At 71.0% G+C, this 56058-nt stretch carries 53 protein-coding genes and 1 tRNA gene (2 of these 54 running past the window's edge); 29 read left to right on the top strand and 25 right to left on the bottom strand.

All coding sequences use genetic code 11. The features are described from left to right. From murQ to ACFLIM_RS02730, 3 genes are all read left to right on the top strand, one after another. Positions 1-258, top strand: the 3' end of a protein-coding gene (murQ, locus tag ACFLIM_RS02740) for an N-acetylmuramic acid 6-phosphate etherase (RefSeq protein ID WP_393161473.1). 642 nt of this gene lie to the left of the window's left edge; the window shows 258 of its 900 coding nt (coding positions 643-900); its start codon lies beyond the left edge, outside the window; it ends in the stop codon at positions 256-258. Between the two features lie 30 nt (positions 259-288). Beyond that, positions 289-1344, top strand: coding sequence for a serine hydrolase domain-containing protein (locus tag ACFLIM_RS02735; RefSeq protein ID WP_393161471.1), 1056 nt, complete (start codon positions 289-291; stop codon positions 1342-1344). Positions 1345-1466: 122 nt separating this feature from the next. After that, a complete protein-coding gene (locus tag ACFLIM_RS02730; RefSeq protein ID WP_393161469.1) occupies positions 1467-1844 on the top strand; it encodes a VOC family protein in 378 nt (125 codons plus the stop codon). Here ACFLIM_RS02730 and ACFLIM_RS02725 read toward each other — a convergent pair. Further along, complete coding sequence (locus tag ACFLIM_RS02725) at positions 1841-2728, bottom strand: TIGR03619 family F420-dependent LLM class oxidoreductase (RefSeq protein WP_393161467.1); 888 nt, start codon at positions 2726-2728, stop codon at positions 1841-1843. The genes ACFLIM_RS02730 and ACFLIM_RS02725 overlap by 4 nt on opposite strands. Positions 2729-2746: 18 nt before the next feature. Between ACFLIM_RS02725 and ACFLIM_RS02720 the strand changes: the two genes are divergently transcribed. Then, a complete protein-coding gene (locus tag ACFLIM_RS02720; protein WP_393161465.1) occupies positions 2747-3601 on the top strand; it encodes a phosphotransferase in 855 nt (284 codons plus the stop codon). Between the two features lie 59 nt (positions 3602-3660). Beyond that, the gene (locus ACFLIM_RS02715; RefSeq protein WP_393161463.1) at positions 3661-3927 is read left to right on the top strand and encodes a TFIIB-type zinc ribbon-containing protein; all 267 of its coding nucleotides are present in this window, start codon (positions 3661-3663) and stop codon (positions 3925-3927) included. Positions 3928-3975: 48 nt separating this feature from the next. Here the strand turns inward: ACFLIM_RS02715 and ACFLIM_RS02710 are convergent, their stop codons facing one another. The 3 genes from ACFLIM_RS02710 to ACFLIM_RS02700 all read right to left on the bottom strand — a co-directional run bounded on the left by ACFLIM_RS02710 (position 3976) and on the right by ACFLIM_RS02700 (position 7383). Continuing rightward, positions 3976-4959 (bottom strand): hypothetical protein, encoded by a 984-nt coding sequence (locus ACFLIM_RS02710; protein WP_393161461.1) that lies wholly within the window; start codon positions 4957-4959, stop codon positions 3976-3978. Positions 4960-4996: 37 nt separating this feature from the next. Further along, positions 4997-6607 carry an ABC-F family ATP-binding cassette domain-containing protein gene (locus tag ACFLIM_RS02705; RefSeq protein ID WP_393161459.1) on the bottom strand — a complete coding sequence of 537 codons (1611 nt, stop codon included), beginning with the start codon at positions 6605-6607 and terminating at the stop codon, positions 4997-4999. A gap of 254 nt (positions 6608-6861) precedes the next feature. Beyond that, positions 6862-7383, bottom strand: a complete 522-nt coding sequence (locus ACFLIM_RS02700; protein WP_393161458.1) for a CGNR zinc finger domain-containing protein — start codon at positions 7381-7383, stop codon at positions 6862-6864. A gap of 25 nt (positions 7384-7408) precedes the next feature. On the opposite strand from ACFLIM_RS02700, the gene ACFLIM_RS02695 reads away from it, so the two are divergent. From ACFLIM_RS02695 to ACFLIM_RS02675, 5 genes are all read left to right on the top strand, one after another. Then, a complete protein-coding gene (locus ACFLIM_RS02695) occupies positions 7409-7582 on the top strand; it encodes a hypothetical protein (RefSeq protein ID WP_393161456.1) in 174 nt (57 codons plus the stop codon). A gap of 145 nt (positions 7583-7727) precedes the next feature. Next, complete coding sequence (locus ACFLIM_RS02690; protein WP_393161454.1) at positions 7728-9974, top strand: CehA/McbA family metallohydrolase; 2247 nt, start codon at positions 7728-7730, stop codon at positions 9972-9974. Positions 9975-9979: 5 nt separating this feature from the next. After that, complete coding sequence (locus ACFLIM_RS02685) at positions 9980-10909, top strand: acyltransferase domain-containing protein (protein ID WP_393161452.1); 930 nt, start codon at positions 9980-9982, stop codon at positions 10907-10909. A 47-nt stretch (positions 10910-10956) separates the two neighbouring features. Further along, positions 10957-11577, top strand: coding sequence for a TetR/AcrR family transcriptional regulator (locus ACFLIM_RS02680; RefSeq protein WP_393161450.1), 621 nt, complete (start codon positions 10957-10959; stop codon positions 11575-11577). Next, entirely contained in the window at positions 11574-12644 is a 1071-nt protein-coding gene (locus ACFLIM_RS02675) for an acyltransferase family protein (RefSeq protein ID WP_393161448.1), read from the top strand. Before ACFLIM_RS02680 ends, ACFLIM_RS02675 begins: the two co-directional genes overlap by 4 nt. Before the next feature lie 26 nt (positions 12645-12670). Here ACFLIM_RS02675 and ACFLIM_RS02670 read toward each other — a convergent pair whose 3' ends face one another. The 3 genes from ACFLIM_RS02670 to meaB all read right to left on the bottom strand — a co-directional run bounded on the left by ACFLIM_RS02670 (position 12671) and on the right by meaB (position 15855). Next, positions 12671-13054 carry an acyl-CoA thioesterase gene (locus tag ACFLIM_RS02670; protein ID WP_393161446.1) on the bottom strand — a complete coding sequence of 128 codons (384 nt, stop codon included), beginning with the start codon at positions 13052-13054 and terminating at the stop codon, positions 12671-12673. Then, positions 13054-14814, bottom strand: coding sequence for an AMP-dependent synthetase/ligase (locus ACFLIM_RS02665; RefSeq protein ID WP_393161444.1), 1761 nt, complete (start codon positions 14812-14814; stop codon positions 13054-13056). Before ACFLIM_RS02665 ends, ACFLIM_RS02670 begins: the two co-directional genes overlap by 1 nt. Before the next feature lie 81 nt (positions 14815-14895). Continuing rightward, complete coding sequence (gene meaB / locus ACFLIM_RS02660) at positions 14896-15855, bottom strand: methylmalonyl Co-A mutase-associated GTPase MeaB (protein WP_393161442.1); 960 nt, start codon at positions 15853-15855, stop codon at positions 14896-14898. Between the two features lie 111 nt (positions 15856-15966). Between meaB and ACFLIM_RS02655 the strand changes: the two genes are divergently transcribed. Further along, on the top strand, positions 15967-17970 hold the full coding sequence (locus ACFLIM_RS02655) for a serine/threonine-protein kinase (RefSeq protein ID WP_393161440.1): 2004 nt from the start codon (positions 15967-15969) through the stop codon (positions 17968-17970). Positions 17971-18009: 39 nt separating this feature from the next. On the opposite strand, the gene scpA is transcribed toward ACFLIM_RS02655, so the two are convergent. From scpA to ACFLIM_RS02630, 5 genes are all read right to left on the bottom strand, one after another. Further along, on the bottom strand, positions 18010-20151 hold the full coding sequence (scpA, locus tag ACFLIM_RS02650; RefSeq protein ID WP_393161439.1) for a methylmalonyl-CoA mutase: 2142 nt from the start codon (positions 20149-20151) through the stop codon (positions 18010-18012). Then, positions 20148-21890, bottom strand: coding sequence for a methylmalonyl-CoA mutase family protein (locus ACFLIM_RS02645; protein ID WP_393161437.1), 1743 nt, complete (start codon positions 21888-21890; stop codon positions 20148-20150). Before ACFLIM_RS02645 ends, scpA begins: the two co-directional genes overlap by 4 nt. Positions 21891-21947: 57 nt before the next feature. Next, entirely contained in the window at positions 21948-22712 is a 765-nt protein-coding gene (locus ACFLIM_RS02640; protein ID WP_393161435.1) for a peptidoglycan recognition protein family protein, read from the bottom strand. Between the two features lie 81 nt (positions 22713-22793). Beyond that, the gene (gene mtnA / locus ACFLIM_RS02635) at positions 22794-23732 is read right to left on the bottom strand and encodes an S-methyl-5-thioribose-1-phosphate isomerase (RefSeq protein ID WP_393161433.1); all 939 of its coding nucleotides are present in this window, start codon (positions 23730-23732) and stop codon (positions 22794-22796) included. A gap of 14 nt (positions 23733-23746) precedes the next feature. Beyond that, complete coding sequence (locus ACFLIM_RS02630) at positions 23747-25612, bottom strand: CASTOR/POLLUX-related putative ion channel (RefSeq protein ID WP_393161431.1); 1866 nt, start codon at positions 25610-25612, stop codon at positions 23747-23749. 95 nt (positions 25613-25707) lie between these two features. Between ACFLIM_RS02630 and ACFLIM_RS02625 the strand changes: the two genes are divergently transcribed. Both ACFLIM_RS02625 and ACFLIM_RS02620 read left to right on the top strand, forming a co-directional pair. Beyond that, a complete protein-coding gene (locus ACFLIM_RS02625) occupies positions 25708-27213 on the top strand; it encodes a serine/threonine-protein kinase (protein ID WP_393161429.1) in 1506 nt (501 codons plus the stop codon). A gap of 61 nt (positions 27214-27274) precedes the next feature. Continuing rightward, positions 27275-28384 (top strand): DUF5925 domain-containing protein, encoded by a 1110-nt coding sequence (locus ACFLIM_RS02620; RefSeq protein ID WP_393161427.1) that lies wholly within the window; start codon positions 27275-27277, stop codon positions 28382-28384. 35 nt (positions 28385-28419) lie between these two features. Here ACFLIM_RS02620 and ACFLIM_RS02615 read toward each other — a convergent pair whose 3' ends face one another. Both ACFLIM_RS02615 and ACFLIM_RS02610 read right to left on the bottom strand, forming a co-directional pair. Continuing rightward, positions 28420-28701: a hypothetical protein gene (locus ACFLIM_RS02615; RefSeq protein WP_393161425.1), complete on the bottom strand. Its 282-nt coding sequence runs from the start codon at positions 28699-28701 to the stop codon at positions 28420-28422. Next, complete coding sequence (locus ACFLIM_RS02610; RefSeq protein WP_393161423.1) at positions 28698-30029, bottom strand: SWIM zinc finger family protein; 1332 nt, start codon at positions 30027-30029, stop codon at positions 28698-28700. The genes ACFLIM_RS02615 and ACFLIM_RS02610 overlap by 4 nt, the downstream gene beginning before the upstream one ends. Positions 30030-30112: 83 nt before the next feature. Here ACFLIM_RS02610 and ACFLIM_RS02605 point away from each other — a divergent pair, with 83 nt between their 5' ends. The 3 genes from ACFLIM_RS02605 to ACFLIM_RS02595 are packed head-to-tail and all read left to right on the top strand — an operon-like array spanning position 30113 to position 34318. Beyond that, positions 30113-31183, top strand: a complete 1071-nt coding sequence (locus ACFLIM_RS02605; protein ID WP_393161421.1) for a C39 family peptidase — start codon at positions 30113-30115, stop codon at positions 31181-31183. Positions 31184-31187: 4 nt separating this feature from the next. Then, positions 31188-33059 carry a S9 family peptidase gene (locus tag ACFLIM_RS02600; RefSeq protein WP_393161419.1) on the top strand — a complete coding sequence of 624 codons (1872 nt, stop codon included), beginning with the start codon at positions 31188-31190 and terminating at the stop codon, positions 33057-33059. After that, entirely contained in the window at positions 33056-34318 is a 1263-nt protein-coding gene (locus ACFLIM_RS02595) for a M20/M25/M40 family metallo-hydrolase (protein ID WP_393161417.1), read from the top strand. The genes ACFLIM_RS02600 and ACFLIM_RS02595 overlap by 4 nt, the downstream gene beginning before the upstream one ends. A gap of 166 nt (positions 34319-34484) precedes the next feature. Here the strand turns inward: ACFLIM_RS02595 and ACFLIM_RS02590 are convergent, their stop codons facing one another. From ACFLIM_RS02590 to ACFLIM_RS02580, 3 genes are read right to left on the bottom strand one after another with little or no spacing between them, the layout of a single operon-like run. After that, a complete protein-coding gene (locus tag ACFLIM_RS02590) occupies positions 34485-35228 on the bottom strand; it encodes a DUF427 domain-containing protein (RefSeq protein WP_393161415.1) in 744 nt (247 codons plus the stop codon). Between the two features lie 42 nt (positions 35229-35270). Further along, positions 35271-35861 carry a hypothetical protein gene (locus ACFLIM_RS02585; RefSeq protein ID WP_393161413.1) on the bottom strand — a complete coding sequence of 197 codons (591 nt, stop codon included), beginning with the start codon at positions 35859-35861 and terminating at the stop codon, positions 35271-35273. Positions 35862-35867: 6 nt separating this feature from the next. Continuing rightward, positions 35868-36335, bottom strand: coding sequence for an adenylyltransferase/cytidyltransferase family protein (locus tag ACFLIM_RS02580; protein WP_393161411.1), 468 nt, complete (start codon positions 36333-36335; stop codon positions 35868-35870). Between the two features lie 207 nt (positions 36336-36542). Between ACFLIM_RS02580 and ACFLIM_RS02575 the strand changes: the two genes are divergently transcribed. Beyond that, a complete protein-coding gene (locus tag ACFLIM_RS02575) occupies positions 36543-36995 on the top strand; it encodes an ATP-binding protein (protein WP_393161409.1) in 453 nt (150 codons plus the stop codon). On the opposite strand, the gene ACFLIM_RS02570 is transcribed toward ACFLIM_RS02575, so the two are convergent. Continuing rightward, positions 36992-37957, bottom strand: coding sequence for a helix-turn-helix transcriptional regulator (locus ACFLIM_RS02570; protein WP_393161407.1), 966 nt, complete (start codon positions 37955-37957; stop codon positions 36992-36994). The two genes, ACFLIM_RS02575 and ACFLIM_RS02570, sit on opposite strands and share 4 nt — an antisense overlap. Before the next feature lie 198 nt (positions 37958-38155). Here ACFLIM_RS02570 and ACFLIM_RS02565 point away from each other — a divergent pair, with 198 nt between their 5' ends. From ACFLIM_RS02565 to ACFLIM_RS02550, 4 genes are all read left to right on the top strand, one after another. Beyond that, a complete protein-coding gene (locus ACFLIM_RS02565) occupies positions 38156-39172 on the top strand; it encodes an aminoacyl--tRNA ligase-related protein (RefSeq protein ID WP_393161405.1) in 1017 nt (338 codons plus the stop codon). Positions 39173-39259: 87 nt separating this feature from the next. Further along, complete coding sequence (locus ACFLIM_RS02560) at positions 39260-41257, top strand: TRAP transporter permease (protein ID WP_393161403.1); 1998 nt, start codon at positions 39260-39262, stop codon at positions 41255-41257. Next, positions 41254-42204 (top strand): TAXI family TRAP transporter solute-binding subunit, encoded by a 951-nt coding sequence (locus ACFLIM_RS02555; RefSeq protein ID WP_393161401.1) that lies wholly within the window; start codon positions 41254-41256, stop codon positions 42202-42204. Before ACFLIM_RS02560 ends, ACFLIM_RS02555 begins: the two co-directional genes overlap by 4 nt. Before the next feature lie 29 nt (positions 42205-42233). Then, complete coding sequence (locus ACFLIM_RS02550) at positions 42234-42680, top strand: DUF1850 domain-containing protein (protein WP_393161399.1); 447 nt, start codon at positions 42234-42236, stop codon at positions 42678-42680. On the opposite strand, the gene ACFLIM_RS02545 is transcribed toward ACFLIM_RS02550, so the two are convergent. Together ACFLIM_RS02545 and ACFLIM_RS02540 are read right to left on the bottom strand one after the other, a co-directional pair. Further along, positions 42647-43615, bottom strand: a complete 969-nt coding sequence (locus ACFLIM_RS02545; protein ID WP_393161397.1) for a magnesium transporter CorA family protein — start codon at positions 43613-43615, stop codon at positions 42647-42649. The two genes, ACFLIM_RS02550 and ACFLIM_RS02545, sit on opposite strands and share 34 nt — an antisense overlap. After that, positions 43615-44322: a DUF72 domain-containing protein gene (locus tag ACFLIM_RS02540; RefSeq protein WP_393161395.1), complete on the bottom strand. Its 708-nt coding sequence runs from the start codon at positions 44320-44322 to the stop codon at positions 43615-43617. Before ACFLIM_RS02540 ends, ACFLIM_RS02545 begins: the two co-directional genes overlap by 1 nt. 74 nt (positions 44323-44396) lie before the next feature. Between ACFLIM_RS02540 and ACFLIM_RS02535 the strand changes: the two genes are divergently transcribed. Further along, positions 44397-45752 carry a YibE/F family protein gene (locus ACFLIM_RS02535; protein WP_393161393.1) on the top strand — a complete coding sequence of 452 codons (1356 nt, stop codon included), beginning with the start codon at positions 44397-44399 and terminating at the stop codon, positions 45750-45752. Between the two features lie 33 nt (positions 45753-45785). Here ACFLIM_RS02535 and ACFLIM_RS02530 read toward each other — a convergent pair whose 3' ends face one another. Beyond that, positions 45786-46679, bottom strand: coding sequence for an NAD(+)/NADH kinase (locus ACFLIM_RS02530; RefSeq protein WP_393161391.1), 894 nt, complete (start codon positions 46677-46679; stop codon positions 45786-45788). A 166-nt stretch (positions 46680-46845) separates the two neighbouring features. Between ACFLIM_RS02530 and ACFLIM_RS02525 the strand changes: the two genes are divergently transcribed. Beyond that, positions 46846-50328: a S8 family serine peptidase gene (locus ACFLIM_RS02525; RefSeq protein ID WP_393161389.1), complete on the top strand. Its 3483-nt coding sequence runs from the start codon at positions 46846-46848 to the stop codon at positions 50326-50328. Between the two features lie 91 nt (positions 50329-50419). Then, the gene (locus tag ACFLIM_RS02520) at positions 50420-51271 is read left to right on the top strand and encodes a DUF72 domain-containing protein (RefSeq protein WP_393161387.1); all 852 of its coding nucleotides are present in this window, start codon (positions 50420-50422) and stop codon (positions 51269-51271) included. Positions 51272-51528: 257 nt separating this feature from the next. Here ACFLIM_RS02520 and ACFLIM_RS02515 read toward each other — a convergent pair. After that, positions 51529-51602, bottom strand: a tRNA-Pro gene (locus tag ACFLIM_RS02515). A 231-nt stretch (positions 51603-51833) separates the two neighbouring features. Here ACFLIM_RS02515 and ACFLIM_RS02510 point away from each other — a divergent pair. The 4 genes from ACFLIM_RS02510 to ACFLIM_RS02495 all read left to right on the top strand — a co-directional run bounded on the left by ACFLIM_RS02510 (position 51834) and on the right by ACFLIM_RS02495 (position 53701). Beyond that, the gene (locus ACFLIM_RS02510) at positions 51834-52259 is read left to right on the top strand and encodes a hypothetical protein (protein ID WP_393161385.1); all 426 of its coding nucleotides are present in this window, start codon (positions 51834-51836) and stop codon (positions 52257-52259) included. 70 nt (positions 52260-52329) lie between these two features. Then, the gene (locus ACFLIM_RS02505) at positions 52330-52878 is read left to right on the top strand and encodes a hypothetical protein (RefSeq protein WP_393161383.1); all 549 of its coding nucleotides are present in this window, start codon (positions 52330-52332) and stop codon (positions 52876-52878) included. Positions 52879-52885: 7 nt separating this feature from the next. Further along, on the top strand, positions 52886-53500 hold the full coding sequence (locus ACFLIM_RS02500) for a hypothetical protein (RefSeq protein WP_393161382.1): 615 nt from the start codon (positions 52886-52888) through the stop codon (positions 53498-53500). Between the two features lie 6 nt (positions 53501-53506). Then, positions 53507-53701 (top strand): hypothetical protein, encoded by a 195-nt coding sequence (locus ACFLIM_RS02495; protein ID WP_393161380.1) that lies wholly within the window; start codon positions 53507-53509, stop codon positions 53699-53701. A gap of 20 nt (positions 53702-53721) precedes the next feature. Here the strand turns inward: ACFLIM_RS02495 and ACFLIM_RS02490 are convergent, their stop codons facing one another. Beyond that, positions 53722-54078 (bottom strand): ATP-binding protein, encoded by a 357-nt coding sequence (locus ACFLIM_RS02490; protein ID WP_393161378.1) that lies wholly within the window; start codon positions 54076-54078, stop codon positions 53722-53724. A gap of 72 nt (positions 54079-54150) precedes the next feature. Then, positions 54151-54921: a SigB/SigF/SigG family RNA polymerase sigma factor gene (locus tag ACFLIM_RS02485; RefSeq protein ID WP_393161376.1), complete on the bottom strand. Its 771-nt coding sequence runs from the start codon at positions 54919-54921 to the stop codon at positions 54151-54153. A 175-nt stretch (positions 54922-55096) separates the two neighbouring features. Here ACFLIM_RS02485 and ACFLIM_RS02480 point away from each other — a divergent pair, with 175 nt between their 5' ends. Further along, a complete protein-coding gene (locus ACFLIM_RS02480; RefSeq protein WP_393161601.1) occupies positions 55097-55453 on the top strand; it encodes an STAS domain-containing protein in 357 nt (118 codons plus the stop codon). 3 nt (positions 55454-55456) lie between these two features. Here the strand turns inward: ACFLIM_RS02480 and ACFLIM_RS02475 are convergent, their stop codons facing one another. Continuing rightward, on the bottom strand, positions 55457-56058 hold the 3' portion of the coding sequence (locus ACFLIM_RS02475) for an ANTAR domain-containing response regulator (RefSeq protein ID WP_393161374.1). Its footprint extends 115 nt past the window's final position; the window shows 602 of its 717 coding nt (coding positions 116-717); its start codon lies beyond the right edge, outside the window — the gene reads right to left on this strand; it ends in the stop codon at positions 55457-55459.

The following is a 56058-nucleotide window of genomic DNA, read 5'->3' as shown; positions in this document are numbered from 1 at the left end:
ATGGTCCGGCTCGGCCGCACCTACGGCAACGAGATGATCGAGATGTCGGCGATGAACAGCAAGCTGGCCGGGCGGGCGCTGCGCATGGTCAGGGACATCACCGGGGCCGACAGCGAGACCGCCGGCGCGGCGCTGGACGCGGCGGGCGGGCAGGCGAAGATCGCGGTGCTGATGATCCAGCACGGGCTCGACGCGGCCGCGGCGCGCGCGCTGCTGGAGTCGCACGGGGAGCGCCTCAGCGACGCGCTCAGCGGCTGAGGCTGAGAGCGTCCGGTGGAACCCCAAGGGATGTCCGATCGGCTGGGCTCGATCCTGGCGGACGGGGTGCCGCGCGTCTGCTCGGCCGCGGTCGCGCTGATCGCCGTGGACGGCTCGGTGGCGGCCGCCGCGGCGACAGGAGAGCTCGTACGGTACGCCGACGCCCAGGAAACCCTGGCCGAGGACCGCCCGCCGGCCCGCCGGGACTCGATCTTCGACCTGGCCTCGATCAGCAAGCTGTTCACCACGGTCGTGCTGCTCTCGCTGGCCGAGGAGGGCCTGCTGGACCTGGACGAGCCGGTGACCGCCCGGATCCCCGGCCGCGATCCCCGGATCACCCCGCGCCGCCTGCTCACCCACACGGCCGGCCTGCCCCCGACCCGCCGCATCGACCGGGAGCTGCCCGCCGCCGATCCGCGAACCCGGATGGCCGCGATGCTGGACACGCCGATCACCCACCCGGTCGGCGGACCCTACCTCTACAGCGACGTCGGCCTGGTCATCGCGGGCCGGATGGCCGAGTTGGCCGGCGGCGCACCGCTCGACGCGCTGGTCCGCGTCCGGGTCACGGAGGTGCTCGGCCTGGCCGACACCGGCTACCGCCCGCACGATCTTTCGCGGATCGCCGCCACCGAATGGAAGTCCGAACGACCTGGGCCGGGCTGCGTTCGTGGGGAGGTGCACGACGAGACCGCCTACGCGCTGGGCGGCGTGGCGGGGCACGCCGGGGTGTTCGCCACGGCCGGGGACCTGCTGGCGTTCGGCGAGACGCTGCGGCTCGGCGGCGGGGCGATGCTGCGCCCGGAGAGCGTGGCCGAGATGGTCCGCGACCAGGGCGCCGAGGGCGCGAAGTTCCGCCACGGGCTCGGCGTGCGCCTCGGCGATCCGGCCATCGTGGGCCCCCTGACCGGCGCCTACGGCCATTCGGGGTTCACCGGCACCTCGCTCGTGGTCGATCCCGCCCGCCGGCTGACCGTGGTGCTGCTGACGAACGCCGTCCATCCCGTACGGGGACGCGACGGCATCGGCGAATTGCGCCACGCGGTCGCCGCGGAAGCGCTCCGCCTGGTTGACCTCCCCTGTTGACAGGACGTAATTACGGGACCACAAAGAGCGTATTGCTCAGCCCGAAACCGGTGACCTGGCTGCCGTCGAGCGTCGTCAACGGCCTCGAAACGCTGCCCGTCAGGCTGGAATAGCCTGGAGACATGTCCGTCCAACTGAACCACACCATCGTGCCGGCCAGGGACAGGGACGAGACCGCCGCGTTCCTGGTCGACGTGCTCGGGCTGGCGCCGGCGCCGGTGTTCGGCCCGTTCCGCGTCGTCTCGCTCGGCAACGACGTCTCGCTCGACGTCGTGCAGGCGGGCGAGGCGGTGCCCGCGCAGCACTACGCGTTCCTGGTCAGCGAGCAGGAGTTCGACCAGATCTGGGGCCGGATCAAGGATCGCGGGCTGACGTACTGGGCCGATCCGCACCACCAGCGCCCCTGCCGGATCAACACCAACGACGGCGGCCGCGGCCTCTACTGGTCCGACCCGAACGGCCACAACCTGGAGATCATCACGGTCCCGTACGGCGGCTAGGGAGCCAGCGCCTCCAGTGCCTCCTCGGCCCGGCGCATCGCCTCCTTGGCGTCGGCCGTGACGAACTCGCGGTCGAAGTTGAGGTCGTGGAAGACGTCCGTCACGCCCTTGGCGGCCAGGTCGGCCACGTCGCGCCTGATGTCCTCGTACGTGCCCGTCAGCGGACGATCGGAGTCGCCCGCCCTGACCTGCGTGACGCCGCGCACCACGAACCTGAACGCGCCCGCGTCCCGCCCCGACTCGGCCAGCGTCTGCTTGATCAGCGCGATCCGGCCCGCGATGGCGGACAGGTCCTCCCTGCTGGAGCTCACCCACCCGTCGCCCAGCCGCGCGGCGCGGCGCAGCGCGACCTCGGCGGTGCCCCCGAGCAGGATCGGCGGCGGTCCCGGCACGGGCTTGGGGTCCATATGGGACGGCGACACCCGGTAGAACTCGCCCCGGTGCTCGATCACGTCGTCGGTCCACGCCTTGCGCAGCAGCTCGACGTACTCCTCGCCCCTGCGTCCCCGCCGCTCCATGCCCACGCCCGTGGCCTCGAACTCCTCCGGCACCCAGCCCAGCCCGATCCCCGCCGTGAGCCTGCCGCCGGAGAGCGTCTGGAGCGTGGCGAGCTGCTTGGCCAGCACCACCGGCTGCACGTACGCGTTGATCACCGCCACCCCGAGCCGGATCCGGCTCGTCACGCCGGACAGGTGGGCCAGCGTGATCAGCGGGTCGTGCACGCTGCGGTAGGTCGGCCCCATCGGATGCCCGACCGGGTACAACAACCGCTGGAACGTCCAGAGTTCGTGATAGCCGAGCGATTCCGCCCGGGCGGCGACGCGGCGCAGGTTCTCGGGCGTGGCCCACGCCCCTGACTGTGGTACGGCGAAACCGACTCTCATGCCCCCTAGTCTGTACGAGTGGGTCTGGAGGTTGAGCTGGCGGGTATCGCCGCGGCGTACGGCGGCACGGGAACACCGGTGTTACACCCGACACGCACGGATGTCGTGGTGTTACGCAGGGGCGAGGTCGTGGTCAAGGCCCACTCCGTGCGCGACGACGTCGAGTCGCTGCGCCCGAGATTGCGGGCCGCCGCGTCGGCCGCGGTGAGCGGCGTGATGCTGGCGCCGCTGGAGCCGGAGGTGCTGGCGGCCGAGGGGCGGGCGGTGACCGTGTGGCCCGCGGGCCGCCCCGTCGCGCAGGACGACCCCGATTCCGCGCCCTGGGAGGAGGGCGCCAGGCTGCTGGCCAGGCTGCATGCCATCCCTCTCACGCTGCTGCCGGAGCTGCCCGCCTCCGGAGGGCCCGCCAGGGCCGCCCGCGCGGTGGGGCGCATGACCGGCGACGGCCCGGTCGAGCAGCTCATCAGACGGGCCTTCAAGGAGCTGCCCGAGATGACGCCGCTGCCGGGGCTGTTCACGCACGGCGACTGGCATCTGGGCCAGCTCGTCCACCGGGACCGGTGGCTGCTCATCGACGTCGACGACCTGGGCGTCGGCGACCCGGCGTGGGACCTGGCCAGACCGGCCGCCTGGTACGCCGCCGGGCTGCTCGACCCGGCCGTCTGGGAGCGGTTCCTGGGGGCGTACCTGGCCTCCGGCGGGCCCGCGCTCGGCCAGGGCGACGACCCGTGGCGGCGGCTCGATCTGCCGGCCCGGGCGCTCACCGTCCAGCTCGCCGCGGTGGCCGTGACGAACGCCGAACGCGAGGGCCGGGAACTGGACGAGGTGGAGCATTCGTTGGTGGAGTCGTGCAACAGAATCGTCCGAGCGTGACGGGGTTGCGCGCGGTAGGTTTCAGACCGGAGACCTCGAAGCCAAGGAGAGCGACTTAGATGCAGTGCCCTAAGTGCCGCGGAAACATGCGGACCTATGAGCGCAACGGCGTCCACATCGAGCAGTGCGACAACTGCCGTGGGATCTTCCTCGACTACGGCGAGCTGGAGACGCTGACCCGGATGGAGTCGCAGTACAACGCGGCTCCCCCGCCCGCCCCCGGCCCCGGCCCCGCGTGGGGCGCGCCGCACGGCGGCCACCACGGCGGCGGCCACTACGGCCACCGCGGCCAGCGCAGCTGGGTGGGCATGCTGTTCTCGACCTGACCAGGAAGGGCCGCGCGCGTCCGGTGCGCGGCCCCTCGAGTTCACGGCTCAGCCGGGGAAGTCGTCGGGATCCACGGGCGAGGTGCGGGCGTTGCCGCCGGAGATGGAGTGCAGCGTGATCCGCCAGTCGTGCCAGCGGATCTGCGTGGCGGTGAAGGTCGTCTTGAACGTCACCGACTTCTGGAACCGCTCGAAGCTGCACTCCCGCGTGAACGCCTTGCTCTTGCCGTCCCAGTCCACGCCGTGCGTGAAATAGATCTTGTAGTTGCCGTCACGCACGCCCCGGACCTTGAACTTCGCCTTCCTGCGCACGTACACGGTGAACGCCTTGCTGCCGCCCCGCACGACCGAGACCACGGCGTCGCGGGAGCCGCCGTTGTCGATCTCCAGCGAACTGCGGCCGTTGAGCGTGCCCTTGCGGATGAACGAGCCGTTGCTCAGCCGCCTGGTCTGCTTGCCCTTGGCCGACACGTCCACGATGTCGGCCGGGTAGTCTCCGGCGCTCTGCAGGGCCTCGCCCGCCTGGTCCAGCGCGTCCAGCTTGTCGTCGAGGTCGGTGAGCACGGCCGAGGAGGTGCACAGATCCCTGGCGCCCACCTTGCCCGCCGTGGAGCCCAGCTCGGTGGCGAAGTCGCGCAGGCTGGTCACGTACGCGTCGTGCTGGGTGCGTACGGTGTCGGGCGGGGTGAGCGCGGAGAGCGCGTCGGCGGCGCCGCTCAGCGCCTCCTCGGCTCGATCCACCCGCTGGTCCAGGGCCTTGACCCCGCGCGCGCCCGCCATCGCGTTGATCGCGTCGAGCATCGTCTTGTGCCTGCTGTCGAGCTCGCCCTTGTAGGCCTCGGCGGTTAAGGCGGCCGGGCTCGGGCTGCCGCTGGCCGTAGCCCCGCCGTTGGCGGCGACGCCGCCCTTGCCGCCCGCGACGCCGCTGACCCTGGCCTCGCCGCCCGTCGGGGAGGACGAACCAGCGGAACAGGCACTGAGCGTGAGCGTCGCCAGGGCGAGAACGCAGGGGATCAACCGAGGTGCAGCCACCTGCCACACTATCGCCGGGTTGATCCCCATGCGTCAATTACGATTCGGCCAGTCCCTCATCCCGATCCTGTCGCAACCAGCGGGTGATCCCGAGCGTCTCCAGGAACGGCAGGTCGTGGCTGGCCACGATGAGCGCCCCGCGGTAGGCCGACAGCGCCTGGGCGAGCTGGCGGACGCTGGCCATGTCCAGGTTGTTCGTCGGCTCGTCGAGCAGGAGCAGTTGCGGCGGCGGCTCGGCCGACAACAGCGCGGCGAGCGTCGCGCGGAACCTCTCGCCGCCCGACAGCGTGCCGGCCGCCTGGTTGACCCGCTCGCCCCTGAACAGGAAGCGCGCCAGGCGGGCCCGCACGTCGTTCACCGAGGCGGAGGGCGCCACGGCACGCACGTTGTCCACCACGCTCAGCGTGTCGTCCAGCAGGTCGAGCCGCTGCGGCAGGTAGCGGACGGGCACCTGGGCGCCGTGCTCGACGATCCGCTTGAGCAGCGTCGTCTTGCCCGAGCCGTTCGGGCCGAGCAGCGCGATGCGCTCCGGCCCGCGTACGACCAGCGTCTCCAGCACGACCGTGCGGACCGCCCCCTCTTCGGAGCCGGGATCGGGTTCGCGGGCCGGCGGCGGGTCGAGCGGGAGGGTCAGGACCGTGCGGCCGGCGGGTACCTCGGTGCCCGGCAGCTGGATGCGGATCTCCGCGTCGTCGCGTACGGACTGCTCGGCCTCGGTGAGCCGCTCACGGGCCTCCTCCAGCTTCTCCAGGCCCAGGTTGCGCTGCTTGCCCGCGGTCACCTGGGCCTGCCGCTTGCGCCCGTTCGCGACGATCTTCGGCACCCTCTTGTTCTCGAACGCCTTTCTCCCGTTGCGCAGGTTCCGGTCGATCTTGATTCGGGTCTCGACGAGCTCGCGCTGCTGCCGTCTCACCTCGCCCTCCGCGGTGCGCACCGTCCGCGCGGCGGCCTCCTGCTCGGCCGCGACCTGGTCCTCGTAGTCGCCGAGGTTGCCGCCGTACATGCGCACGACGCCCTCGCGCAGCTCGGCGATCTGGTCGACGAGCTCCAGCAGCGTACGGTCGTGGCTGACGACCACCAGCACGCCCGGCCAGGCGGCGACGGCGGCGTAGAGGCGTTCGCGAGCGTCCAGGTCGAGGTTGTTGGTGGGCTCGTCGAGCAGCAGCACCTCGGGCCGTTTCAGCAGCTGGGCGGCCAGCGCGACCATGATGGTCTCGCCGCCGGACAGCGTGCCGACCGTGCGGTCCAGCCCGATGTGGCCGAGCCCGAGCCGATCGAGCTCGGCCCGCGCGCGCTCCTCGACGTCCCAGTCGTCGCCGACCGCGGCGAAATGCTCCTCGGCCACGTCGCCGCCCTCGATGGCGTGCAGCGCCGCCCGCGTCGCGCTGATCTCCAGCAGGTCCGACACGGTACGGCCTGCGCCCAGCGGCACGTTCTGCGGCAGGTACCCCACCTCGCCCGAGACGGACACGGACCCGGATCCCGGGACCAGCTCCCGAGCGATGATCTTCAGCAGGGTGGACTTGCCCGACCCGTTGACCCCGATGAGCCCGGTACGCCCGGCGGGGAAGGCGGCGTCGAGCCCGTCGAGCACCTTGGTGCCGTCCGGCCAGCCGAAGGACACGTGATCTACAACAATGGAAAACATCAGGCGGCTCCCGTCACAAAGGTCGAAATTTCGTGACTTGGCGGGAACACCGCATATGCGCGCGAAACGAGGAAACTCTGGCGGAGTTCGCGATGGAGGCGAGGATGTCGCCGGGGTCCAGGTGTGCGCGCATGCCCCAGATGCCGATCAATACGGATGGGGCGGAACGGCGCGGTGCCCGCGACCTCAGATCCTCACTCAGCTGCCCCCACGGCTCGGCGATAATACGCTGGCAAGTTTAGGCGACGCGGAGATCAGAGGGCAAGGTGACGGGCCCGGTGCGCCGCCACGTTGACCCTGTTCGCGCAGGCCAGCGAGCAGAACCGGCGTCGCCCGTTGCGCGAGGTGTCGACGTAGACGATCGCGCACCCGTCCCTGTCGCACCGCCCCAGCCGCCGGCCGTCGGAGAACGAGATCGCCATCGCCAGGCCGCCCGCGGTGGTGTCCTTGGCCCGGGAGACGATGTCGGCGTCCACGGAGAAGAAGTGCAGGTGGGGCTCACGCCCGTCGTGAGCGCTGACGTACGGCTTGGACGCGGTGACGTCGAGCAGGTCGTTGACCAGCTTGATCTGGATGTTCTGGTCCGGCTCCCCGAACACCGGCGCGAGCCGCTCCGCCCACGCCCGCAGCTCCGCCGCCTCCTCCTGGGTGACGGCGGTGCGGAGCAGGCGGTGCTCCGACAACATCGCCTCGACCGCCGCCGGGCCGAAGTCGGTCGCGTTGACCAGCGCCGCCGCGAGGGCCGCCCCGTTGCCCCCGTAAGCATTGAAATGCATAAGGTCATTACATCAGATTGGAATCATGCACCCTAGAGATCTGCACGACCCCCTCGCCCTGACCGTCGTCTCCTCTCACCGCACCTCCGAGGGCCTGGTCTGCTATCTGCGGTGTGCCTGCGGCGCCTGGGAGGTGCGCAGCGCGGCGCTGGTCGCCACCACCTCGCCGCGCCCTCGACCCATCAGGACCATCGGCTGACACGGGGCGGGGCAGCATCGGAAACCCGTGAGTGGAATACCTTCTCCCGGGGGTGAAGTTTCCGTATCCGCTGCGTCAGCGCCGGTCGGACGGGCTGCGTGATCCATGTCACGATGTAGCGCAACCGACGTGGGGAGAGGCGCATATGTGTGCGGAACCGACACTGCCCGAAAAGGTGGCGGGGGCGCTGGAGGAGTACGGGCGGCTGCTGGGCGAGCACGGCATCACCTGGGGCGAGCCGGAGATCCACTACGTCAAGTTCTTCGCCCGGCGCCGGGTGCTGCCGCCGACGCTGTTCGACCGGTTCTGGCAGCTCGTCTTCAGGTCGGTGGCCGAGAGCCATCCGGACGAGCCTCGCCACCAGCTCGCCGCCCGCCTCGCCGAGCCGGACTACGACCGGGTCCTGCGCGACACCCTCGACGGCGAGTTGCCGGGACACCTCGTCGCCCTGCGCGTCAGCCCGGACGGGTTAGCGCTTGAGGGCGCCCCGAAAACGGTGCTGCTCCCCGCGCAACCACTCCACTCGGTGCCGGACGAGGCCGAGGCGGCCCGGCGATGGGCCGGTGAGGTGCCGTTCGTCCTGCTGACGGGCGGCGCGCAACCCGAGAGCGGCGGGGCGGACCCGGTGCCGTCCGCCCCGCGCCCAGCTCGCGCCGAGGCACTGGCGCCGTCCGTGCCGCTGCCCGGGCGGGGTGAGGAGCGGATCTCGTTGCTCATCGACTCCAGCCGCGACGACTCCTGCCTGGTCGGCGTCGACGAGACCCAGCGGCGGCTCGCCCCCCGCGGCGCCTGGCTGGTCCAGGTCGATCACGACAGCACAATCGTCGTGGACGGCGCACGCGTGCGGCTGGACACCCTCCTGCGGCCCACCCAGATGTCCAGGCTGCTCCTGCTGGCGGGGCTGCCCTGCCGGTGGAGCGTCATGGCCGCAGACGGCGGCGGCTGGTTCCCGCCCGGCACCCCGAACCGCTACGACTACCACGGCCGCCCGTACTTCCACGGCGACGACATCGAGCTGGAGGTCCCCGCGGTCCCCCTGACGATCACCGTGGCCAGAGGCATGGAGTACGGCGAGGCCAAGCTGGAGCTCACCCCGGACTCCGGCGAGCGGCACCTGATCAGGCTGACCCCCGAACGCCTCTACGACGCCGCCGCCCGCGGCTGGTACGGCGCCGACATGCACGTTCACCTCAACTGGGCTGGCGACCTGGTGGGGGTGCCCGCGGACGCGGCCGCCGCCCAGCACGGCGAGGACCTGCACGTGCTCAACCTGCTGGCGGGCAACGTCTCCGGCAGGCGTGTCTACGACCGCGAGGCGCTGGAGCACTGGACGGGCGAGGACCTGCCGTGGTCGGACGCCACGCATCTGGCCAGGATGGGCGTCGAATACCGCAACGACCTGCTCGGCCACATCTACGCCTTCGCGCCCCGCGACGCCCCCGGCCGCTACCACACCGGGTTCGCGGGCGACGCGGACTGGCCGCCCAACGCCGACGGGCTGCGAGAGCTGCGCGGTCTCGGGGCGCTCGTCGGCTACAGCCACCCCTTCCGCACCCCGATCGCCGACGGCGACCCGCCCAAGGGCGTCGTCTCGCCCATGCCGCGCAACTGCGCCGCCCGCGAGCTGGTCGCCGACGCCGCGCTCGGCCTGGTGGACAGCCTCGACGTGCTCACCCACGCCTCGATCCCGTCCACGGCGGCGGTGTACCGGCGGCTGATCGGCGCGGGCAACCGGCTGGCCGTGACCGCCGGCACGGACGCGATGATCTCCTTCACCCGCTCCGACAACCAGTCGAACCCGCCCGGCTGGGCCCGCGTCTACGCCCAGGTCGACGGGCCGCTGACGGCCAGGGCCTTCGCGGCGGCCGTACGCGCGGGCCGTACGTTCGCCACCACCGGCCCCTGGCTGGAGCTGTCCGTGGACGGCCACGGCCCCGGCCACGTCATCCACGCGCGCGGGGGGCAGCACGTCACCGTCACGGCCAGCGCCATCGGGCCCGAGGTCGCGGCGGTGCGCATCCGCACCGCGGAGGGTGTTCGGGCGGGGGCGGAGCGCCTGTCGGCCGATTACCCGCGGGCGGGCGAGGAGGTGCTGACCGTGACGGCCGGCTTCCGGGTGGACGCGCCGACGTACGTGGTGGCCGAGGTCCTGTGCGACCCGCACCCGCGCACCATGACCTCCACCGGGTACGCCCTGACCAGCCCCGTCTACGTGGACATCGACGGCAGGCAGGTCGCCAGGCAGGACGACGTACGGTGGTGCCTGGAGTGGCTGGACCTGCTGGAGGACCTGATCAGGCAGCACGGCCGGCTGGCGAGCGCCTACCAGTTCGGCGACCACGTGTCCCTGCTGGAGCGGGCCAGGACCGTCTACCGGGGGCGGCTAGGCTGACCCGGATGGACGTCAAGGCCCTGCTCCGCACCCACCCCGCCTGGCTCGACCACCTCGAATCCCTCGGCGGCTTCGACCTCGCCTTCCCCGCCGACCTCCCGTCGGAGCTGCTGCGCCTCGCCGTGCCGCACGAGGACGTCAACGCCGTCATCGCCGCCCGCCCGGAGCCGGGCAGCGCGCAGTGGTGGCTGGCCGAGCGGTGCGCGTACTCGCTGGTGTCCACGATGGGCGCCCTGGACGACCCGCCGCCGTTCCGGGTGCTGCCCGAGCTGGGGCCGTACTTCTACGTGTACGTCTACCTGGCCGCCCTGCCGCACACCCGCCGATACCACCGCGAGCTGGGCATCCCGGAGGAGGTGTCCTGGGCGACGTTCACGGACCTGGGGCGCAACATGGCCGTGCACCGCAAGCGCCACGGCACCGGCGGCCTGCACGCGCCCCACTGGTTCATGCTGCACGCCCGCGGCATCCTCTACGAGCTGGGCCGCCTCCAGTTCAACCGGGGCAGGCTGAGCAGGGCGGTCACCACGGACGGGATGCCGGTGGGGCCCGGCGACCCGGCGCTCGGGGTGCACATCCCCGACTTCCACGGCCCGTTGACGCCCAAGGCGTGCGACGCGTCGTTCGAATGGGCCAGGCGGTTCTTTCCCCGGCACTTCCCCGAGGAGGACTACCGCGTCATGACGTGCGGGTCCTGGCTGCTGGACGAGCAGCTCGCCCGCTACCTGCCGGCCGACGCCAACATCGTCGCCTTCCAGCGGCGTTTCCACCTGCTCGACAGGTTCGACGACAGCGACATGTTGTCCTTCGTGTTCGGCGGGGACGCCACCGACCTGAGCGAGCTGCCGCGCCGCACGCGGCTGGAGCGGGCCATCGCCGACCACCTCGCGAGCGGCGGCGCCTGGTACGGCCGGATCGGCTGGCTGCACTTCTGACCCGCCCGCGATCCTCGCTCTCTAGCCGCATGTGCTAAATTTTGGCCATGCGGTCAGAAAATGAGCCGGGCGGACAGAAAGCCCGCTCGTTCATCGAGGAGGCCAGGCGTGCCCAGATCGTGGCGTCGGCCGTGGAGGTGATCGCCGAGGTCGGGTTCGCCCAGGCGTCGCTGGCGCGGATCGCCAAGCACGCGGGCATCAGCAAGGGCGTCATCTCCTACCACTTCGCCGGCAAGGACGAGCTGATGGAGGAGGTGGTCGACCGCACGTTCGGGACCATCGCCGAGCACGTGGGCGCCAAGATGGAGGGCCTGCGGACGGCCGCCGAGCTGCTCAGGACGCACGTCCTGTCGGTGGCCGAGCACATGCGCGGCCATCGCACGCAGCTCATCGCGCTGGGCGAGATCTTCTACAACCTCAGGACCGCCGACGGCAAGCCTCGCTACGGGATCAACGCCAACGAGGAGATCTATCGCGCCATGGAGCAGATCTACCGCTTCGGCCAGGAGAGCGGGGAGTTCAGGGACTTCGACACGCGTGTCATGGCCATCACCCATTCCTCCGCCATCGACAACATGTTCGCCTACTGGGTAGCCAATCCCGACCACGACCTCGACGCACACGCAAAGGAACTAGCGGACCTCCTGGAAAGGGCATGCAAGGCATGAAGACCGAGCCGAGGACCAGGCTCTACGCGGTCGACAACCTCCGGATCGTGCTGACCGCGCTGGTGGTCGCCCACCACGTCGCGGTCACGTACGGCAACATCCCCCTCTGGTTCTACACCGAGCCCGCCAAGGACCCGTCCGGGACCGCGCTCGACATCCTGGTCACCATCAACCAGGCGTTCTTCATGGGGTTCTTCTTCCTCATCTCCGGCTTCTTCACCCCCGGCTCGTTAGACCGCAAGGGCGGTCGCTCCTTCGTGCGCGAGCGGCTGGTTCGGCTCGGCATCCCGCTGCTGGTCTTCCTCGTCCTGCTCCGGCCGCTGGTCAACTTCGGCGGGTACGCCCAGTACCAGGACCTGCCGTACTGGCAGTACTACCTCGGCTCGTGGGACCCGGGGCCCATGTGGTTCGCCGAGGTGCTGATCGTCTTCGCGCTGGCCTACGCCTGGTGGCGGAGCCGGCGGGCGCCACTCGACGCGCAGCCTGCGCCGCTCCGGTTCAAGTGGATCGTGCTGTTCGTGCTGGGGCTGACGGCCGTCACGTTCCTGTGGCGGATCCCGGTGCCCACCGGAACCTACGTGCCCGTGCTCGGGCTGCCGTCACCGGACTTCCTGCCGCAGTACGCGAGCATGTTCGTGCTCGGGTGCGTGGCCTTCAGGCGCGGCTGGTTCGAGTCGCTGCCGGCGCGGGCGGGGCGGCTCGGGCTCGTCGCGGCGACCGGGTCGACCCTGGTGCTGCTGCCGGCGTTCATGACGAGCGGAGCGGTGTCCACGGCGCTGATCGCCCTCTGGCAGTCCGCGTTCGCGGTCGGCATGGTCATCGGCCTGTCGGTGCTCTTCAGGGAGCGGTTCAACGAGCAGGGGCCGCGCGGCAGATTCCTGGCCGAGCACGCCTTCACCGTCTACATCACCCACCCGCTCGTGCTGGTCGCCCTCGGCTACGCGCTGAGCTGGCTGCACGCGATCGCGATCGTCAAGTTCGCGATCATGCTGGCGCTGGCCCTGCCGCTGTGCTGGGCGCTGGCCTACGCCGTGCGGTCGCTGCCGGGGGCTAAACGCGTGCTGTGAGCGAACCGATGAACACAGGAGCTTGCTCATAGGGCCGACGAAGGAGGTCCTATGAGCATCCCGGGCAGGGGGGCGGCCGCTCCGTCGCGCACGCACACGTACGTGATCGTGCCGACGGCCACCAGGTCGCCCCCGTGCCGCATCGTGAACGTCATCGTGATCGACGTGGTGCCCACCCTGGCCGGCGCGGTCTCCACGGCCAGCACGTCGCCGAGGCGGGCGGGGGCGTGGTGCTCGCATCCGCTCGCCTTGACGACCAGGTCCGCGCCCTCCCGCCGGAGCCGGTCGTAGCCGCCCCTTTCACCGAGCCAGTCGAGGAAGGCGTCCTCGAAGTACTCGTAGTAGCGGGCGGCGTGCATCATCGACTGCGCGTCGCAGTGCCTCGGGCGGACCTGGAGGTGGGAGATCACTACGCGGGCGAGTCGTAGAAGGAGTCGAGCACCTTGCCGTGACGCTCCTCGACCGCCTTGCGCTTGATCTTGAGGCTGGGCGTCAGCTCGCCCGTCTCCACCGTGAAGTCCTCGGCCAGGATCGCGAACTTCTTGACCGTGGCATAGCTCGCCTGGTCCGCGTTGACCTGGTCGATGGCCTTCTCGACCTCCTCGCGCATGCGCGGGTGCGCGCGCAGCGACTCGGCGTCGGAGGGCAGCGACTCGGCCTGCGCCCACGGCTTGACCACGTCCATGTCGAGCGTGACCAGGGCCGTGACGTAGTTGCGCCGGTCGCCGTGCACGAACACGTGCGACGCGTACGGGCAGGCCGCCTTGATCCGGCCCTCCAGGTAGGTGGGCGCGACGTACTTGCCGCCCGAGGTCTTGATCAGCTCCTTCTTGCGGTCGGTGATGAGCAACCGCCCGGCCGGATCCAGCTCGCCGATGTCACCCGTACGCAGCCAGCCGTCCTCCAGCGCGTCGGCCGTCTCCTCCGGCAGCCCGTGGTATCCGCGCATGATGCCGCGCCCGCCGATGAGGATCTCGCCGTCGTCGGCGATGCGGACCTCGGTGCCCGGCAGCGGCGGCCCGACCGTCCCGAACTGCACCGTGTCCGGCCGGTTGAGGAAGCTGCCCGCCGAGGACTCGGTCAGGCCGTACCCTTCGAGGATCGTCAGGCCGGCCGCGTCGAAGAACTCGGCGATGTCCTTGGACAGCGGGGCGGCGCCGGAGATGAAGAAGCGGATCCGGCCGCCGAACCGGTTGCGCAGCTTGCTGAACACCAGGCGGTCCGCCAGCGCGTATTCGACCCGGGTGGTGAGCGGGATGGCCGCCTCGCGCTGGCGGGCCCTGCTGACCCTGATGCCGGTCGCCCGGGCCCAGTTGAAGATCCGCAGCTTGACGCCGCCCTCGCGCTGCTGGGTGGCGGCGACGGTGTTGTGGATCTTCTCGAAGATGCGCGGCGCCGCGGCCATGAAGGTCGGCTTCAGCACGCCGAGGTTGTCGGCGATCTTGTCGAGGCGGCCGTCGATCGCGGTGGGCACGCCGATGTCGATCATCACGACCTCCAGCAGCTTGCCGAACGAGTGCGACAGGGGCAACCACAGGAAGTGCAGGTCGGACCCGGAGATCAGGTCCAGCTCGCGGACGGAGCTCGCGGCGTACAGCCAGTTGTCGTGGGTCAGCTCCACGCCCTTGGGGCGGCCGGTGGTGCCCGAGGTGTAGATGAGCGTGGCCAGGTCGTCCTGGGCGATGGCGTCGACCATGGCGTCGTAGTCGCCCTCACCGGTCAGCGAGTCGAGCGTGACCACCCAGCCGTCGTCGCTGGCCGAGCCGTCGATGACCACCACATGGGTGACGTCCGGCACCTCCTTCTGGACGGACCTGATCTTGGCGACCTGGTCGTCGTTCTCGGCGATGACGATCGTGCTGCCGGAGTCGGTGATGACGAAGGCGGACTCGGCGGCGGTGTTGGACGGGTAGATCGTGGTCGTGGCCGCACCGGTCGCCAGCACCGCCAGGTCGGCCAGGACCCATTCGACCCGGGTCGAGCAGAGGATCGACACGCGGGTCCCCGGCCCGGCCCCCAGCTCTGACAGGCCCAGGGCCAGCCCGCGTACCCGCTCGCCCACCTCCCGCCATGACAACGAGGCCCAGCCGTCGTCCGAGGGCAGTCGGTACGCCTCGGCGTCGGGAGTCGCCGCGATCCGGTCGCGCAGCAGGGAGGGAATGCTGGACATGCCTGACCTCCTGGAGGGGTGTTGAGCCCGACTCTAAGAGCAATCCCGGGAATTGGTACAGTCCGGCGCGCGGGGCGTACGTCAGGGGTGTTTGAAGGCGGCCAGCAGACGGTCGGCGGCGAGCGCGGGGGTGAGCTCGCCCGCGAGGACCTCGCGCTCCACCTCCTCCGCGATCGCCGCCACCTCGGGGTGGTGGCGCAGCTCGGACAGCAGCCGGTCCCGCACCAGGGTCCACGTCCACTGCACCTGCTGCCCGCGCCGCTTGGCGCCCAGGTCCAGCGCCGCCTGATGGGCCAGGACGTGCCGCCAGAGCCGCTCCAGCCCGTCGCCGGTGAGGGCGCTGCAGGTCAGTACGGGCGGCGCCGGCGAGTCGGAGCGGAGCATGCGCAACGCCCCCGCCAGCTCCCGCGCCGCCTTCCTGGCCGGCAGCTCGTGCTCCCCGTCGGCCTTGTTGACCGCGATGACGTCGGCCAGCTCCAGCACGCCCTTCTTGATCCCCTGGAGCTGATCACCGGTGCGCGCCAGCGTGAGCAGCAGGAACGTGTCCACCATGTCGGCCACCGCGGTCTCCGACTGCCCCACGCCCACGGTCTCGACCAGCACGACGTCGAACCCGGCCGCCTCGACCACGACCATGGCCTCCCTGGTCGCCTTGGTGACGCCGCCGAGGGTGCCGGAGGTGGGCGAGGGGCGGATGAAGGCGGCCGGATCGACCGACAGGCGCGCCATGCGGGTCTTGTCACCGAGGATGCTGCCGCCGGTCCTGCTGGAGGAGGGGTCCACGGCCAGCACGGCGACCTTGTGCCCCTGCCCGGTCAGCAGCGTCCCGAGCGCGTCGATGAACGTGGACTTGCCCACGCCGGGCACGCCGGAGATCCCCACCCGGCGCGCGTGGCCGGAGAACGGGGTGAGCTCGACGAGCAGCCGCTGCGCCAGCGCGATGTGATCGGGCCTGGTCGACTCGACCAGCGTGATCGCGCGGGCGATCCACGTACGGGAACCGGCCCGTACGCCCTTGGCGTAGTCCTCCAGCGAGTGCACCCGACCTACTCCTTTCTTCCCAGTTGATCAGCCTAACTTCTGACAAGTCTTGACTTTTGCCAGTAGGGTGCTGGAGTTCTGATCTCAGCCGTCACAGGAGTCACTCCCCTCATGCCAAACGTCGAACCCCTCCGCGAGGGCGACCCGGCAGCGGTGGGACCCTACCGGCTGGTCGGGCGGCTCGGCGCGGGCGGCCACGGTGTCGTCTATCTCGGCCAGGCGCGCAACGGCGTCCCCGTCGCCGTCAAGGTGCTGCGCGAGGGACTCGCCGTGGGCGATCGCCTGGCCAAGGAGATCGCCGCCGCGCGGAAGGTCGAGCCGTTCTGCCTCGCGCGGGTGCTCGGCGCCTCGACCAGCGGCAGGCCGTACATCGTGGCCGAGTACGTGGACGGGCCCTCGCTCCAGCAGGCCGGCCGGCACGGGACGGACCCGCAGCGGCTCGCCGTATCGACCGCGACCGCGCTGGACGCCATCCACCAGGCCGGAGTCGTACACGGGGACTTCAAGCCGGCCAACGTCCTGCTCGGGCCCGACGGGCCGCAGGTGGTGGACTTCGGCATCGCCGGGGCGCTCGGCTCGGGCATGAAGGCGACCAGCAACATCGTGGGCACGCCCGCGTACATGGCGCCCGAGCAGCTCGCGGGGAAGGCGGTAGGGGCGCCCGCGGATGTGTTCGCGTGGGCGTCGGTGGTGGTGTTCGCGGCGACGGGGGTGCCGCCGTTCGGGGACGACGCGTTGCCCGTGGTGATCAACCGCATCCTGAACGACGAACCGCAGATCGGCGAGTTGCGGTCGCCGCTGCGCGAGGTCGTGCTGGCCTGCCTGGCCAAGGAGCCGGCGACCCGTCCCACGATGCGCGACGTCCTGCTGCGACTGACCGCGCCCCTGCGCCAGCGCTCGGCCCCGCACCAGACCCCCGACCAGCCCCCGGCCTGGCACCAGACCCCTGAGCACACTCCCGAACCCCCGGCGTGGGACCGAACCCCCGATCACACCGCCGAGCCCCCGGCGTGGCACCAGACCCCGGACCCCGCCGAGCCCTCCGCCTGGCAGCAGACCCTCGACCAGGACCCGGCCCACGATCCCTCCCCCGGTCGACCCCACGATCCGGCCCTTGGCCGCTCTCCCGATCCGATGCCTGGCCGACCCCACGATCCCGCCTCCGGCCGGCCCCTCGACCCCGCCCTCGGCCGCTCGCACGATCCGGTGGCCGGCCGGTCCCGGGCGCAGGCCACTGGCCGGCCCCATGCCGCGTCAGGCAAGGCCGAAGGTCCGCGCCAGGGCGCGCCGCGGGCCGCTGCCCGGCACCCGGCCCCGGCTTCGCACCACGGCTCGGCGCACCTTGCCTCGCCGCACCCGACCCCGGACTCGCACGAGAGCCCGGCGCAGAGCACCTCCCCGCTCCAGGCGCTGTTCGAGCTCTCGGCCCCGGTCGAGCCGCCGCCATCGCAATTCGAGCAGCCGGCGCCGTTCGAGCCTCCGGTCTCGGTCGAGGTGCCCGCCGAGGCCCCGGCTCCGGCGCGGCGGTCCGGGCGGCGGCGGGTGAAGACCGTGATCATCGCGGGCGTGGCAGGCGTGTCCGTGCTGGCCCTGGCCGCCGCCATCGTGTGGCTCACCCCCACCACGCCCACCCCGAAGACCAGGAACGTCGCCGTCGTGACCAACGCGCCCACGACCTCCCCCGCCGCCACGCCGACCAGGGCCCAGCGGCCGAAGCGGACCCGTACCGCGCGGCCGACCCCCCAGTCCGACGGCACGCCCAGCAGCGTGCCCACCGCCACGAGCACGGCCGCCACGACCGGGCGGCTCAGGCTCGTCTACCTCCGGGCGGGCGGGGCCAGGAACGGCGACTGCTGGGCCGGCGGCGAGGTGACGCTCCAGGCGCTGGTGCAGCGGACGGGAAGCCCCGTGAACTTCAGCTACACCTGGCTCATCGACGGCGTGACCGCCGGCCGGGCCTCGGCGATCATCTCCGAGAACGGCCAGCGCTACCTGACCTCGCCGCGCAACCTCAAGAGCGTGGGCGGCACCCACAACGTCACGCTGCGGATCACCTCCCCCATCGCGCTGCAGCGAACCATCACGGTCACGATCTGCGAGCGCACCACCTTCTGACGACTCCGAGCGCGCGACCGCTCCCGGCGCCGGGCGGGCCTACCGGCGGCTCCTGAGCTGGTCCAGGAGGTCGAGGGCGGCGTCGGCGATCACGGTGCCGGGTGGGAAGATCGCGGCGGCGCCCGCGGCCCGGAGCTCGTCGTGGTCGCCCGGCGGGATGACGCCGCCGACCACGATCATGATGTCGCCGGCGTCGAGGCCGGCCAGCGCCTTGCGCAGCGCGGGCACCAGCGTGAGGTGCCCGGCGGCCAGCGACGACACGCCCACGATGTGCACGTCGGCCTCGACCGCCTGCCTGGCGACCTCCTCCGGCGTCTGGAACAGCGGGCCGACGTCCACGTCGAAGCCCAGGTCGGCGAAGGCGCTGGCGATCACCTTCTGGCCGCGGTCGTGCCCGTCCTGGCCCATCTTGGCCACCAGGATGCGCGGGCGGCGGCCCTCGGCCCGCTCGAAGTCGGCGCAGGCGCGGCGGGCGCGCTCGATGTTGGCGGCCGGGCCTGACTCGTCGCGGTACACCCCAGAGATGGTACGTACCTGCTCGGCGTGCCTGCCGAACACCCGCTCCAGCGCGTCGGAGATCTCGCCCACCGTGGCCTTGGCGCGGGCGGCGTCCACGGCCAGCTTGAGCAGGTTGTGGTCCAGGCCGGGCCTGGGGTCGTCGGCGGCCTTGGTGAGCGCGTCGAGGGCGCGGCGCACGGCGTCGTCGTCACGCTCGGCTCGGAGCCTGGCCAGCTTGCCGAGCTGCTGGGCGCGTACGGCGCTGTTGTCGACCTTGAGCACCTCGATGTCCTCGTCGGCGGTCGCGCGGTACTTGTTCACGCCGATCACGGGCTGGCGGCCGGAGTCGATGCGGGCCTGGGTACGGGCGGCGGCCTCCTCGATGCGCAGCTTGGGCAGGCCCGCCTCGATGGCCCTGGCCATGCCGCCGGCGGCCTCGACCTCCTGGATGTGGGCCCAGGCGCGTTCGGCGAGGTCGTGGGTGAGGCGTTCGACGTAGTAGGAGCCGCCCCAGGGGTCGATCACCCGGGTGGTGCCCGATTCCTGCTGGAGGAGGAGCTGGGTGTTGCGGGCGATCCGGGCGGAGAAGTCGGTGGGCAGCGCGAGCGCCTCGTCCAGGGCGTTGGTGTGCAGCGACTGGGTGTGGCCCTGGGTGGCGGCCATGGCCTCGACGCAGGTGCGGGCGACGTTGTTGAACACGTCCTGCGCGGTCAGCGACCAGCCGGAGGTCTGGCTGTGGGTACGGAGGCTCAGCGATTTCGGATTTTTCGCATTGAATCCGGACACAAGCTTCGCCCACAACAACCGGGCGGCCCTGAGCTTGGCGACCTCCATGAAGAAGTTCATGCCGATGCACCAGAAGAACGACAACCTCGGCGCGAACCGGTCGACGTCCATCCCGGCGGCGACCCCGGCGCGCAGGTATTCGACCCCGTCGGCCAGCGTGTAGGCCAGTTCAAGATCGCACGTGGCGCCGGCTTCCTGGATGTGATACCCAGAAATACTAATAGAATTGAATTTCGGCATCTTCTCGCTCGTATAAGCGAAAATATCCGAAATAATCCGCATCGACGGCCCCGGCGGATAAATGTAAGTATTACGGACCATGAACTCCTTGAGGATGTCGTTCTGGATGGTCCCCGCGAGCTCCTCCGGCGCGACGCCCTGCTCCTCGGCCGCCACGATGTACAGCGCGAGGACGGGCAACACGGCGCCGTTCATGGTCATGGACACCGACATGCGGTCGAGCGGGATGCCCTCGAACAACTGCCGCATGTCGTAGATCGAGTCGATCGCCACCCCCGCCATGCCCACGTCACCGGCCACGCGGGGATGATCGGAGTCGTACCCCCTGTGCGTGGCCAGGTCGAACGCCACCGACAAGCCCTTCTGCCCGGCGGCGAGATTGCGCCGGTAGAAGGCGTTGGAGTCCTCGGCCGTGGAGAAGCCGGCGTACTGGCGGATGGTCCAGGGCTGGTTGACGTACATGGTGGGGTAGGGCCCGCGCAGGTACGGGGCCGCGCCGGGGTACGTGTGCAGGAAGTCGAGCCCTTCGAGGTCGTCGGCCGTATAGAGCGGCTTGACCCCGATCCCCTCGGGCGTCTCCCAGACCTCGCCCACCGGCGACTCGGCCTCCTTGGCCGGCTGGGTGTCGAGCGGGATGCCGGAGAAGTCGGGGATCATCGGGTCACCTCCAGATCGTCGAAGGTCTCGCGGAGCACGGCCAGCGCGTCGCAACCGGCATACAGGTTGGCGTCCACCCCTTCGTACTGCCCCTTCCCCGCCAGCCACACCTTCTTCGCCCCGGCCCGGACCAATGCGGTGGCCACGGCGGCGGCGTGCTGGGCGTACAGCTTGTCGGTGGAGCACAGGCACGCGACGGCGGCGCCGCTGACGGCGAAGGCGGTGGCGATCTGCTCGGGGTCGGCCCCGGGGCCCGCGGTCTCGGTCGCCAGGCCGCCCGCGTGGAAGAGGTTGGCCGCGAACGAGGCCCTGGCGCTGTAGGCGGCCAGGGGGCCGACGGTGGCCAGGAACACCGTGGGCCGCTCGGGTTGCGCATCGGCGAGATCACGCAACGCCTCGAACGCCTCCGCATACCGCACCTTCGGCAATCCGGCCGCTTCGGCGGAGGGCGGCGCGGCGGCGGGCGGGGGTTTGCGGAGGGGGGTTTCGTGGACGTTCGGGAACTCTGTGACGCCTGTGATCGGGAAGCGGCGGTGCGCGATGTCGTCGTCGCGGCGGGCGCGGGTGGCGGCGAGCCGGGCGGACACCAGCCGGGAAGCCGCCGTAACCCCCCCGGCGGCCTCGATCTCCTGGAACCAGGCCCAGGCGCGTTCGGCGAGGTCGGCGGTGCGGCGTTCGACGTACCAGGAGCCGCCGGCCGGGTCGATCACCCGGCCCAGCCCCGACTCCTCCAGCAGCAGCGACTGCGTGTTGCGGGCGATGCGGCGCGAGAAGGCGTCCGGCAGCCCGAGGCAGGCGTCGAACGGCTGCACCGTGACCGCCTCTGCCCCGCCCACTCCGGCGGCGAAGCAGGCCAGGGTGGTGCGGAGCAGGTTCACCCAGGGGTCGCGGACGGTCATCATGGCCGAGCTGGTCACCGCGTGTTGCCGTTGCCCGCCGGACTCGGCCGCCCCGCACACCTCGGCGATCCTGGCCCACAACCGCCGGGCCGCCCGCAGCTTGGCGATGGTGGCGAACTGGTCGTCGGTGGCGGCGTACCGGAACTCGAGCTGCCCCAGCGCCTGCTCGACGGAGAGCCCGCCGCCCGTGAGCACCCGCAGCTCGGCCACGCCCTGGGCGATCGAGCAGCCGAGCTCCTCGGCGTCGCTGCCGCCCGCGTCGTGGTACGGCGTCGCGTCCACGGTGACGGCCCGCAGCCCGGGGAACTCGGCGACGCAGCGGAGCGCCAGCTCCAGCCCCGCGGCCCCGGACGCCCCGAGGTTGCCGCGAGGCGCGGTGCCGCGGGCGGCGGCCAGCCCGAACAGGACCTCGGCGGCCTCCCGGGCCCGCCCCCCGGCCTCCAGCACCACGGGAGCCAGGTCGAGGTAGACGTCCCGGAGCACCGTGGCCAGCGAGTCCACCGGGATCGCCCCGTCCCCGACGACCAGCCACAACGAGGTGACGCCGTGCTCCAGATCGGCCGGCAGCGCCTCGGGATCGGGTACGGCGTGCCGCTGCCGCACGTCCCACCCCGGAGCCGGCCGGGAGCCGCGAACATAGGGAAAGGCCCCGGGCAGGCCGGGATCCCCCGGCAGGTCGTCCAGGTCGTAGAGCGGCGCGATCGTCAGCCCGTCATATGTGGCACTGGACAGCGCCTCCTCCGGCGAGCCCGCCTCGACCCCGGACCTGCGCAGGACCTCGACCGCCAGCGCCCGCCAGTCGTCTCGGCTGGTGGACGCGAACCCCGCTGCCAGTTCCATGTTTCGGATAGTAGGCGGAACGCGGCGAACCCAGTAACCCCGGGTAGCCCCATAAGGTCAGTGCGGCGCCTCCCAGGCCAGCCGCCAGGTGGCGGGCCCCACGATCCCGTCGTCGGCCACACCCTGCTCCCGCTGGAACTTGCGGCACACGTCACGGGACTCGCTCCCGTACGCGCCGTCCACCGCGAGGTCCCAGCCGCGCGCCCGCATCTGCCGCTGCCACGTGCGCACGTCCTCGCCCTGCGTCACCGGCGGATATTTCAGCAGCCGTCCCGGGAACGGCGGAGTCGACGGGGGCTCCGGCGTGGGCGCACCGGGCCGGGGCGCGCCCCGCCTGACCCAGGCGTAGAGCGGTTCGCCGGGGCAGTCGGTCGAGTAGCCGTCCCGGTGCCCCTTGATCTCCTTGCCCGCGCGGCCGCGGTCGCGTACGTACTGGACGGCGTCCAGGATCGCGTGCAGGATCCCGTCGGGCGGCTGCACGAGCCCCGCGTTGCCCACCAGTCCGAGCACGGCGTAGTGCCCCGCGTTGAGCCCGGGGCCGTTGGCGGCGGGCAGGTGGTGCAGCCCGCGCCCCTCAAATACCTTTTTATGCGGACATGCGAGGTACGAGTACCCGATGTCGATCCAGCCGTTCCCGTCCATGTGGTACGCCTGGATGGAGCGCACCAGGGACCCGCAGCCGTTGTGGTTCGAGACGATGCCCGGGTCCACCCTGCCGCCTGTGTAGTGGACTTTCACTCCCTTGGTGGAGTCGAGCTGTGTGTAGTCGCCGCGCGGCGCGCGAGCGTTCCAGTCGCGCCGTAACACCAGGTCGATGGCCACGGTGATCTCCGAGGGTCGATATCGGGACGACCGAGCGTAACGCGGCGGGCGCGGACAGGTCCCCGAGATCGGGGATTTGGTCTACGGCCTGATCACCCGCTGGTCCGTCACGATCGCGGTGATCAGATCGTGCGGTGTCACGTCGAACGCCGGGTTCAGCGCCCGAGTGCCCTCAGGCGCCAGCCGTACACCTCTGACCGCCACGACCTCGTCCGCGCCCCTGTCCTCGATCTCGATGTGCTCGCCCGACGGGGTGCCCGGGTCGATCGTGGACTCGGGCGCGACCACCACGAACGGCACCCCGGCGCGTTCGGCGCCGAGCGCGAGCGCGTACGAGCCGATCTTGTTGGCGGTGTCGCCGTTGGCGGCGATGCGGTCCGCGCCGATGAGCACCGCGTCCACCTCCCCCTTGGCCAGCAGGTACGGTCCCGCGGAGTCGGCGATGAGGCGGTGCGGCGCGCCCATCCTGGCCAGCTCCCAGGTGGTGAGCCTGGCGCCCTGCAGCAGCGGGCGGGTCTCCAGGGCGAGCACCTCGGCCAGCCGCCCGCGCTCGTGCAGGGTCTGTACGACGCCGAGCGCGGTGCCGCGTTCGACGGCGGCGAGCCCGCCGGTGTTGCACACGGTCATGATCCGCAGCCGGTCGCCTTCGAGCAGGTCGGCCCCGCGCTCGCCCATGGCCAGGCAGGCGGCGATGTCGTCGTCGCGCACGCGCAGCGCGGCGGCCAGCACCGCCTCGCGGCCCTCGCTCAGGTGCGCGGCGGCCTGGTCGACGCCCCACGCGAGGTTGACGGCGGTGGGCCTGGCGGCGCGGAGGGCGGCGATCCGGGCGGGGTCGCCGTCGGCCAGCACGACCCCGAGCGCCCCCGCCACGCCGAGCGCGGGCGCACCGCGCACCGCGAGCCGCCGGATGGCGTCGACGAGCTCCTCGACGGTGTGGATGCGCAGCATCAGGCACTTGTCGGGGAGCAGGGTCTGGTCCACGAGCTCGACGGCGCCGTCGACCCAGTCAATGGTCCTCACGTGCAAACGCTAACTCAGCGCTCGGCCAGGACGATGACCGAGTCCGTCTCACCGAGCACGATGGTGTCCGACTTGGCGGGGTTGAGGATGATGCCGTAGTGCGGCGGGTCGTTCCGCGCCTGGGCGTCGCGGTAGCCGATGGCGGTCTCACCCTGGCGGCGGGCCGCCTCCACGACCGTGGCGTACGTCACCGGCGTCCCCGTCCTCACGTACGAGGCGGCCGGACGCGGGTAGATCTCGGACCCGCGTGAGTCGAAGAGGTAGCCGAACACGTCCGCGAGGTGCCGGTTCTCGGCGAGCTGGGCGAGGAGCAGGCCGATGACGGTGTCGCTGATCACGATGTCGTCGGCCTCGGTGACCTCGGCCAGCGAGCGGTTGCCCTCGTCGTGCATCTCGCTGACGATCGAGTAGTGCTCGCCGAGCACGCTCTGCATGTCGCGGAGCTGGAGCAGCGTCATGAGCGTGCGCGTGTCGGAGTGGCGCGGGTCGAAGCGGTCGTCGGACAGCACGATGACGTGCTGGAAGAGGCCGACGCCGAGCGACTCCAGGGCGTACCGGTCGGTGGTGTCGCAGTCCTTGACGTTCACGGTGAGGTTGCGTAGTCCCGCCAGGTTCGTGCCGGCCTTGGGGTGGTCGGCGGCGATCTCCAGCACGGAGCCGGGGGCGACGTATCCGTCCAGGTAGCGGACGATCTGCTCGGCCCGGCCGTTCCAGTTGAGCAGGAGCGTGCGCTCGGGCTCGGCGGGCGTGCCCGCCGCCGCCACGACGGCGCTCTCGTCCACGGATGGCTTGCCCGCGGCCAGGCGGATGTGGGAGTCGTCGTGCGCGATGACGATGACCTGGTCGCCGGCCGCGACGACGGTGTCCATGGGCGGGTTCAGCACGACGCCGGACGGCCGGCGCAGGCCGATCACGGAGGCGGTCTGGTACGCGTGCAGCGCCTCGCCGTACGTCAGGCCGACCGTCTTCTTCGGGGTGCGCAGGTAGATCTCGCCGCCGTCGAAGTTCAGCAGGTCCATGCAGACCACGGACATGCCGGACTGGCGCGAGGACTGCACGATGAGCCTGGAGGCGGTGTCGTCGGAATCGACCAGGTGCACGTCCGCGCCGCCGGCCAGGCGGGCGGCGGCGATGTTGCGGCTGGAGGCGAGCCCCGCGACCACCGGCGGGTGGGCGCCGTCGCGCTTGGCCAGCGCGAGCAGGATCTTGATGACGTGCGCGTCGGGGTCCTCGCCCTCGGGGGAGAGCACGACGACGGAGCGGGCCGTGGCCAGGTTCATCAGCGCGAGGTCGCGCGGCTCCGTGGGGCGCCCCGTGCGGCAGACGACCCGCGTCCGGCCGAGGTCGCCGACGTGCTCGCGGATGTCCTCCTCCATGGCCAGTTTGTCACGTTCCGCCAGTACGGCGATGACCGAGCCCCGCTGGCTGGCGTGCGCCTTGACCAGTTCGGCCACGATCGTGAACAGCTGGTCCGACCAGCCGAGCACCACCGTGTGACCGGACTCGACGATCCGCGAACGCCCCCTGCGCAGGCGGTCCACCTTCTGCTTGAGCCCGTTCGACAGCAGGCCGACGAGCATGCTGACGATGAAGAGCCCGCCGAGCGACCCGGCGAACATCACCGCCATGTACCCCATCGAACCCTTGTCACTGGCGACCTTGCTCGGCGTGAGCGCGTGCATGAGCGCCACCCAGAGCACGTGTCCAGGGCCTGTCACGCCGTCCGGCTCGTCAGGCGCGAGCCAGAGCGTGAGCGCCGCCACCACCACGATCAGCCCGACCGACACCAGCGCCAGCCAGCCGATCAACGAGGTCGTGCCCTTGGACATGGTGTTGTCGAACCGGTACCGCATCCTTTCGCGGAACGTGACCCTCGACACTTCCCCGATACCTCCGTGTAAGGAGTAGTTTGACCAGTCGCCCCAAAGTACCGGTGGATCTTGGTTTCCGCATGGCGACCGGTAACGTATCGGCCATGGCGACCCCCCTGACACCAGACGATCCGGCGTCTCTGGGCGATTTCCGCCTGGCCGGCCGGCTCGGCGAGGGCGGGCAGGGCGTGGTGTACCTCGCCCACTCCGCCGCCGGCGAACCGGTCGCGATCAAGCTGCTGAGCACGGGTGACAGGGAGACGCGGGCCAGGCTGGCGCGCGAGCTGGACGCGCTGGAGGGCGTCGCCTCCTTCTGTACGGCGCGGGTGCTCGACGTCTCGACCGACGGGCCGCGTCCGTACGTGGTGAGCGAATTCGTGGACGGCCCCTCGCTGGCCGAACGCGTACGCGAGCGCGGCCCCTTACGCGGCGGCGACCTGGAACGGCTGGTGGTCGGCACGGCCACGGCGCTGGCGGCCATCCACGCGGCCGGGATCGTGCACCGCGACTTCAAGCCGGCCAACGTGCTGCTCGGCCCCGACGGGCCCAGGGTGGTGGACTTCGGCATCGCCAGGGCGGAGGGGGCGGCGACGATGACCTCCGGCCTGATCGGCACGCCTGCCTATCTGGCGCCCGAGCAGATCAACGGCTCGCCCGCGTCGCCCACCTCCGACGTGTTCGCGTGGGCGGCGTCGATGATGTACGCGGCGACGGGGGTGAGCCCGTTCGGGGCGGACACCGTGCCTGCTGTGCTGCACCGGGTGCTGCACGCCGAGCCGGACCTGTCACCGCTGCCGCCGCGCCTGCGCGGGCTGATCGCGTCCAGCCTGTCCAAGGACCCTTCGCGCCGCCCCTCGGCCCAGCAGCTGATGGTCTCCCTGGTCAACCCCAACCTGACGCCTTCGCCCGGCGCCCCCACCGGCCCGCCACCCAGCGGCCATCCTCACCAGAGCGTCCCCACTGGCCTGCCACCTGGCGGCCTTCCCCCGCACGACTCACCCACGGGTCCGCAACGCCAGGCGGGCACCACCACCGAGACGCCGCGCGCCCGCTCGCGGGGCGTCCTCATCGGGGCTGTGGCGGCGGTGGTGGCCCTGGCGACGGGCGGCACGGCCCTGTACCTGAACCGCACCCCGGCCATGGAGACCGGCGACCGCTCCTCCTCAGCCGCACCGCCGGAGACCCGATCGTCGCCTGAGACCTCGCCCGAGACGTCGCCCGACACCGGGACGACGACGCCCGCGGAAACCGAGTCCCCCAGTCCCAGCGGCGACCTGAAGATCCCGGCCGCCTTCGACGGGGACTGGTCAGGGCACACCACCAGCACGAACCCCATGGACCCCGACGGCGCCGACAACACGGTGGAGCTGAACGAGGGAGAGTCCACCGCGTCCTGGTCCGAGGAGGACGCCGACGACGAGTGCAAGGGCACCATCACCCTGACCAAGGTGGAATCCAGCCAGCTGACCTTCGCCCTGGGCCAGAACGAGGGCAACTGCATCGCCGGTACCATCTGGCTGGTACTGAAAGGCGACACCCTCACCTACACCTGGCGAGACGAACCCGGCCCCGGCCTCGTCACCCAGACCGGCACCCTCAAGAGGAGCTGAGCCAGATTTTCCCGACCAAAACCCTTCGACATCTGACGGCTCGAAGTAGATCATTGGCCCTATGTCTGTGATCAGGGAGGTGCCGTTCCCCGGCCCGGACTCCGCTGAGCTTCCCATGAACATCTGGATCGACGACGCCGACTCCGCCATCGACGTCATCGACGCGCTGGCGCTGTCGCCGTTCGCGACGGGTGCCCAGCCGTGGTCCCGCCTGGCCAATCTGGAGCGCGTACGCCCTGACGCGACGCTGAGCCCCGCGGGCGGGCGCGTGTTGCGTACGGCGCGGGTCGAGGACGGCTCCGAGTCGCGGCTGATCTCCGGTGACGGCTGGACCCTGCGCGTCATACGCCACCGCAACCGCACGGCCACCGTCAGCGTGACGGCGGTGAACGAGGACCTGGCCAAGACCGTGCTGCAGGAGAGCATCGACGGCGCCGAAGAGGCCATGCCGGAGGTGGACCACGTCGAGATGGGCTTCTGGTGGCGCGGCATGCACGGCGGCACCCGCTCGGAGAAGCCGATCACGGCTCAGCCCTGGAACGAGATCAGCCCCAACTACTCGGCCAAGGTCCGCCCGTCCCTCGACCGGCTGATGTCGATCACCCCTGCCGGCGTGAACGGCCGCCTCATCCTCCTGCACGGCGAGCCGGGCACCGGCAAGACCACGCTGCTGCGCACCTTGGCCAAGCAGTGGCACGACTGGTGCCAGGTGGACTGCGTGCTCGACCCGGAGCGGCTGTTCAACGAGCCCGGCTACCTGATGGAGGTGGCCGTCGGCTACGACACGGACGAGGACCAGCAGCGCTGGCGGCTGCTCGTCCTGGAGGACTGCGACGAGCTGATCAGCTCGGGCGCCAAGGCCCAGGCGGGCCAGGGCCTCTCGCGCCTGCTCAACCTGACGGACGGCCTCCTCGGCCAGGGCCGCGACGTCCTGGTGGCGATCACCACGAACGAGGACCTGGCCCGTCTCCACCCGGCCGTCGTCCGCCCGGGCCGCTGCCTGGCGCAGGTGGAGGTCGGCCCGCTGACCAAGGACGAGGCCGTGAGCTGGCTCGGCACCTCGCAGGGCGTGGGCCCGTCGGGCGCGACCCTCGCCCAGCTGTACGCCCTGCGCGCCGGCCGCGACATCACCCTGTCCACCGGCGACGACTCCACAGGCCTGTACCTGTAATCACCCCGACCCGGCTAACGGGCCAGTGCGGCCCGTTATGTCAGGGAGGTGTGGAGTCGGCGGGCTTCGGCCCGGCGCACGTGCTCCTCCCAGGCAGCCTCGCTCTCCCGCCAGCGCCTGGCCGCGCGCGCCTGCCGCCTGGCCTCCGCCCGCTCCTCGGCCACGGCGAGGTGGCCGGGCAGCGCGGCGGCCACCTCGCGACGGCCGCGTTCGTCGAGCCCGAGCACGCGGGCGGCGACCAGCTCGGCGTCCCCGGTGTCGATGGCGGCCACCACCGCCTCCCAGGCCGCGGTCACGCCGTCCGGAGCGGCGTTCACGAGGTCACCTCAACGGCGACGCGCGCCGCTATCCTGGCCGCGAGCACGTGCTTGCACGGCCCGCGCGACCCCCGATGGTCGAACCACCACGGACACGTGCACTCCCCCGCGGCGACCCGCACCCGCCGCACCCCGCCGTCCGTGGTCACCTCGGCCGCATCCTCGTCCACCAGCCGCACGGCCCCGGACTCCACCAGCGCCCGGGCCGCAGTGAGCCGGGGGTTGAGCTCGGCCACCTGCTCCCTGTCGTAAGGCAGCTCCCGATGGAAGTGGGCCGCCTCGTGCAGGTCGTAGCCCACCCGGCCGGCGGTGCCGAGCTGGGTGAGCGCGACGCGTACCCGCTCGATGGACAGTCCGGAGCGGTCGGCGAGCAGGCCCAGCTCGACCGTGGGCTCGAAGTTGAGCAGCATGCCCACCACGTCGGCGTCGCCCGCGGCCTCGTCGGTGGCCAGGTCGGCCAGGACCGCGCCCTCGCCGGAGAAGCCGCGCCACGGCTCGGGCGAGACGGCCAGCGTGTAGCGCATGCCGGGCAACTCCAGCTCCCACGCGCTGGCCGTGGAGGAGCCGTCGGCGGGACCGTACACCCTCAGTGCCTTGGCGAATCTGAGCAGCGGCATCAGCGTGGCCACCCGCGCCGCGCCCGACAGGCAGACGCCGCCGCGCGCGGGACCGGAGGAGACGCGCAGGTCGCGACCAGCGGGGACGGCCCAGACGGTGGCGCGGGCGGCGCGGGGAAGGGAGCGCAGGAACCGTACGGCGTGCGGCCCGGACAGCTCCGCCCGCAGGTCGAACCCGGCGGCGATCACCTGCACCTCGGCGAACCCGCGCAACCACCGCGACGGCAGCGGCACCTTCTTCTCCACGACCGCCCCGTCCAGCGTGGTGACCGCCAGCTCGTCGGGGCCGACGCCCAGGTGCAGCGGGTCCCGGCCGCCCACCCTGGCCAGCGCCTCGCGCAGCGGGCCGTTGACGTCGACGTTGGTGGTGCCGCGGTCGAGCACGTCGCCGTCGAGCTCGAGCACGTCGAGCCGGGCGTAGACGCCGCCGCACGCCGAGAACGACTCGAACCTGAGCCGCCCGCCGTCGCACGTCACCACCGGGTCGCGGGTCCAGCCCGGCCGGGGCTGGTGGTAGCGGGTGAGCGCCACGTCCGCCACGGCCAGCAGCCCCGCCGCGGCGGGGGCCGCCTGGGAGAGCAGCCCGCTGAAGAACCTGGGATGCGCCTGCGGGCCCGATAACGCCGTGCCACCGGAGGTCGAGAGGCCGAGCTTGCCGTCGGTCAGCACCGAGTGCCCGGCGTAGGAGTAGGCCTGTGTCGCTTGAGTCATGACCCGAACCATAGAGATCAACACCGACACAATCGGGCTGGTACGTAAACCATCCGATGTGCGACACGGAGTACGAAACCACAATGTGGCTGGTGCTCACCGTCGATCTGGCCCGCGTCGCCTTCGCCCGCTTCGCCATGCCCCAACCGGGAGACCCCCGATCGGCGAACAACGTGTGGACCAGCGAGGAACGCCCGATCGGCTTCGCCGCCACCCAGCTCGTGCCCTCGTGGACCGCGCGGACCCCGCGCGGCGCCTGGATCGAGGTGGCGCTGCGGGCCAGGACCGCGCAGGGCGATCTCACCAAGTGGTACGTCATGGGCCGCTGGTCCGAGCACGGCGAGCCGCGCACGTCGGTGCCCGGGCAGGGTGACGAGGATGGGGACGTGGCGGTGGACACGTTCGTGGCCCGGCGGCCGGTGGTGGCGTACCAGGTGCGGGTCGCCTGGCACGGCGCGGGCGCCCGGGTGACCGGCCTCGGCGTGATGGCCTCGGCACTGCCCCAACAAGCGGTCGTGCCGAGCGCCCCCAGCGGGGCGGGCCCCGTGGAGCTGGCGGTGCCCCGGCACTCGCAGCACGCGCACGCCGGGCACCACCCGCAGTGGGACGGCGGGGGCGCCAACTGGTGCAGTCCCGCCTCGGTGGCCATGGTGCTCTGCTTCTGGGCCCGCGGCCCGGCCCCCGGCGAGCTGGCCTGGGTGGGCGACGACGACCCGGCCCCGACGGTGGACCACGCGGCCATGGGCACGTACGACGAGAGCTACCAGGGCACCGGCAACTGGCCGTTCAACGTGGCGTACGCGGGGCGTTTCGGGCTGGCCGGGTTCGTGACGCGGCTGCGGTCGGCGGCGGAGCTGGAGCAGTTCGTACGGGCCGGGATCCCGGTGATCACGTCGCAGTCGTTCAAGGCGCACGAGCTGCCCGGATCCTGCTACTCCACCAACGGGCACATCCTGGTCGTCACCGGTTTCACGGCCGGAGGCGACGTCGTCGTGAACGACCCCGCCGCGCCCGGCGAGGCCGAGGTGCGCCGGGTGTATCCGCGGGCGGCGTTCGAGCACGTGTGGCTCAGGAGCTCGGGCAGCGGCGGCATCGCGTACATCCTTCATCCGCCCGAGCATCCCCTTCCTTCATGTACGAATGGCAATTGGTGAGTTCATGAGTATTCGACCGATCGACGTGGCCCGTACCGACGGCGGCCCGCAGTGGGTGGAGGCCGTGGCCACGCCCTCCGGGGTCGAGGTCTGGTGGGATGAGCCGCGCCCGCACGAGGGCGGCCGGCGCTGCGTGGTGCGCCGCCTGCCGGACGGCACCCGTACCGACGTCCTGCCTCCCGGCTGGAACGCGCGCAACCGGGTGGTCGAGTACGGCGGCCGCTCCTGGCGCCCCCTGCCCGGCGCCGGGAACGGACCGGGCCTCGTCTTCACGAACTGGGCCGACCAGCGCCTCTACCGTCTCAGCGAAGGCACGGCGGTGCCGCTCACCCCCGAGGCCCGATCGCGCTACGCCGATCTCTACCTGCCTCCCGGCCGCGACGAGGTGTGGGCGGTGCGCGAGACGGACGACGTACGGGACCTGGTGGCGGTGCCGCTGGACGGGAGCCCGGTCAGGGTCATCGCCAAAGCCCAACATTTCCTGATGAACCCCCGTATTTCGCCCGACGGCCGAAATGTCGCCTGGATCGGCTGGGACCACCCGAACATGCCCTGGGACGGCACCGAGTTGTCGGTGGCCCCGCTGCGCGCGGACGGCACGGCGGGCGCGTATCAGGTGGTTGCCGGAGGCCCCGAGGAGTCGGTCGCGCAGGCCGAGTGGCGCGACGACGCCACTCTGTACGCGGTGACCGACCCCACCGGCTGGTGGAACGTCCACCTCGTCCACCTGGACGGCTCCCCGGGCCGCAATCTCACCCCGATGGAGCTGGAGTTCGGCCATGCGGCGTGGAAGCCGGGCATGACGTGCCTGGCCGTGGCGGACGACGGCCGCCTGGTCGTCGTGTACGGCACCGCCGACCACCGCCGCCTGGGCGTGCTGGACCCGGTGACGGGAGACCTGATGGAGCTGGGCGGCGAGGCCACCTACTGGTCCTCGACCGTGTCGGTCGCGGGCGGCAAGGCGGCGGCCGTGCGCGCGACGCCGTACACGCCGCTGGAGGTGACGCTCGTCGACCTCGACGAGGGCTCGCATGAGATCGTGTCGGCGCCCAAACCGCTGCCGGAACGCGACCTGCTGCCCACGCCCGAGGCCGTGACGATCGAGGGCGTGCACGCGCACCTCTACCCACCGGCGACGACGCGGGGCGGCCCGGCCCCGTACGTGATCTTCGTGCACGGCGGCCCCACCGGCAACCTCCCGGTCGTGCTCGACCTGGAGATCGCCTACTTCACCAGCAGGGGGCTCGGCGTGGCCGTGGTGAACTACGGCGGATCGACCGGCTACGGCCGGGCCTATCGAGAGCGGCTGCGCAACCAGTGGGGTGTGGTGGACGTACAGGACTGCGCCAAGGTGGCTCGCGGCCTGGTCGAGCTGGGCCGCGCCGACGCCGCCAAGCTCGCCATCCGCGGCGGCAGCGCCGGCGGCTGGACCACGGTGGCGGCACTCGTGCACAGCGACGTGTTCGCGGGCGGGGTCGCGCACTACGCGATCACCGACCCGGAGAGCTGGGCCGCCGAGACGCACGACTTCGAGTCCCGCTACCTGGACGGGCTGGTGGGCCCGCTGCCCGAGACGCGGCAGCGCTACACCGAACGCTCCCCGCTCCTGAACCCCTCCCGGGCCTCGGGCCCGTGCCTCATGCTGCACGGCCTGGAGGACGCGATCGTGGACGTGGGCCAGGCCGAGCGGTTCACCGCCGAACTGGACAAACATGGCAAAGAGTGGGCCTTGCTCACCTTCCCCGGCGAACAGCACGGCTGGCGCAGGGAGGAGACTATTGTCGCGGTGCTGGAGGCCGAGCTGGCCTTCTACGGGCTGATCTTCGACATGGAGACGCCCGAGGTGCCGCCGTTGACGCTGAAGGGGAGATCGTGAAGAGCGTTGCCGAGATCTGCTCGGATCTGATCAGGTTCGACACCACCAATCCCGGCTCGGGCGAGCGCCCGGCGGCCGAATACGTGGCCACGCTGCTGGCGGACGCGGGACTGGAGCCGGTGGTGTTCGAGTCGGCGCCGAAGCGGACCACCGTCGTGGCCAGGATCGACGGCGACTCCTCCGACGCGCTGCTCGTGCACGGCCACCTCGACGTGGTGCCCGCCGACCCGGCCGAGTGGCGGATGCACCCGTTCTCCGGCGAGATCGTGGACGGCTGCGTGTACGGCCGGGGCGCGGTCGACATGAAGGGCTCGTGCGCGATGACGCTCGCGACCGTGCTCGGCCTGACTGCGCGGGGCGTGCGCCCGAAGCGTGACCTGGTGCTGGCGTTCCTGGCCGACGAGGAGGCGACGGGCGACTACGGCTCGCGGCACGCGGTCAGCGAGCACCGGGAGCTGTTCGACGGCGTCACGGAGGCGATCAGCGAGTCCGGCGGCTTCAGCGTCGGCTCGGGCGAGCACCGGGTCTACCCGATCGCGGTGGGCGAGCGCGGCACCGCCTGGATGAAGCTCACCGCGCACGGCGTGGCGGGCCACGGCTCGCGTCCCGCCGTGGACAACCCGGTCGCCACGCTGGCGCACGCGTTGTCGCGGGTGGCCTCCCACCAGTGGCCGGTACGCCTGACGCCGTCGGTCGCCGCCCTCATCCAGAGCCTGTCGGAGATCACCGGCCAGCCGATCGACCTGGACCGCCTGGACGCGGAGGCGGCCCGGCTCGGCCCGCTGGGCAGCCTGTTCAGGGGCCAGATCCGCAACTCGGCCAACCCGACGATGCTGGACGCCGGATACAAGGTCAACGTGGTGCCGTCGTCGGCCGGGGCGCACGTGGACGGACGTTACCTGCCGGGGCTGCAGGAGGAGTTCCTGTCGACGATCGACGAGCTGCTCGGGCCGAAGATCACCCGCGAGTTCGTCAACCTGGAGGACGCGCCCGCCGCGCCGTACCCGTCGGCGTTCTTCGACGAACTGGCCGCCACGCTGGTGGCCGAGGACCCGCTCGCCCGGCCGGTCCCGTACGTGATGAGCGGCGGCACGGACGCCAAGTCGTTCGCCAGGATCGGCATCAAGGGGTACGGCTTCGCACCGCTCATGCTCCGGCCCGACCTGGACTACTTCGGCATGTTCCACGGCAAGGACGAGCGCGTGCCGGTGGAGGGCCTGGAGTTCGGCACCCGCGTCCTCACCCGCCTGCTCACCTAACTCACGCGGCCGGCCCGAACCAGGCGTCGAGCGCTTCGCCGAGCCCGTCACGCTCGCCTGCCCACGCGACATAACCGCCGTGCCGGCTCCCGAGGCAGGCGACGACGGCGTGGCCACACTCCTGCGCCACCTCGGCCGCGACCCCCATTGGACCGCCGTCTGACGCTCAGGAGAACTTGGTCTTCGGGCGCTCCTCGAGCTCGCCGTCGACGTAGATGTCGAGCTTCTCGTTGTAGAACGCGATCAGCCCGGCGACCTTCTCGCTCTCCGGGAGCGGCGTGCGGTAGGACCAGGCCAGGTCCTTCTTGCCGTTGACCGTCCAGTATTCCGCCGTGCCCTTGTACGGGCAGTGGGTGGCGGTGTCGGTGTGTTCGAGCAGGTCGAGCCGTACGTCCGTCTTCGGCAGGTAGTAGCGGGCGGGCAGGCCCGTCTCGAAGATGATGCGCGGGCTGTGGGAATCGGCCACGGTGACGCCGTCCACCTCGACCCGCACGTGCCGCGTGCTCGCCAGGATGTCCACCCTGGTGTACGGGTCGCGCGGGTGGAAGAAGACCTCCTCGTCCTCCTCGAACCAGGCGTCCATGGCGTCCCACTCGAAGCGGACGTGGCCGCGGATCTGCTCCAAGGGCGAGTCCGGGTAGACCAGCGCCCCGTCGACGGCCTCGGCGGTGCCCGAGGTGACCGTGTAGACGGCGGCGTCTCCCCTGCTCGGGGAGTGCTTGGCGGTCCCTGTCGCCTTGAGCGCGGACTCGTCCACGTCTTCCAGCGGGAAGTAGTACGCGGGGTAGTAGGGCACTTCCCATACCAGGAGGGCGGCGGTGGTGTCGGCCACCACCCGGCCGCCGAGATAGGTCCTGACACGCTTGGCCGTGGGCTCGACACGCACCCGGCCGCGGTTCGTGGCATCCATATTCGCGAGAACCCCGGCGGGGACGCGCCTATTCCAGCCCGTCTACCTGAGTCCGAACGCGGCCAGCGTGGCCCAGGTCGTCAGCGCGCCGACCACCGCTCCCGCCGCCACCTGCGGCCAGTCGTGGTGCGCGAGGCGTACCCGGGCCCAGCACACCAGCGCCACGACGGCGGCCCCCGCGATCCCCGTCGGCCAGGCGGGCAGGACGTGCGTGAGCACCACCACCGTGCCCGCGCAGACGGCGGCGTGGAAGGAGATCTTCCAGCGCAGCGTGATCGGCACGGTCACGCCCAGGGCGACCAGCATCGCGGTCACGGTGGCGACGAGCAGTGTCGGCGCGCCCACCACGACCAGCAGGGCCAGCGCCACCAGGACGGCCGCCAGCGCGGCGAGCAGCGGTCCGGTGCGGCGGGCGCGGTCCACGATGTGGTGCGAGTCGAGGCGGCCCGAGCGCACGCCGATCGCGATCATCGCCGCCGGGACGCCGCCGCAGAGCAGCGAGGCCACCAGCCCCCACGCCGCCCCACTCCACCCCTGGGCCAGCAGGCCGACGGCCGGCGGCATGACGATCACCAGCACCTGCGGTGCCAGCACGTTCGTCACCCGTTTCGCCACCAGGTCGGCGGCTCCCACCCGGGGTCAGCCCTTTCCGGCCGCGTTCACGATCCGGGTGGTCGAACGGCCGGGGATGGCCGACAACTCCCAGCACTCGGCCCCCAGGATCGCGGCCGCCGCCGCGCGGGCCCCCGCGTGCGGATCCCCCGCCGTGTGCGCCAGCGCCGCGGGCCGCATCGGCGCGAGCAGGTCGATGTAGTCCTCGGGCCCGTGCGCCTCGGAGGGCCCGGTCACGATGAACACGCCGGTCACGAAGCGGAGCGCGGCCAGCACCTCGGCCCGCTCCGCCGACGGGTTGACCGGCCGGCTCGGCCCCTTCCAGGCCCGCACCCGCGGATCGTCCTCGACGCCGACGACCAGCGGCAGCCCGCGCTCGGCCACCGCGCCCAGATAGCGTACGTGCCCCACGTGCAGGATGTCGAAGACGCCGGTCACGACCACCGCCCCCGGCCTGTCGTACGGCTGCACCCAGACGGCCTCCAGGCTGCTCACACGACCTCCTCCGACGGCCGGGCGAGTAGGCTGCTGTGCACGCTTCGCTCCCCCACGGGCCTAGACGACTCGTCGATCGCAGCGTACTCGGTCGGCGTCAGCGCTCGTGCAGGCGACCTTGGGAAAGAGCATTCCTACCTTTTCGCGATAATCTCCGGCCCCGGTCTGGCGCGTCTCATAACGTCACCGGATTTGGGGGAGGTCGCCGTGGCAGCGCCGGACTTTCACCGCGTCGACGGGGGTGATGAACCCGGCGCCCGAGATCTCGCGGTCCGGCTGCCGGGGATCCCCTCCCAGGTTTCCAGGGCCAGGGGGCTCGTGACCGCCGCGCTGGGACGCGACCACCCGCTCTACGACGACGTGGCGCTGCTCACCAGCGAGCTGGCCACGAACGCCGTCCTGCACACCAGGTCCGGCTCGGGCGGCTCGTTCACGGTGACGGTGACGAGCTCGGAGACGCTGGTCAGGGTGTACGTGTCGGACGGCGGATCCGACGGGCCGCCGTGCGTGTGCCGTACCGGTGCGCAGTCCACCACCGGCCGCGGCCTGCCGCTGATCGAGGCGCTCAGCCACCGCTGGGGTTTCACGCGCCAGGAGGGCACGACGACGGTCTGGTTCGAGCTGCTCCAGGGCCGCATGCCGGCCGGGCTGGCCGTTTAGACGTCCAGGCGGCACAGGCCCTCGGCGAGCGCCTTGGTGGTGAGCCGGGTGCGGCTGTCGCAGCCCAGCTTGGCGAAGATGTGCTCCAGATGGGTCGTCACCGTGCGGACGCTGAGCACGAGCGCGGCGGCGATCTGCGGGTTGGAGTCACCGGCCGCCACCCTCGTGAGCACGTCCACCTCGCGCCCCGTGAGGTCGTACGGCAGCGGGCACGGCCGCTCCGCGGCGATGGCGCCCTGCAACGCCCCCTGGAACCCGACCCCGGCCCTGAGCAGCCGTAACTCGTGCCACCGCCCGGCACCGTCGAGCCAGAGCCCGTGCCTGCCCAGCTCCCGCGAGTCGATGAACGCCCGGGCGAACGCGGCCATCGCCGGGTCGCCCCACAGCGCCCCCGACACCTCGTGCCCGGGAACCGCACGCCGGACCCCCAGCCGGTCGAACGCCACCGCGCGGAAGTCCGCCGGCAGCCCCACCGGGTCGATCACGCACCTGCTCAGGTCGGTGACGTGCGCCAGCATCGGGCTCACCGCCGCCAGCAGCGCGCCGGTGAGCCGCGGGAAGGCGTCCCTGGCGGCCAGGTGCAGCAGCCCCGTGTAGCGGCCCTCGCTCAGGAACAGCGGCGCCGTCAGCCCGGCCCGCCAGCCGTAAGGGGCGAGGTGGCGGCGGAAGTACCGCTCGGTGCCCGGCTCCGGCATCCGCACCGGCGCGCGGGTGGCCATCGCGGTGCGGTATGCCTCCAGCCCGGCATATTCCTCGGCCGCGTCGCGATCGATGCGCCGGTGCCCGTCGGAGACGACGCTGTGATGGCGCCCCGTGGCGGGGTCGTACGCGACGAACTCGTACGCGTCGAGCGGGACCACCCGGCGCAGCGCCGCCATCGCCCCGTGCGCGCCCCCAGAGCCCGCCACCTGGTAGCCGACCTCGGCGAACGCCCGGCAGACGTCCAGAGTGATCTCGACCACGGATTCTTTTATATCATTTGCCACTCCTTGGGGTCCTCTTGAAGATTTTCTTCAGGCCTGGCCCGGATGTTATGGTCGTTCGTATGCAGCGCGCCTCAGTCACGACGACGCCGGACCCCGTCCCGGCGCGCTGAATCCATGCTTCCCGGGCGAACGCCCGGGAGCTGGTCGTTCGCCCTTTCCACACAAAGGACGATCATGAACGACCACCGCAGGCTCGGCCGCGAGCTGGGCATCTTCGACACCGACCCGCTGATCGGCGCGGGTCTCCCCTACTGGTTGCCCGCCGGGGCGGCCGTGCGCAAGGCCATCGAGGACTACGTCCACGAGCTCGAACGCCGCAACGGCTACCAGCACGTCAACTCGCCCGTGCTCGGCAAACGCGAGTTGTACGAGCGATCCGGCCACTGGGCGCACTATGCGGAGGACATGTTCCCGCCCATGAACGTGGGCGGCGAGGACTTCGTGCTGCGCCCGAGCCTGTGCCCGCACCACGCGCTCATCTACCGATCGCGGCAGCGCAGCCACCGCGAGCTGCCGCTGCGCCTGGCCGAGCTGGGCGGCCAGTACCGCTCCGAGCTGTCCGGCGTGCTCGGCGGCCTGATCAGGGTGCGGGCCATGCAGCTCAACGACGGCCACGTGTTCTGCCCGCCCGAGCAGGCCGCCGCCGAGGTGTCGGCCGCGCTCGGCCTGATCGAGGCCGCGCACGGCCAGCTCGGCATCAGGGCCGCGCGCTACCGGCTGTCGTTGCGCGGCGACGGCGTCAAGTTCGTGGACGACCCCGCCATGTGGGCGCGTTCCGAGGCCGTCCTGCGCGAGGCGCTGAAGGAGCGCGGCCTGGCCTACGACGAGGAGCACGGCGAGGGCGCCATCGAGCGCCTGGTCGCGCACCTCGTCGAGGTCCACGGGGGCGCGTTCCCGGCCTGGATGGCGCCCGTCCAGGCCGTGGTGCTCCCGCTGTCGGACGCCGAGCTGCCCGCCGCCGAGGACGTGTTGCGGCGCTGCGTGGCCGCCGGGTTGCGGGCGGAGCTGGCGCCCGCCGACCGGAGCAGCCTCGGGGCCAGGATCAGGGCGCACCGGCTGGTGCCGTACCAGCTCGTGGTGGGACCGCGCGAGGTGGTCAGCGGCCAGGCATCGGTACGGCTGCGCGACGGCGGCCAGGCAGGCGAGGTGCCGGTCGAGCGATTGGCCGCCGATTCGCGGCCATTGTTCTGACCGGCGGATTCAAATGGGTAACAGCCCCTTCCCTAACCGTGTAAAGGGCTCGTAAAGTCCCTGCAACGCCGTGTCGGGGAGGACGAATTGACCGAGCTGAGCGACCGTGAGGCCGAGCTGGTTTCCGCTCACGAACAGGAACGCCCGGCACGGCAGCTCAGCGGGGTCCTGCGGCTCGGCGTGTGGATCGTGGGCGGGTTGTTGTCCGCCTATTCGCTGGTGGTGGTGTTCCGGCCGGTGGAGGCGCTGGAGCATCGGCTGACGTTCCTGGCGGTGGCACTGCCACTGGTCTTCCTGTGCTACCGCTCGGGGATCTCGTCGATGGCACGACGGCTGCTCAGACGCGACGAGCCCGCCGCGGCACCGGCCGAGGGGCCGCGGCGGGCGGAGCGGCCGAGCGTCGGCGACTGGCTGCTGGCCGCCGCCTCCCTCGCCGTGCTGGTCTACCCGCTGCTCGACATCGACGCGTTCCGCGACCGGGGCTCCGGCGCGGCGCTGACAGACCTGGACATCGTGGCCGGGCTGGTGCTGACGGTGCTGCTGCTGGAGGCGGTACGCCGGACCGTCGGCTGGTCACTGACCATCATCTGCGTACTTTTCCTGATTTATGCCTATTACGGCGCATATTTGCCGATTGATTGGACGATTGGGCATCGTGGCTTCGACCTCGGGCAGATCGTGTCGCAGCTCTACACGGGCACCGAGGGCTTCTTCGGCGTCCCGATGCAGGTGGCCGCCAGTTACATCATCCTTTTCACGATTTATGGTGCCGTGCTGGACTTTTCGGGCGCGAGCCGGTTCTTCATCGACCTGAGCTTCGCCGCCTTCCGCAAGTCCCGGGCCGCCCCCGGTCGTACCGTCACCACGGCCGGTTTCCTGCTCGGGACGGTGTCGGGCTCCGGCGTGGCCACCACGGTCAGCCTGGGCAGCGTCGCCTGGCCGGTGTTGCGGCGGGCGGGCTACCCGAAGGAGCCGGCGGGCGGCATCCTGGCCGCCGGCGGCATCGGCGCCATCCTGTCCCCGCCCACGCTGGGCGCGGCGGCGTTCATCATCGCCGAATATCTCCGGGTCAGCTACCTCGAGGTGCTCCTGTACGCGACGATCCCCACGATCCTGTACTACCTGGGCATCTTCCTGGCCATCGAGATCGACTCGCGCCGCTTCAGCACCCACGCCGTGCCGGTGGACGCGCCCAAGGCGGGCAAGTTGCTGCTGCGCTTCGGCTACCACTTCAGCTCGCTCATCCTCATCATCGTGCTGATGGCGCTGGACAGGTCGGCGTTCCAGTCCGTGGTGATCGCCACCGGCATCGCGTTCGTGTTGTCGTTCCTCGACCCCAAGCACCGGATGGGGCCCAAACGCATCGGGCAGGCGCTGGCCAAGGGCACGCTGGAGGTGCTGCCGGTGACCGCGGTGTGCGCGGCGGCGGGCATCATCGTCGGCGTCATCACCCAGACCGGGCTCGGCCTTAACCTCAGCGCGATCATCGTGGACTTCGCTGCGGGCAATCTCATCCTGACGACGGTCATGTCGGGCATCGCGGTCATGCTGCTGGGGCTGGCCGTGCCGGTGACCGCGAGCTTCATCATCGCCGCGGTGATCATCGGACCGGCGCTCACGACGCTCGGGGTGACGCAGGCCGAGGCGTACATGTTCGTCTTCTACTACGCGGTGTTGTCGGAGGTGAGCCCGCCCACGGCGCTGTCCGCGGTGGCGGCGGCCGCGATCACCGGCGGCAACACGTACAAGACGATGATGATGACCTGGCGGTACACGCTGCCGGCGTTCCTGGTGCCGTTCGCGTTCGTGCTGACGCCGAACGGGCAGGCGCTGCTCGGGCAGGGGCCGATCGGCACCGTGCTGCTGATGACCGCCGTCTCGGCGGTCGCGGTGGCGGCGCTCGCTGTATCTACCAGTGGGGCCACCGGCGGGAGCCTCAGCGGCTGGCCGGAGCGGGTGCTGGCGGCGGTGGCCGCGGTGCTGCTGCTGTTCCTCGAACCCGTCCCCATCGTCGCCGGTCTGGCCGTGCTGGCCGTGGCCGCCGCTCTGCACCTCGTCAGAAGAAGGAGAAGGGACCCAGCGTGAAGCGGATCTTTGCATTGGTCGCCGCGATCGTCCTGACCGTGGCGGGCTGCGGCAGCGGCGGCGCGGGCGGCGGGTCGGGCAACCGGCTGTCGATCGCCACGGGCGGCACGACGGGCGTCTACTACGTGTACGGCGGCGGCCTGGCCAAGCAGTTGTCGTCGAGCATCGCCAACACCCAGGCCACCGCGTCGGTCACCTCGGCCTCCGTCGAGAACATCAAGCTGCTGGCCTCCGGCAAGGCCGACATCGGCTTCTCCCAGGCCGACACCGCGGCCGACGCGGTCAACGGCAAGGACACGTTCACCGCGACGCAGCCGATCAAGGCCATCGCCCGCATCTACGACAACTACTCGCACGTCGTCGTCGCCCCCGGCGTCACCGCCACCAAGGTCGCCGACCTGAAGGGCAAGCGCGTCTCGCTCGGCCCGGCCAACTCCGGCACCCAGGTCGTGGCCAGGCGCATCCTGGAGGCGGCCGGGATCAACCCCGACACCGACATCACCAAGCAGCAACTGTCGATCAACGAGTCGGTGCAGGCGGCCAAGGACGGCACCATCGACGCGTTCTTCTGGGTCGGCGGCCTGCCCACCGCGGGCATCACCGACCTGGCCACGAGCAAGCCGGACATGAAGCTGCTGGACACCTCCGACGTGCTGGAGAAGATGCGGACCACGTACGGCGAGCAGTACGTCGGGCTCGACGTCGACATGACCACCTACAAGCTGTCCGGCACCATCAAGACCGTCGGCATCGCGAACGTGCTGCTGGTGCCCGACAAGATGAGCGACCAGCTCGCCTACGACATCACCAAGACCCTGTTCGAGAAGAAGGCCGAGCTGACGGCCGTGCACCCCGAGGCCGCGAAGCTGGACGTCAAGCTGGGCCAGCAGGTCGCACCGGTCCAGTTGCACCCGGGCGCGGCCCGCTACTACCAGGAAAAGGGCTGACCAGACTGCTCCTGGCGCTGGCGGCGGCGATGGCGCTCGGCTCCGGCGGCGCCGGGCGCCTCACCGTGAACGGCCTGCCCGTCGTCGCCGGCGCCTTCTCGATCGGGTACGTGCATTCGATCTACAAGGCGCCCTCCGCGGAGCTGTTCACCGTGGAGGGCCGTCGTTTCACCATGCGGGCGGTCGTCTCGACCAACGAGAGCGTCCTGGAGTACTACGCGGTCGAGGGGGCGCGTACCCGTACGCCGGACGGCCAGTGGGTGCTCCGCCTGGCGACGCCCGCCACGTACGACGAGTTGTCGCTGCTCACCACCTCGATCGGCCGCAGGACCCTCATCTCGGGCGGCCGCTGCCTGCCGCTCTACCCCGCCACGGGCGCCGCCGAGGTGCGGCTCGCGGTGGAGCTCACTCCCGACGTCCGCGGCGAGCCCTGCCGCCCGCCTTACAGCCAGTCCTTCTTCTTGAACACCGAGTAGAGCGCCACCGAGGTCACGGCCACCAGGACGCTGGAGATCCAGAATCCCCAGGTCTGCCCCGACCCGGGATAGGGCACGTTCTGGCCGTAGAAGCCGGTGATCATGGTGGGCACCGCGATGATCGCGGCCCAGCTGGTGACCCGCTTCATGATCTCGTTCAGCCGGAAGCCCTGCTGGGCGAGGCGGGTCTCGCGGACGTTCGCGAGCATGTCGCGGATCGACTCCACCCATTCCGTCACGCGCAGGACGTGGTCGTAGACGTCCTCGTAGTAGGGGGCCATCACGGGGTCGGCGATGAGGTCCTGGTCGCGGCGGAGCAGGGTGCCGACCACCTCGCGCATCGGCATCGTGATCTTGCGGAGCCTGGTGGTGTTCTTGCGCAGCACGTACATGGCGCGCTGCAGCTCCTTGCCGTCCCGCACCTCGTCCTCGAACAGCGACTCCTCCAGCGCCTCCGCCTGCCCGTCGAGGTCCTGGACCAGGTCGAACTGGCTGTCGACCACGTAGTCGAGCAGGCCGTGCAGCAGGAACGTCACGCCGTGCCCGGCCAGGCGGGAGGCGGCGTCCCAGCGCCTGACCACCTCGCCGAGGTCGAAGTGGTCGCTCTCGCGCACGGTCACCAGGGCGTTCTTGGTGACGAAGATGTTCACCTCGACGGGGTCGAGCCGGCCGTCGTCGAAATGCACCCCGTAAACGGTGATGAACAGGTGGTTATCGTAAATATCCACCTTCGGCCGCTGATGGTCGGAAAGCACGTCCTCGACGGCCAGCTCGTGCAGCCCGAGCTCCTCACCGATCACGCCCAGATCGGCGGGCGACGGCGAGCACAAGTCGAACCAGACCGTGTTGTCCGGATCCCCCACATAGTCGGAGACCTCCTCGATCGGAAACCCTTCCTTCTCGAGGACGCCATTCCGGTAAAGACGCGTGTGCACTAGGCGAGTCTGACAAATCGTCGCGCGTTCCGCACGGCCGCACCCCCCAGATCGTTGTTGAAGTAGACGTAGGCGTCCCGCCACCCCGCCTCCCGCACCCGCCCCGCCCACGTCTTCATGGCGGTGTCGCCATAGGCGACCCCGGCGGGCCCCTGGTGCATGCGCACGTAACCCCAGTCAGTGGTACGCCACAACGGGCTCTGCGGCTTGCCCAGCCGATCCCCCCAGCACAGGGCGGCCGCGTGGCTCCGCAGGATCTCGCGTACCTCCTCGGTCCACCAGGAGTCGTGCCGCGGCTCCACGGCCACCCGCACGCCCGCCGGAAAGCAGCCCAGGCACCGGTCGAGCCTGCCCGGATCGACCTTCAGCGTGGGCGGGAGCTGCAGCAGGATCGGCCCCAGCTTGTCCTTCAGCTCGGCGGCGGCCCCCATCAGCCGCGCAACCGGCTCCTCGGGATCGACCAGCCGCTTGATGTGGGTGAGGAACCTGCTGGCCTTGACCGCCATCACGAAACCGGGCGGCGTGCGGTCCCGCCAACCGGCGAACGACTCCGGCTTCGGCAGGCGGTAGAAGGCGTTGTTGCTCTCGACCGTGGCGAACTCCTCCGCGTACGTCTCCAGCCACAACCGCTGCGGCACGCCCTCCGGATACAGGACCCCGCGCCAGTCCTTGTACTGCCACCCGGAGGTGCCAACCAGCAACGTCATGCGTTGGCACTACCCCGTGCGGCGACGTGCAGTACTGTCCATGTTCATCACCCTTGGGGGAGGATCTTCACGCGATGGGCGCCAACCACGCTCACGGCACCGCCGTACCCAGTTCGCGGCGCACGGTGCTGGCCAGCCTGGCCGTGCTGGTGCCGCTGGCGATCGTCACGCTGGCGAGCCTGCTGTGGCTCTGGCCGGACGGGCCGCGGGACACCGGCACGCAACCGTCCTCCGTCGAGCGGCACGGCGGCACGGTCGCCGGCGTCACGCTCAAGCGCTGCCCGGCCGTCCCCGAAGGCGCGCCCCGGCCCGACCCCGCCACCTGCGGGAACGCCACCGTCAAGGTCAAGGACGGGCCTGACGTGGGCAAAGACATCACACTCCGGCTGCCCAGCGGTCCCGGGGCCCCGCGGTTCGCCGCGGACGACGAGGTGATCCTGCTGCGCGGCGCGGACGGGGCGTACCAGATCTCGGACCACGACCGGGCGACGCCTCTGTGGTTGTTCGGGGCGGCCTTCGCGCTGGCGGTGATCGCCTTCGGCCGCTGGCGGGGGGTGACGGCCCTGGTGGGGCTGGTGGTCACGTTCGTGCTGCTGCTGACGTTCGTGATCCCCGGCATCCTGGAGGGCAAGCCGCCCATGCTGGTGGCCATCGTGGGGGCGGCGGCGATCATGCTGGCGGTGCTCTACCTCACGCACGGCTTCTCGCTGCCCACCTCGATGGCCGTCCTGGGCACGCTGGCCAGCCTCGCTCTCACGGGCCTGCTGTCGTACGGCGCGCTGGGGTTCGCCCGGCTCAACGGCATCACCGACGACAGCGCGCTCGCCCTGGACATGAGCCTGTCGATCGACACGCAGGGGCTGCTGCTGGCCAGCATCATCATCGGCGCGCTGGGGGTGCTCGACGACGTCACGGTGACGCAGGCGGTGACGGTGGCCGAACTCGCCCAGGCCAACCCGTCGTACGGCTTCGCCCGCCTCTACCGCGCGGCCAGCCGCATCGGCCGGGCGCACATCGCCTCGGTGATCAACACGATCATCCTGGCGTACGCGGGGGCGTCGCTGCCGCTGCTGCTGCTGTTCAGCATCGGGAAGCAGCCGCTGGGGGACGTGATGACGACGCCGGTCATCGCGCAGGAGATCGTCCGCAGCATCGTCGGCACGCTGGGGCTGATCGCCGCCGTCCCCATCACCACCGCCCTGGCGGCCCTGACCGCCTCCCGCCGGCACCCCGCCGAGGAAACCCCGCAGGGCGGCTTCTTCGGACCCGACGCCCGGGACGAGCAGGGCGGCTTCTTCGACCCCCACCCCAGCCAGGACGGCCGTTCCGGCCAGGACGGCTTCTTCGAGCCCCAGGCACGCGACGAGCGCCCTGCCGATCGCGAGCCGTCCGAACGGCCCGCGCGCCACCGACGCCGCGCGAGCACCTGACCTCGCGGCAGCCACCGGGCCGGCGCGGATCACTCAGCCGTGGTGCTGATCACTCAACTCCGGCGCGGACCAGTCGACCTCGGCGCTGCCGTCCACCCGCAACTTGCGCCGGGCCCGCTCGTAGAAGGTGGTGCCGACCCGGACCACCTTCGCCGCCCCCGGCCAGGCGGCGACATGGACGGTGTCGCCGGGGCACAGATGCCCGACCACCCGCCCGTCGACCTCCACCGCCAGCCTCCCGCTGGTGGGCAGCACCTGCAGCGTCACCTCTTCGTCCGCGGGCAACACCAGTGCCCGGTTGAACGCCGAATGCGCCGCCGCGGGCACGACCAGCACCGCCTCCACCCGGGGCGACACGATCGGCCCTCCCGCGGAGAAGCTGTAGGCCGTGGACCCGGTGGTGGTGGCCACGATGACGGCGTCGGCGGCGTACCGGACGAAGGGGCTGCCCGACGGCGTGACGGACACGGCCGCGAGCCCGTCGCCCGGGATCCTGACCAGCGCGATGTCGTTGAACGCGGTCACCTCCGTGCCCCCGACCACGCTCCTGATCGCCATCCGCGGCTCGATCGTGTAGTGATGGCTGTCGATGGCCGAGAGCGTCGCCGCCAGATCGTCCACGTCGATCTCGGCCAGGAACCCGAGCCGCCCGAGATTGACCCCCAGGATCGGCGTCGGCCGCCCGGCCAGCAGCCGCATGGTGCGCAGCATCGTCCCGTCACCGCCGAGCCCGACCAGCAGATCGGCCCGCTCCACGAGCGTGACGGCATCGACGGGCACGGCGGTGCAGTCGATGCGCCCGACCTCCTCGGGCAGGCCGAGCACGGTGCTCCCATTGTCCCCGGCCCAGCGCAGGATGGTGTCTATCGCCTTCTTGGAGTCGCGCTGAGGATGCAACACCAGCCCGACCGTCCCGATCATGCCCATGCGACAACCCTATGCGGCCTCAGAGGCGAGCCCTACCACATGTTAAATCCTTTTTAAACGGTTCGTCCTAACTTGCGAAGAACCACAAGATCCCTCCACGATGCTCCCCGTGGGTTCACAAGATCCCGCACATTCCCTCCCAGCGGGCACCCCCCGAGGAGATCGTGTGTTCATTTCCAGCCCCTGGCGGGCGGTCCTGATCGGGACCGCCGCCCTCGCTCTGCTGATCCCCCAGGAGGTGGCGTCCGCCGCCGCTCCACCCGGGAAGATCGACCGGGCGGTCCAGGCCGACCTGTCCGCGGACGGCAAGGCAACTTTCTGGGTACGCATGAAGGCCGAGGCCGACCTGCGCTCGGCGCGTACGCAGAAGACCAAGGCCGGCAAGGCCAGGCAGGTCTACCGGACCAAGACGGAGACCGCCGACTCCTCCCAGGCTGGCCTGCGCAAGCTCCTCAAAGCCGCGCACGCGGACTTCACCCCGTTCTGGATCGTCAACACGGTCAAGGTGACCGGCGACGCGGAGCTGGCGGCCGAGATCGCCGAGCTTCCCGAGGTCGAGCAGGTCGAGCCCGACAGGACCCTCGCGTTACCCGACCCGCTGCCGGGTAGGCCCCAGGCCGCCGCCGGCCCGGTCGAGTGGAACATCGACCGCGTGAACGCCCCCAAGGTGTGGGACGAGCTCGGCGACCACGGTGAGGGCATCGTCGTCGCCAGCCTCGACAGCGGCGTGCAATGGGACCACCCCGCGCTGGTCTCCCGCTATCGCGGCACGAAAGCCGACGGCGTCGATCACGACTACAACTGGTTCGACCCGGCGGGCGACTGCCCGGCCGGCACGCCGTGCGACGATCGCGGCCACGGCACCCACGTCATGGGCACGATGATCGGCGGCGACGGGATCGGCGTCGCGCCGGGAGCCCAGTGGATCACGGCGAAGGCCTGCGGCCTCGGCGGCTGCCCGCAGTACTCGCTGCTGGCGGCAGGCCAGTGGATCCTCGCGCCCACCGACCTGAGCGGCCAGAACCCGCGTCCCGACCTCGCGCCCGACATCGTCAACAACTCCTGGGGCAGCTCGGGCATCAACCTCTGGTACGACGAGATCGTCGAGTCGTGGGTGGCCGCCGGCATCTTCCCCGCGTTCTCCAACGGGAACGAGGGTCCCGAATGCGGCACCACCGGCACACCCGGTGGATACGTCGCGAGCTACAGCGCCGGATCGTTCGGCGCCAGCGGCGCCATCATGCCAGAATCCTCCCGCGGCCCCGGCGAGAACGGCGAGATCAAGCCGAACATCGCCGCGCCCGGCGTCGACATCCGCTCGGCCGTGCCCGGCAACGGCTACGGCATCAAGTCCGGCACCTCGATGGCCAGCCCGCACGTCGCCGCGACCGTGGCGCTGATGTGGTCGGCCTCCCCCTACCTGCGCGGCGACGTGGAGGCCACCCGGGCACTGCTCGACGGCACCGCGGCCGACGTCGACAACACCACCTGCGGCGGCACGGCGGCGGACAACTTCGTCTGGGGCGAGGGGCGGCTCGACGCCTACGCTGCGGTCCGCGCCACCCCGTCCGGGGAGCTGGGCACGCTGACCGGCACGATCACCTCGGAGGGCTCCCCGGTGGCGGGCGCGACGGTCAGCGTCTCCGGCCCGCTCAGCCGTAGCGTCCCCACCGGTCAGGACGGCTCGTACACGCTGCCCCGGCTGCTCAGCGGCGACTACCAGATCATGGTCGGCAAGTTCGGGTACGACGACGCCACCGCGTCCGTCACCGTCTCCACCGACCAGACGGTGACCAAGGACCTGCCGCTGACCCCGCAGCCCATGAGCACGGTGTCCGGCACGGTCACCACCGTCGGCCTGCCCGAGGCGGGCGCCACGGTGACCGCGACGGGCACCCCGGCCAGCGCGATCACCGACGCCGAGGGCCACTACCGGCTCGAACTGCCCCACAAGGACTACGACCTCAAGGTCACGGCGAGTTCGCTCTGCACGCAGGACGCCACCGTACCCGTCAGCGTGACCGGTGACCTGACCATGGACATCGAGTTGCCGAGCAACATCGACGCGTTCGGCCACACCTGCAGGAGCGGCGCCGAGGCGTACGTCGAGGGCACCACCCTGGAGCCGCTAACCTCCGACGACGAATCCCAGACGATCACGCTGCCGTTCGCCTTCCCCTTCTATGGCAAGACGTACACCACCGGCATCGTCAGCACCAACGGGTTCATGACGTTCGGCGACAACCGCTACTCCTTCCCGAACAACACCTCCCTGCCCTCCGGCGACCTGCTCAACGCCGGCGTCTACCCGTACTGGGACGACCTGGCGCTGGACGAGAAGGGCGGGCTCTACACCGCCACCATCGGGACCGCGCCCAACCGCACCTTCGTCCTCGAATGGCGCAACGCGAGGATCTACAACGCCGACGAGTACTTCTCGTTCGAGGCACTGATCGGCGAGGACGGCTCGATCGGGTACCGCTACCGCGGGATCCACAGCGCCCGCGCGGCGGGCGAGAGCGCCACGATCGGCATCGAGAACGCGGACGGCACGGACGCGCTCCAGTACTCCGCCGACACCGCCGCCATCGCCGACGGCCAGAGCCTGACCTTCGCCGCCCGGCGGCACGGGCTGGTGACCGGCACCGTCACCGACGCGAACGACGGCAAGCCGCTGGCGGGCGCGACGGTCAAGGTGGGCGACGCGGCCACCTTCACAACCGGCGCCGACGGCACGTTCCTCGGCCAAGTGGTCGCCGGCGACCACCAGGTGGAGACGTCGGCGGAGAACTACGGCACCCTCACCAAGGAGGTCACCGTCGCGCCCGGCGAGCGGAACCGGCTCGACCTCGCCCTCACCACCGGCCGGGTGACGGCGTCGACCCGCGAGCTCACCCTCGTCGTGCCGCCCACCGCCACCAGGAAGGGCACGGTCGAGCTGGCCAACCTGGGCGCCGGCACGACCTACACCGTCGAGACCGCCGACCCCTGGCTGGCCGTGACCCCGGCCGGCGGGCAGCTCGCGGCGGGCGAGTCCGTGAAGCTGCGGGTCACCGCGTCCAGCTCGGGGATGGCGCCCGGCAGCGTCCGAACCGGCACGCTGGTGGTGCGCTCGGCGAGCGGCCGCGACCCGGCGTTCCCGATCGTCGTGCACGTCGTGGTGCCGGAGTTCCAGGCCGCCGTCGAGGCCGGCGGCTCCAGCAGCGTCACCGACTCCGCCGGCGACACCTGGCGGGCCGACCGGGAGTACCGCCCGGGCGGGTACGGCTACGTGGGCGGCAAGGCGAGCACCTCCCGCGAACCGATCAAGGGCACCACCGAGCAGGCTCTCTACCGGAGCGCCCGCGAGGGTGTGCGCGAGTACCGGTTCGACCACGTCCCCGACGGCGTCTACACCGTCGAGCTGGGCTTCGCCGAGACCCAGTACAAGCACCCCGGGAAGCGGGTCTTCGACGTCGCCATCGAGGGCGAGCCCGCGATCCAGGCGCTCGACCTGGCCCGGGAGGCCGGGCCGAACACCGCGGTCAGCCGCCAGTACACGGTGCAGGTCACCGACGGGCGTCTCGACGTGCGGTTCACCGCACGCACCGGCACTCCCATCGTCAACTCGATCCGCGTCACCGAGCGCCCCGACAAGGCCACCCGGTAACCGCCCTGCCGCGCGGCCCGGGCCGCGCGGCAGGCCCGATCTCCCGGTGAGGACTTCGATCATCGCGCAGACCTCCGATACCGTCGGAATCATGCGGCTTCATGTGGGATGCGCGATGTGGACTCACGCCCGCTGGCAGGGACGCCTCCTCCCTGACCAGCTCCCGCCCAAGGAGCGCCTGCGCGCCTATGCGACCTGGTGCGACGCGGTGGAGGGCAACACGACGTTCTACGCGACTCCGGCGCGCACCACGGTGGAGTCATGGGCCCGCCAGACCACCCCGGACTTCCGCTTCGTGATCAAACTCCCCAAGCCGATCACCCACGAGCACCGCCTGACCGGCGCGGAAGCCGAGCTCAAGGCATTCCTGGAGGCGATCGAGCCACTCGGCCCCAGAACCCACGCCCTCTGGATCCAGCTTCCCAGTTCCTTCGCCCCCACCGACCTCGGCACCCTGGCGACCTTCCTCCACCGGCTCCCGCGCTTGTACAAGTACGCCGTGGAAGTCCGTCACCGCGCCTTCTTCGCGGACGAGCGTGCCGAACGGCTCCTCGAACGCGTCCTCGCGGGCACCGGCACCGAATGGGTTCCCTTCGACACCACCACCCTCTTCCAGAGCCCGCCGACCAGCGACGCCGAACGCGACGCGTGGACCAAGAAGCCCCGCCTCCCCCGCCGCTCACGCGCCCTCACCGACCGCCCGATCATCCGCTACCTCGGCCGGGACGCCACCGACCGCACGATCGAGGGCTGGCAACCGTGGGTCGCCAAGGTCACGGAGTGGCTGCGCGAAGGCCGTTCGCCGACCGTGTTCATCCACACCCCGGACAACGCCGACGCGCCGACGCTCGCCCGCCGCTTCCACGACGAGGTACGGGCCCACCTCCCCGAGCTCGCCCCACTCCCTGAGCCGATGCCGAACGAGCCACTGACCCTCTTCTGAGCTTCTGAGCGGCCATGAACGTCCAGGCCGGACCAGACGGAAGCCCGCATTCGCGCCGCAGGAGGATGGAGCTCAAAGCATCTCAAGTGGGACACAACGGGTACCCGTCTGACAAAGGGCGATATTTAAAGCAGAGCCGGATTAATGGCGGCACGCAGCTCTTCGTCCGTCCAAATGCGCCTGGAAGCGGAACGTCGCACGAGAAAACATTAAGGGGCCTGATCACCAAGAACTGGTGATCAGACCCCTTCCGCGTGTCGGGGTAACCGGATTCGAACCGATGACCTCCTGACCCCCAGTCAGGCGCCCTACCAAGCTGGGCCATACCCCGGAAGTTGTGCTCAGAGCCGCGGTGAACGACGTGTTTCCCTCGGTTGCGCAGGAGAAACACTACCACGAGTTCGTAAGGGACGAGGTTCGTCACGTCGGTGCCCGAGCCCCATCGCGGGCGCGGACGGGCCGGCCCCGGCCTACCTGAGTTCAACCGGAGTTTTCGCTATCGTGAACCATCTGCGGCGCGATCTTTCTGTCCGCGCGTGCGCCGAGAGGGTGGAGGTGGCCGGTGGGGCGGAAACCGACCATTGATCGGAAGGAGCTGGCGAGGCTGGTCGCCGGGGGGATGAGCGTCCAGGAGCTGGCCGCTCACTTCGGGGTCAGCGAGTCGGGGGTGCTGCAGGCCAAGCGGGCCGCCGGGCTGGCCAAGCCGATGCTCGACCACAGCGGCGCCGTACCGTGGAAGCTCGCCCGCGCGCACACCCAGTCCGGGCCCGCCACCAACCTGCGCAACCTGTCGGCGGCCGCCCAGGGCAAGCCGCCCGCGGCCGAGCGGTTGAACACCGCGCTGCGATGGGCTCAGCGGCTCGTCGACGAAGGGCTCGACGTGCGGTACGACGTGGCGGAAGGGTTCAGTGAGGTCCCCGCTCCACCAGCGGGCTCACATGTCGCAGCCGTGCTCGCCGCGGCCAGGAAGGGCCTCGAAGCCCGCTGACGGCGCGAGTTTCGACCTGCCTGTTCGAGGGAAGGCGCTGGTCTCGACACAGAGACCGGAGGCGAACATCATGACCACCTTCATCTGGGTGGCCGTCGTCGTGGTCGCGGTGGTGGCGCTCGCCGCAGTGGGTTATGTCGTGCTGCAGCAGCAAAGGCGCCGCAACCATCTCCGCGAACGTTTCGGCCCGGAGTACGAACGCGCCGTCGCCGAGCATGACAACCGGCGGGAGGCGGAGCAGGAGCTGCTCAGCCGCGAACAGCGGCATTCCGAGCTCGACATCCGGCCGCTGACGGAGGAGTCTCGCGACACCTACGCCCACCGGTGGACCGAGGTACAGGAACGCTTCGTGGACGCCCCCGGGTTCGCGGTGACCGAGGCCGATCAGCTGGTCACGGCGGTCATGGCGGAGCGGGGTTACCCGACGGAGGACTTCGAACAGCGGCTGTCCGACCTGTCGGTGGGGCACGCGGCGACTCTCGATCACTACAGGACGGCTCACGAGATCAGCGGGCGGGCGGCCAGGAAGGAGGCCTCCACGGAGGAGCTCCGGCAGGCCATGGTGCACTACCGCGCGCTGTTCGAGGAGCTGCTGCAAGCGACCACGCGAGGACGGTGAAAGAGATATGAGCAGCGACGAGCTGAGAGTGCCGTCGCAACGCACCGACGAGGACGAGGCCGACGAGCCCGAACTGCGGTCCCCCCGCGTCGACGACGAGTACGCGGCCGCCGTCCCCGGCGCCGTGACCAGCCCCGAGGAAGAAGACGACGACACCCCCTATCGCGACCCGTACGCCGGGACCGGCGGCGACATGCTGGCCGAGCCCGAGCCCGAGCCCGAGCCCGAGCACCAGCCCGACCCGGCGCACACCCCGGCCGTATCAGACGAGGCCCCGGCCCCGGCCGTTTCCGGCGAGGCCCCCGCCCACGCCGCCCCCGACGACGTCGCCCTGTTCGATCAGGACCCCATCCAGGTGCAGGCCCGCTGGCGCGACCTGCAGGCGTCCTTCGTCGACGACCCCAGTGAGGCGGTCGAGCGCGCGGACGGGCTGGTCGGCGAGGTGGTGGAGTCCCTCACCAGCACCCTGGCCAACCGCACGGACGCCCTGCGCGACCGCTGGCAGGGCACCGACACTCCCGACACCGAGCAACTGCGCCTGGCGCTGCGCGAATACAGGAACGTCCTGGAGCGACTGCTCGCCCTGTCCAGCGAGAGCCCTCCGAGTCAGGGAATGAGGTGATTTGACATGCTCGCGATAGTCGCAGCGATCATCTTCGGGCTGGGATTCCTGCTCGACCTGATCGGCACGCGGGTTCCCGGGTTCTCCGGCATGACGTTCGCGCTGCTGGGGCTGACCCTGCTGGCCCTGCACCAGGCAGGCGTCGGCAAGGCCTCCATCCGTACCGGCTACAGCAACTGGCGCGGCCGTACCCGCCGTTAGAGAAGCAAGGCGCTTCCCCGTCAGCCCTTGCCGGGGAAGCGCATGATCACGGTGCTGCCGCCGCTGCCGGCGCGCAGGGTCAGCTCGGAGGAGAGCAGGCGGGCCACCCACAACCCCATGCCACCCACGGAGCCCGGCATAGGGCCGGGCTTCCACACGCCGTCGTCGTGGATCTCGACGACCAGGTCGCCGCTCGCCGCCCAGGTACGCAGGAAGGCGTGGTCGGCGCCGTGGGTGACGGCGTTGGTCGCCACCTCGTTGACGGCGATGACGAAGTCGCCGACGGATTCCTCGGGCATTCCGGCGGCGCGGCCTTCGTCCTCAGCGAACTGCCGGACCTGTGGCAGGTCCGGCAGTCGGAAACGGAGCTCCTTCACGGGCGCGCCGGGTGGCGGGCTCGTGTGGCCCGACTGAGGCTCTACGTCCTCGTTCACCCGGCGACCGCCATCTCAGCCGACCAGCTCGGAGCGTAGCTGGTCGAGAACCTTGCGGAGGATGCGCGAGACGTGCATCTGGGATATCCCGAACTCGGCGGCGATCTCGGCCTGCGTCATGTTGCCGAAGAAACGCAGCAGCAGGATGTGCTTCTCGCGGGAGGGCAGCGCGTCGATGAGCGGTTTGACGGCTTCCCTGTCGACCATGTTGCTCAGTGTGTCGTCGTCCTCCGGGATGACGTCGCCGAGCGAGGCGGCGTCATCGTCGGTGCCGAGCGGCGCGTCGAGTGACAACGTGCTGTACGCGGCGGAGGCGTCGAGTGTGAGCAGGACGTCCTCCTCGGTGATGTTCATCTTGGCGGCCAGCTCGGCCACCGTCGGCGACCTGCCGAGGTCCTGGCTGAGGTCGGCGACGAGCCTGTTGAGCTCCGAGCGTCGCTCCTGGTAGAGGCGGGGCACCCGGATGGCCCAGGTGCGGTCGCGGAAGTGCCGCTTGACCTCGCCGGTCATCGTCACGACCGCATAGCCTCTGAACGCGTGTCCGAGGCTCGGGTCGAAGCCGTTGACGGCTTTCATCAGGCCAACATACGCGGCTTGGAGGAGATCCTCCAAAGGTTCGCCGCGGTAGCGGTATCGCCTGGCGATCTCCATGGCGAGCGGCCGGTGCATCTCGACGATGCGCTCGCGCAGCCGCTCCTTGTGGCTGCCGGGGGTGTCCTCCCTGGCCATTTCGGCCAGGAGGTCTTCAGCTGTCATCTCCTCGAGGTCGTATTCCTGCACAGCCATCGCTGCTCCTCATATGGATCGCAGGCGGCCTCTCCTCAGCAGAAAAGCCCAGGCAGAGGCGCGCCTCGCTCTACTCTCGAGACGAAAGCCCTCTGCTGGACTTCGGTCCCAGTCTCCCCCGTACCGCGCGAAGTATTCCTCCCTGCTCCGGTGACAGTAGGGTTGCTCCGTGACAATGCCGGAGAACGGCGAGGGGCACGTGGCGGCCCTGAGCCTGACGTCGTCGACCGTAGGCGAGATCACCGTGATCACCGTCGACGGCGTGCTCGACGCCACGACGCGCGAGCAGTTCGCCGATTACCTGTCGATGGCGGGCTCGGACCTGATTCTTGACCTGGCCGGTGTGACGTTCATGGACTCGCGCGCGCTCGGGCTGATCGTGCACCACTGGCAGACGAGCCTGGCCAAGGGCGCCAAGTTCGCGCTGATCGGGGTCGAATACTCCAAGTCGAAGGTCATGTGGATCACCGGGCTGGCGCAGCGCCTGCCGCTCTACGACACCCTCGACGACGCCCTGGCCGCCATTGGGTAGGGCTCAGCGCTTCGATTTGCGCTGGTGCTCGTCGACCAGGAGCCTGGCCAGGTCGGCCACCTTGACCTGGTGGTGCTGGGAGATCTTGCGCAGCTCCTCGAAAGCGGCCTCGGCGGTGCATCCGCTGGTCTGCATGATGATGCCCTTGGCCTGGTCGATCACGGACCGTCCGGCGAGGGCCTCCTGGAGCTGGGCGGCGTCGGTGCGCACCTCCTCGAACTCCCACATGTTGGCCATGGCCACGCCGACCTGCTCGGTCAGCATGTCGGCGAGCGAGTGGGCGCCCTGAGGGGTGAACGCTCGCGGGCGTACCGAATAGAGGCCGACGACCAGCACGGCGGGGGCCACGTCGATGGGGACGACGAGCACGGAGCGCACACCCCAGCGGGTGGCCAGCGCGTCGTAGCGGGGCCAGCGGGTGTCGCTGAGCACGTCGGTCACGGTGGCGCGGGCGCCGCTCTGCCTGGCCTCGGTGGCGGGGCCCTCGCCGAGCTCGCGTTCGCCTTCGACGAGCATGATCAGCTCGCTGTGCGAGCCGGAGACCAGGACCCGCTGGTCGCGCCAGTGCTCCGCGGAAGCCCCTGAACAGCCGGGCACACCCGCCG

The organism is Nonomuraea marmarensis (assembly GCF_043197025.1).
Taxonomy (GTDB): domain Bacteria; phylum Actinomycetota; class Actinomycetes; order Streptosporangiales; family Streptosporangiaceae; genus Nonomuraea; species Nonomuraea marmarensis.
The sequence above is the reverse complement of the archived record's forward strand: the minus strand, read 5'-3'. Positions and strand labels throughout refer to the sequence as shown.

Bases quoted from the DNA above. Each gene is read 5' to 3' on its own strand.
- ACFLIM_RS02480 (WP_393161601.1), top strand. From the start codon at position 55,097: ATGCCGGAGAACGGCGAGGGGCACGTGGCGGCCCTGAGCCTGACGTCG.
- ACFLIM_RS02565 (WP_393161405.1), top strand. From the start codon at position 38,156: ATGAACGACCACCGCAGGCTCGGCCGCGAGCTGGGCATCTTCGACACC.
- ACFLIM_RS02610 (WP_393161423.1), bottom strand. From the start codon at position 30,029: ATGACTCAAGCGACACAGGCCTACTCCTACGCCGGGCACTCGGTGCTG.
- ACFLIM_RS02625 (WP_393161429.1), top strand. From the start codon at position 25,708: ATGGCGACCCCCCTGACACCAGACGATCCGGCGTCTCTGGGCGATTTC.
- ACFLIM_RS02705 (WP_393161459.1), bottom strand. From the start codon at position 6,607: ATGTTTTCCATTGTTGTAGATCACGTGTCCTTCGGCTGGCCGGACGGC.
- ACFLIM_RS02485 (WP_393161376.1), bottom strand. From the start codon at position 54,921: ATGGCTGTGCAGGAATACGACCTCGAGGAGATGACAGCTGAAGACCTC.
- ACFLIM_RS02730 (WP_393161469.1), top strand. From the start codon at position 1,467: ATGTCCGTCCAACTGAACCACACCATCGTGCCGGCCAGGGACAGGGAC.
- scpA (WP_393161439.1), bottom strand. From the start codon at position 20,151: ATGATCCCCGACTTCTCCGGCATCCCGCTCGACACCCAGCCGGCCAAG.
- ACFLIM_RS02590 (WP_393161415.1), bottom strand. From the start codon at position 35,228: ATGGATGCCACGAACCGCGGCCGGGTGCGTGTCGAGCCCACGGCCAAG.
- ACFLIM_RS02725 (WP_393161467.1), bottom strand. From the start codon at position 2,728: ATGAGAGTCGGTTTCGCCGTACCACAGTCAGGGGCGTGGGCCACGCCC.
- ACFLIM_RS02675 (WP_393161448.1), top strand. From the start codon at position 11,574: ATGAAGACCGAGCCGAGGACCAGGCTCTACGCGGTCGACAACCTCCGG.
- ACFLIM_RS02685 (WP_393161452.1), top strand. From the start codon at position 9,980: ATGGACGTCAAGGCCCTGCTCCGCACCCACCCCGCCTGGCTCGACCAC.
- ACFLIM_RS02665 (WP_393161444.1), bottom strand. From the start codon at position 14,814: ATGTCCAGCATTCCCTCCCTGCTGCGCGACCGGATCGCGGCGACTCCC.
- ACFLIM_RS02535 (WP_393161393.1), top strand. From the start codon at position 44,397: ATGGGCGCCAACCACGCTCACGGCACCGCCGTACCCAGTTCGCGGCGC.
- ACFLIM_RS02505 (WP_393161383.1), top strand. From the start codon at position 52,330: ATGACCACCTTCATCTGGGTGGCCGTCGTCGTGGTCGCGGTGGTGGCG.
- ACFLIM_RS02500 (WP_393161382.1), top strand. From the start codon at position 52,886: ATGAGCAGCGACGAGCTGAGAGTGCCGTCGCAACGCACCGACGAGGAC.
- ACFLIM_RS02600 (WP_393161419.1), top strand. From the start codon at position 31,188: ATGAGTATTCGACCGATCGACGTGGCCCGTACCGACGGCGGCCCGCAG.
- ACFLIM_RS02520 (WP_393161387.1), top strand. From the start codon at position 50,420: ATGCGGCTTCATGTGGGATGCGCGATGTGGACTCACGCCCGCTGGCAG.
- ACFLIM_RS02530 (WP_393161391.1), bottom strand. From the start codon at position 46,679: ATGGGCATGATCGGGACGGTCGGGCTGGTGTTGCATCCTCAGCGCGAC.
- ACFLIM_RS02735 (WP_393161471.1), top strand. From the start codon at position 289: ATGTCCGATCGGCTGGGCTCGATCCTGGCGGACGGGGTGCCGCGCGTC.
- ACFLIM_RS02700 (WP_393161458.1), bottom strand. From the start codon at position 7,383: ATGCATTTCAATGCTTACGGGGGCAACGGGGCGGCCCTCGCGGCGGCG.
- ACFLIM_RS02495 (WP_393161380.1), top strand. From the start codon at position 53,507: ATGCTCGCGATAGTCGCAGCGATCATCTTCGGGCTGGGATTCCTGCTC.
- ACFLIM_RS02620 (WP_393161427.1), top strand. From the start codon at position 27,275: ATGTCTGTGATCAGGGAGGTGCCGTTCCCCGGCCCGGACTCCGCTGAG.
- ACFLIM_RS02540 (WP_393161395.1), bottom strand. From the start codon at position 44,322: ATGACGTTGCTGGTTGGCACCTCCGGGTGGCAGTACAAGGACTGGCGC.
- ACFLIM_RS02680 (WP_393161450.1), top strand. From the start codon at position 10,957: ATGCGGTCAGAAAATGAGCCGGGCGGACAGAAAGCCCGCTCGTTCATC.
- ACFLIM_RS02655 (WP_393161440.1), top strand. From the start codon at position 15,967: ATGCCAAACGTCGAACCCCTCCGCGAGGGCGACCCGGCAGCGGTGGGA.
- ACFLIM_RS02690 (WP_393161454.1), top strand. From the start codon at position 7,728: ATGTGTGCGGAACCGACACTGCCCGAAAAGGTGGCGGGGGCGCTGGAG.
- ACFLIM_RS02695 (WP_393161456.1), top strand. From the start codon at position 7,409: ATGCACCCTAGAGATCTGCACGACCCCCTCGCCCTGACCGTCGTCTCC.
- ACFLIM_RS02550 (WP_393161399.1), top strand. From the start codon at position 42,234: ATGGCGCTCGGCTCCGGCGGCGCCGGGCGCCTCACCGTGAACGGCCTG.
- ACFLIM_RS02645 (WP_393161437.1), bottom strand. From the start codon at position 21,890: ATGGAACTGGCAGCGGGGTTCGCGTCCACCAGCCGAGACGACTGGCGG.
- ACFLIM_RS02605 (WP_393161421.1), top strand. From the start codon at position 30,113: ATGTGGCTGGTGCTCACCGTCGATCTGGCCCGCGTCGCCTTCGCCCGC.
- ACFLIM_RS02715 (WP_393161463.1), top strand. From the start codon at position 3,661: ATGCAGTGCCCTAAGTGCCGCGGAAACATGCGGACCTATGAGCGCAAC.